Source organism: Paenibacillus chondroitinus NBRC 15376 (assembly GCF_004000765.1).
GTDB lineage: Bacteria > Bacillota > Bacilli > Paenibacillales > NBRC-103111 > Paenibacillus_E > Paenibacillus_E chondroitinus.
The window spans coordinates 57,672-115,342 of sequence record NZ_BILW01000015.1 but is presented as its reverse complement, the minus strand read 5'-3'; the positions used below and the strand labels follow the sequence as shown (position 1 = coordinate 115,342).

Genomic DNA, 57,671 nt, shown 5'->3' with positions numbered 1-57,671 from the left:
TGAGTTCACCAGGCAAACAGCACAGTGACTTCGCCATCGCGTCGCGAAAGCGGTTCAGTGCTGTTCTCGTCGCTCTGCCGAAGCTATGCGTGCTGGAAGGATTGCCAAAATAAGCTGTATAAAAAGGAAGCATAGCTTCCATAACGTCGGGATGCACCGGCGTGGTCGCCGCGTGATCAAGATAAATTGGATTCATAAATCACCTTAAATGTAAAACATGTAATTGTCGTGCTGGCCTGCGTCTTCAAAGGAAATCAGGTTCGCAAGCGTTGTAGAATCAAGAACTTCCGCGATGCTGTCGCGGATACGGATCCATAAATCGCGCTTCGCCGGGTCATCTTCCTCCGTAAAGTCGACTGGACTAATCGGTCCTTCCAACACGCGAATCACTTCACCCGCTGTCACTTGATCAGCAGGCTTGGAGAGAATATATCCACCGTACGCTCCACGAATGCTTTTGACCAATCCCGCGTTACGCAAAGGAGCAACTAGCTGCTCGAGATAATGCTCGGATAGCTGATGCTTTTCGGCAATACTTTTGAGTGAAGTCGGACCTTCACCAACTCGATTGGCCAACTCCATCATGATCGTTAGACCATAGCGGCCTTTTGTGGAAATTTTCAAAATTTACACCTCATTCAACATTTATGCCATCAAGGGGGCTAATTGATATTACGAGAAATTGTGAGTTGTTTACCTAATGCTTTGTCCACATTCAGACAGTATGCTCGTCCCTATCTAGGTAAACAGCGTTTCCATTTTTAACAAAAACATTCCTAAACATCCGTATATCGTATCTATGTTATCATAATTCCTTGTTCTGTGGGGGAAAAACAATGACATTCTCATGAAATATTTTAATTTTTAACTAGAGAGATGTATAATAGGAAGAGTTTCAAAGATAAACGACTAAGTCTCACAGGATAGAAAAGAGGAACACAAGCCATGAATAAAAAAACACGTGTCATTCTGGGTATGTCCGGGGGTGTCGATTCTTCTGTTGCCGCACTGCTCTTGAAAGAGCAAGGCTATGAAGTCATCGGCATTTTCATGAAAAACTGGGACGATACTGATGAGTTTGGCCATTGCACAGCCGAAGAAGATGCAGAGGATGTCCGCAGAGTATGCGACCAGCTCGGAATCCCTTTTTATACAGTTAATTTTGAAAAACAGTACTACGATAAGGTGTTCGCTTATTTCTTGGACGAGTACACCAAAGGTCGCACGCCGAATCCGGATGTGATGTGCAACAGAGAAATCAAATTCGGTGAGCTGCTCCAGAAAGTCATGGACTTAGGCGGCGACTATATCGCAACCGGCCACTATGCCCAAGTGAAAGAACAAGACGGCGAGTACGTGCTCCTGCGGGGCAATGACCCTGGCAAGGATCAAACTTACTTCCTCAACGTGCTTACGCAGCAGCAGCTGTCTAAAGCGATGTTCCCGATCGGCCACCTGCCGAAACCGGAAGTACGTAAAATTGCCGAAGCAGCCGGTCTTGCAACAGCAAAGAAAAAAGACAGCACGGGCATCTGCTTCATCGGAGAGCGCGATTTCAAAGAGTTCCTCAGCCAATACCTGCCTGCCAAACCCGGCAATATGGTTGATATCCGCAACGGCGAGGTTAAAGGCCGTCATGACGGGCTGATGTACTACACGCTAGGCCAAAGACAAGGTCTTGGCATTGGCGGTTCAGGCTCAGGGGAGCCATGGTTCGTCGTGGATAAAAATTTGGAAACCAACGAATTGCTGGTGGTTCAAGGCGAGCAGTACCCTGGACTTTACTCCAAAGGGCTAACAGCGACAGATGTAAACTGGATTTCTCCAAAGAAACCTCAAGGCTCATTCGCCTGCACAGCCAAATTCCGTTACCGTCAGCCTGACCAAGGCGTCGTTCTGACTTTTCAAGAGGACGGAACTGTTGAAGTAGTTTTCGATTCGCCGCAGAAAGCAGTAACGCCTGGACAATCCGTTGTTTTTTATGACGGTGAGGTTTGTTTAGGCGGCGGTGTGATTGATAAAGTTCATAAATAATACGAGACAAAATAGATGGTTCGAGAAAGAAGGATGATCAATTTGATTAAAATGAATGAGGCGGACTTGAAGGCTGCTACGTACGAGGATGTGACAAAAATCGTGAAAGAAGTCGGCATTCTACCTCTCTCTTCTTTCATACCGGATCATCCTTCACTCGAATCTATGACAACACATGAACAATGGCATACCGGCTTGGAGAATGATCCTTGGCTTTGGCGGGACCGCCTTCCAAGTGACGGGCTTGCCGCCTATGGTCGTTTTTTCGCTAAGAAGCCTTTATTAATTTCAGCGGACCTTTTCCCTTTGGTAAAAAATCTGTTGGAAGACCCCTATTCTGTGGAAGAACGCTATGAGGACGGGCTGCTTCCCAAATCAGCCGTCGAGCTGTTCCAAGCGGTTGAGGCGAACGAAGGCATTGATGTCAAAGCGCTTCGTACTGTTACCGGAATGAAAGCCAAAGAGTCCAAGAGTGAATTTGATCGTGCACTCATTGAACTGCAGAGCAAAACAGATATTGTGATTGCAGGCATCAGCGAGCGTTTGACCGCCAATGGGACAAAAAACGGTTGGAACAGCACCTGCTATATGACAGCGCTGCATTGGATGGAACTTCACGGCCTAGCGGTGAATTCAATACCGACACCTGAAGCGAAAAATCAATTTAGAGCTTATATTCAAGAGCGTTATAGCTCTAGGGCTGTTCAATACCTTGGCAAGATTTTTAAGTTATAAGGAAAAAAGATGAGGGCCTTCCTTTTAGGAGGTTCTTTTTTTATCCCCTCAATCTGCAAAAAGTGCCCTAATTTACCTAAACGCCTGCAAGTATGCCGCCTCGCACCTACGCGAACCCTATAGGCGAAAGGTGTGAGCGAATGAGTAAACTCTCAGCCGTGCTTCTCTTGCTTGGACTAAGCTGGTGCGGCGCAGCACAAGCAAGCATGGAGTCAGACATCCTGGAAGTTATAGCGCGACAGCCAGCTCAATCTCAAGACCCTGACCGCCTCTATGCCAAATGGAGCCGGGTTGCTTTTCATGAAGCCGGTAAGGTATACACTTTACTAGATTATAAGTATTTGGGCCATTCCCGCGTAGCGCCAGGGGTGGATCAGCAGCAATTTCGCTTCTGGGTTCGACATCAAGGCGTTGAATTCCCGCTTATTGTGTCTATACGGTATGATCCTGTGTCGGAAATGCTTTTTAGCATTCAAATGGAACAAGAAAAAAGAGGGAACTTACAGATCCTATAGATCTGCAGGCTTCCCTCTTCTTTTGTGCTGATTCTGCCGCATTTTGTCTTCCGTTCCCTGCTCGCTGGCAGCAAAGATGATTTCATGTTTAATTTCATCCGGTAAATACTGCTGCTGCACATAATGCCCCGGATAATCGTGCGGATACATATATCCTTTGTGCCCGAGCTTCTCCGCTCCCTTGTAATGCGTATCGCGTAAATGAAGCGGCACGTTCGCAGATTTGACCCGCTCCATCATCTGTTCCGCACGAGAGATCGCTATCGGGATGGAATTCGATTTGGGACTTTCCACCGCGAATAAAATTGCCTGGGAAATGACGTACTTCGATTCCGGCCAGCCAATCTTGTGATACGCGTCCATGGCCGTCACAGACTGCACCATGGCCTGCGGATTGGCCAGGCCGATGTCTTCACTGCTGGCGACGATAAGCCGCCGCAGGAACGTCATAGGGTCCATGCCGAGCTTCTCGACGGCATACAAGAACCAGAACAACGCGGCGTCACTGGAGCCGCGTACGCTCTTGTGAAAGGCGGACAAGACGTCATACTGCGTCGACTCGTCCGCTTTCACGATGGGGCGGCGGATCGACTCTTCCGCCACCTCCAGCGTGATCCGAACCGTACCATCCGGTTCGGGGGAGGTCGTGAGCGCTGCTAGCTCCAGCGCGTTCAAAGACCTGCGGATGTCGCCAACGGCCATCTGCGCGATGTGCTCCAGCGCCTCCTCGTCCACGTGGAGGCGCATGAAGCCGAGCCCCTTGTCGGGATCGGCGATGGCTCTTCGCATGGCGATGAGCGCATGCTCCGCCGTGAGGGGCTCGAGCTGAAACAGCGTCGAGCGCGACAGCAGAGCCCCGTTCACATGGTGAAACGGGTTCTCTGTGGTCGCCCCGATGAAGATGAGGATGCCCTGCTCTACGGCAGGCAGCAGCGCATCCTGGCGTGAGGTGTTGAAGCGGTGCACCTCGTCCAAGAACAAAATCGTCTTGCGGCCGTACATCGCTTTATTGGTCTTGGCGAGCTCGATGATCTCTCGCACATCTTTGACCGAAGCATCAACCGCGTTCAGCTTCATGAACTCGCCTTTTGTCCGGTTCGCGATGATATTGGCGAGAGTGGTCTTCCCCGTGCCCGGCGGACCATAGAGCAGAATGGAGCTCACCTGATCGGCTTCAATGGCTCTGCGCAGCAGCTTGCCTTTGCCGACAATTTGCTCCTGACCGATATATTCATCCAGCGTTGTAGGCCGCATACGGTCGGCGAGCAGCTTGCCGGTCGGTTCTTGCGATGAGGCATATGTAAACAAGTCCATGTTGGTTATTCCTTTGCATTAGGTTTAAATAGACTGTTTCCATTATACGCCTCATGGGGTAGACTGTCATGTCTTGTGTGAGGTGGCTGATTGGCTAGGGCGCGATGAGAAGCTGTATTTCGTACAAGTAAATTAGTTGCGAAACTGGTGTTTAAAATATGGTACTGTAATTCCTACAGTTAACAACTGGGAATTGGTTGGAAATTGGGCAATCTGTCGGAATTTGCTGCATGTTGAGAATTTCTCTTGGCTAACGGACTGAGGTAACTCTATTTGCTGCTTTTGGGACAAATTTTACTTCTAACGGACTCACGAGTCGTTAAACGCCTTGGAATTGCCAAAAACAGCAACAAAACCATTAAATAACGCCTCCTCAGTCCGTTAGCTCTTGAAATTTAGCTCAATTGTCGAAATAGCGGCTCCTGAGTCCGTAAAAAGAATGGCTACTGTCTAGATAACGTGAGGTAGGCGTGGAGCTGGGGTCGAGGGGTTTGCATTTAGCGCTTGCAAGCTCCACGCAGCTCCCGAATGCAGCACCTCTTTGTTTCACAGCACCACGTCCCCCCACCACTTTCCAAAACAGAAAGGGGCTATCTCAACAGATCAACCCTGACCTGTTAAGATAGCCCCTCATCTTTATTTCTTCGAACCGATCTCCAGCAGATCTTTCACGGCCACGCTGACCATGATCAACCCTGCCACCGGAGGAACGAAAGCGTTGCTCGCCGGAGGCTGCTTCGCTTTGCGAATTTCTGGCGCATTCTCCGGTACGATTTGTTGTGTAACATCTTCACGCGGCTTCATCGGCTCTTCGGTGGAGAAGACGACTTTCACGCCTTTTTTGATGCCTTCTTTGCGCAGTTTCTGGCGCACGACCCGAGCGATAGGATCCATGCTTGTTTTGGAAATATCTGCAACTTTGAACTGCGAAGGGTCCATTTTGTTAGCGGCCCCCATGCTGGAGACGATCGGAATCTTCCGCTCCAGACACTGTTTGATCAGATGAATTTTATAGGAAATGGTGTCACTGGCATCGAGCATGTAGTCGATGTGATGAGCGAATACTTCCTCGTAGGTTTCCTCTGTATAGAACATCCGCATGGAGATAACATCGCATTCCGGATTAATCAGTTTGATCCGATCGCGCATCAGATCAGCTTTGGGCTGCCCCACTGTCGTTGTAAGGGCATGAATCTGACGGTTAATATTCGTGATGTCGACAACGTCCTTGTCGATCAGAATAAGCCGTCCGATCCCTGTACGCGCCAATGCTTCTGCAGCGATGGAACCGACACCGCCGATGCCTAGGACGGCGACGGTGCTATTTTTCATAATATCTAAACCTTCAGGGCCAATGGCAAGTTCAGTCCGTGAAAATTGGTGAAGCATAGAAACACGTCCTCTTCTATGTTCTTAGGCTTTAGCAGGCTGCTTAAGCGCTAAGCGAATCGACAATTGATCAAGCTGTTTGTCATCTACAGTTCCCGGTGCATCCATCAACAGGTCCGTTGCGCTCGCTGTTTTCGGGAATGCAATCGTTTCTCTCAAGTTGGTACGGCCTGTGATCAGCATCACCAAACGGTCGAAACCGAAGGCGAAACCGCCATGCGGAGGCGTTCCATACTCGAACGCATCAAGCAAGAAGCCGAATTTCTCTTGCGCTTCTTCGCTTGAGAAACCAAGCGCTCCGAACATTTTCTCTTGCACCTCACGTTGGTAAATACGCATGGAGCCGCCGCCTACTTCATAACCGTTCAAAACAAGGTCATACGCTTGAGCGCGAATTTGACCTGGGTCTGTATCAAAGAAGTGAATATCGTCTTCATTAGGACGCGTGAACGGATGGTGCTCTGCGACATAACGTTTGGCTTCTTCGTCGTATCCAAGCAGCGGGAAATCTACGACCCATGCATATTTGAACTTGGAGTCGTCGATGAGTCCAAGATCACGACCGATTTTCAAACGAAGGTTGCCCAGAACATCGGCTACGACTTTCTTTTTATCCGCGGAGAAAAGAAGTAGATCTCCTTCTTCAGCGCCTAGACGCTCAGTCAGAGCAGCAATTTCAGCTTCGCTAAAGAATTTCACGATAGGCCCTTTGAATTCGCCGTCTTTGACTTGAATCCAAGCCAAGCCTTTGGCCCCGTAACGCGCCGCGAATGGCAGCAGGTCGTCGATCTCTTTACGGCTCCAAGTACCGCAGCCTTTGGCATTCAGCGCTTTAACTTGGCCTCCGCCTTTAACCACATTCGCAAATACTTGAACGCCGGAATTTTGAACGATATCCGATACATCTTCAAGCTCTAGCCCGAAACGCAGATCCGGTTTGTCTGAACCATATTTCGCCATCGCATCCGCATACGTAATCCGTTGGAAAGGACGCGGAATTTCGACTTGTGCCGTCTCTCTCATCAAGTTCACGACAAGCTCTTCCAAAATATCCAGCAATTGATCTTGCGCCAGGAAGGAAGTCTCAATGTCGACTTGTGTAAATTCCGGTTGACGGTCTGCACGAAGGTCTTCGTCGCGGAAACAACGTGCGATTTGGTAGTAACGTTCCAGACCACTAACCATCAACAACTGTTTGAAAATTTGTGGGGATTGCGGCAATGCGAAAAATTCACCTGGGTGAACACGACTTGGCACCAAGTAATCACGAGCGCCTTCTGGTGTGCTTTTCGTCAGAATCGGTGTTTCCACTTCTACAAATCCTTGATCATCCAAGAAATTGCGGAAAATTTTGGATGCTTTCGAGCGAAGCATTAAGGTTCTTTGCATTTCCGGACGACGAAGGTCCAAATAGCGGTATTTCAGACGAACGGCTTCATCTACTTCCACACCGTCTTCAATGAAGAACGGAGGTGTTTTGGCCGCGTTCATAATTTCGATTTCCGTTACTTGAATTTCAATTTCACCGGTTGGGATATTTTTGTTAACCGTCTCCGCGTCACGTTCTACGACTTTCCCTTTTACAGCAAGCACATATTCATTACGCGCACGATCAGCAGTAGCTAGGGCATCGCCTGAGAAATCCGGGTTAAATACGGTCTGTACAAGCCCGCTGCGGTCGCGAAGATCAATAAATAGTACCCCGCCTAAGTCACGTCTTCTTTGTACCCACCCGTTTAGAATAACAGTCTGTCCTACCTGATCTTTCGTAAGCTGCCCGCAATGATGTGTTTTGAGCATCATAATGTTGTTGCCTCCTCATGAGTAATTAATCATTAAATACTATCTATTCGAATAGTGTCTTTGCAGCATTTGAAGCAAGATCCACTAAACTTACAATGACTTGAGAACCAGTTTCCATCTGCTTCAGCGTAATTTCGCCGCGGGCTAACTCATCGTCTCCGAGAATCGCCACATACTTCGCTTGAAAACGGTCTGCTGATTTCATTTGCGCCTTCAATTTGCGCCCTTGGTAGTCCTTCTCGGCTTTGAGACCTTGAACCCTCAACTGGTGCAGCAGCTTCGTGACTTCCTTCTCGGCAGGCTCGCCTAACCCGATCAGGTATACATCAAGCGGCTCCGGTTTCGGGATCTCAACACCTTGTGCCTGCAGCACAAGCAGAATGCGTTCCAGACCTAACCCCAAGCCTACGCCTGGCTGGTCTGTGCCATGACCGCCGATTTGCTCAACGAGACCGTTATAGCGCCCGCCGCCGCCAATTGTATCGATAGCTCCAATGCCGGCTGCTTTGTACTCAAAAGCGGTGTGTGTGTAATAATCAAGCCCGCGCACCAGGCGAGGATTCACCCGATAGGGAATGTCCATAGCGGTTAAGTGCTCGCGAACCTGTGCGAAGTGTGTCGAACATTCTTCGTCCAAGTAATCCAGAATCTCAGGAGCGCCTACCCCGTACTTCTGATCGGTTTTGCAATCAAGAATACGCATCGGGTTGCGGTCATAGCGGGACTGGCAATCTTTGCAAAGCAAGTGTTTCACAGGTGCAAAAAATTCCTGCAGCTTCTCGCGGTAAACCGTTCGAACAGAAGGTGTGCCCACGGAGTTAATTTCAACGGTTACTTCTTTTAACCCAATTTCCTTGTAAAACGTGTACCCCAGCGCAATGACTTCGGCGTCAATGCTTGGATCAACAGATCCGAAAGCTTCAATCCCGAACTGGTGGAACTGACGGTATCTACCGGCTTGCGGCTGTTCATAGCGAAACATCGGTCCCACGTAGAACAGCTTCGTCAAATCTGGCACTCCATATAGCTTATTTTCTACATAAGCCCTAACAACGCCGGCTGTCCCTTCTGGACGCAAAGTCATGCTGCGATCGCCTTTATCCATAAAGGTGTACATTTCTTTCTCGACAATATCCGTCGTTTCTCCGACACCTCTGGAGAAAAGCTCCGTACTTTCGAAAATCGGCGAACGGATTTCTTTGTAGTTAAATCGTTGACATAAGTCTCTTGCTTTGCTTTCCAGGTACTGCCACTTCTCCACTTCGCCGGGAAGCAGGTCCTGCGTGCCTTTTGGCTTTTGAATGCTCATGTGTTCAACCTCCCTTTATCTGTCGCTCTTGGTTATATAACAAAAAAATCCCCCACCCCCGACATTCGTCAGGGACGAGAGATTTGATTCACAAATTCACCCGTGGTACCACCCACATTCAGATCGTCTGTACTCGCGCCATAAGCACAATAAACAGAAATCTGCTCTTTACGGTTAACGCCCGCGAATACGCACTGCCACTACTAGACGGTCATAAATCGACATGTCGTTCCCAGCAGGTCCTCGGGGAGGTCTTTTCGTTCGCTCATCATAGGAAGCTCGCAGCCTGGACTTCCTTCTCTGATAATGTGGGGGCGAAATACTTTATCCCTTCAACGGATCACAAAGGTATTGAATTATTGTTTATTGTAAACATTGGCAGAAGTAAAGTCAAGAGATATACGTCCACTTGACTTAGCGCCGCCTTCATTTAATTAATGAGAGTCCGCCCATTTTTGTAACTCGTCCATAACAGGCTTAAGTCCTTTTCCTTTAGCTGTCAATTCATACTCAATACGAACCGGAGTTTCCGGGTACACGTGTCGGACAATGATCTCTGCAGCCTCAAGTTCTTTAAATCTCTCCGAAAGCATGCGATCGCTCATACTTGGGATAAGCACGGATATATCTTTAAACCGCTTCGGCCCCGTCAACAAGACATGTACGATGAGCCCCGTCCAACGCTTTCCCAGAAGTTCAAATGCATTTTCGAATTTCGGGCACAGTTGGTAGTCTTCCATATAAATCATCTCCTTATAAACAATTTTAACATAGTCGCTTGACAAAAGTAAGTGCTGCGTAATAATATACTAACATAAAGTAAGTAATTAAATAAAATTTATTTAAAGAGGAGTTGTTAGTCGTGGCATTAGGTCTTCTTCTTATTCGTTTGGTGTTAGGTTTAACAATAGCCGCGCACGGCACACAGAAAGTATTTGGATGGTTTGGTGGGTATGGACCAAAAGGCACAGGAGGCTTTTTCGATTCCATCGGCATTAAGCCCGGTGTCCTGATGGCCGTCCTTGCCGGTTTGTCGGAAATTGCAGGCGGCTTGCTTTTTGCTGCAGGACTTTGGACACCATTTGCGGCTGCACTTATCATCATTACTATGCTTGTTGCTATTGTAAAGGTTCATAACAAAAGCTATTGGTCCACTTCTAATGGGTTCGAGTACAATTTGCTTTTGATTGTGGCGGCACTGGGCGTCGCGCTTATCGGTGCAGGCGACTATTCTTTGGATGCTTTACTGTAAAAAATGAAGAAATGGGCTATCTCCTTAAGTCAGAAATGACTTGATGGATGATAGCCCATTTCTATTTCGATGGCGAAACACGAGCCCATCTTACAAAGAAAATAGCCTGCAGCACGAGTGGCGGCAGGCCTCTAAACAATATATAAATTAAAGGGGGTCGAGGTTTATTATATCCATGGTTGATTAACGCAGTATGAAATTTAAATTACAATTTCATTACAGTGTTTTCCCTGTATTTTCAATCATTTTCATTATGCTCCCCTCGTATATTCAGCCTTTTTTACACATATACATTACAACAAGGCAAATGGCCTTGAATTTATCATCAGGAGGCTGTAACAATGACAACACAAAACGAGTTTCAAGAGGAACGGCAGGATCTAGTGGTGCTCTTCTCTGAGGAATCCGAAGCCGAAGCTGAAGTTGAAGACGATGTAGCCGAAGAAGCTGAAGCAGCCGAAGAAGAGGCCATTGAGGATTCGGACGAAGCCGACGAAGCTGAAGATGCAGCTGAGGAAGAAGAAGTCGAAGCGGAAGAAGAAGCGGAAGTTGATGCCGACGAGGAAGCCGAAGTAGATAGTGATGATTCTGCCGAAGAGGATGCGGAAGAATCTGCGGAAGCCGAAGAGGATGCATCAGAAGCTGACTGAATTTTGTAAGCGCAGTCAAAACTTCCATTGGCTTCGAAAAAAAAGATAAGAGCCTTATCGCCACATGCAACTCCGGCGTAATAAGGCTCTTATTTGTTATTTATTAAGGTTTGCCGGTTAAGCCAACCTTCAGATCTTTGATAAGCAAGTATACGTCACCGTTCGTTAACTTTTGATTGTCTGCTATTAGCTTCAATGAAGCATCGGTCAACAGCTTATTCTCTATTAGCTTTGCCTGCGCCTCTTTGGATGCAGCCGTCAGTCCCAAAGCTTGAGTTATCGTATAAGTGGCTTGTTCAAGCGATAACGGAATTTTATCAGCATTCTCCATCTTCGCGATCGCCTGCGATACATCCCCTTTGAAGGCGTCCGGCTTCATTTTCTTAGCGCCGCTCACGAGATTGACCATCCGTTTCGGATTCGCGGGGTCATCCAAGTGAAAATTGTTGTCGTACGCGCCGGAGGCCAAGCCAAGCATAAGAGCGGATTTCAGCCCCTCATAAGCTTTATGCTCCATAAAAGGCTGCGGCTTGAGTGTCATCGGATGAATCTCCATGCCTTGTTTGTTCAACTGCTCCTGCAGCTTCGCAATCACTTCTTTGGACGCCGATAGCTGGCGGAACGTCATCTTCTCCTGCTTCGCAAACATCGCAGCAGCTCCTGCGGCTTCCCCTTCGGCCATGCCTGTTGGCATAACGCGGGCGCTTCCATGCGGCAATGTATCGTAACTGGCGGCTCTACCTACTACAAGCAGTCCATCCACTTTTTGAGGCACTAGGCTGCGGAAAGGGATAGCGTACTGCTTCGGTTTACACACAACGTTACCGTTATCGGTCGGAGAGATCCTTTGAATATCCACTGGATAAGAACCGAATCCAATGCGGTCCCACTGATCATTGTTCGTACAAACGTCAACAATGTTGAGTCTGTATTCTCCCTGCATATGACGCGTCTCCCGAACATATAGCTCTGGTGCAGATCCATCAAGTTCAAGACTTGCAAACTCAGGGAACGTTTTTTGCATATAAGATAAAATATTAGGCAGTTCTTTTTTTCCGATGTCAAAAGCTTCTTGAACAGCTTTCGGATCAAAGGTATCGACCCCGAAAATTTGCAAGGCATTAATAAGGACGGTATTGTCATTTTCCCTCCCCATATTAAGCCCTCTCATCTTGGCTCTTTCTTTGTTAAGAGGCGGATATTTACTCATTTCCCCATAACCAAATACACTTACATCATTTACTCCTGTATCCGGATTATTATCCCCGTTCAGCCTTGTTGCCATCAGGTTCCAAACTTCCGGTGTTACGTTTTTCAAACGAAACGCCAGCGTCACGGCCATTTTGGAATTCGGATCCCCGATATCCTCGTGTCCGATCGTAAACGGCACTCCTGATGCCGCCGCGAAATCTCCATCCTGCGTCGCATCGATAACCGAAGCCGCCTTCACGACTTGCGCACTGCCATCCTCGAGTGTAATCGTGGCGCCTTGCACAGCCTTTTTATCTTGCGAAAGGAGCGGATCGATCTTCTTCGTTTTGAGCAGCACATCGATTTTAGATTCATTTTTAACCAAATCATAGAACGCATTCGCGGCTGTATTCACATCGAAGGAATCCCCTTCAATTTTGGCATACCACTCGGAGAAGAAGCCTTTGTTGAAAACATCATCTTTTCCTAAAAGGTTCTTGTTTGGAGCATAGTTCATATCAATGGAGTTAATCCAGCCCAGTGTCATTAGCCCTCCCAGAATCTCACGATTCCGTCCATCCACCAGAAGGGTAGTTAACCCATTACGCGCAGCCGAAACAGCCGCAGCAACCCCCTCAGGATCGGTACCAACGACAATGACATCATACGTTTCTTTTGTTTTCTTTACGGATTTCACTTCTTCAATTTCTTGCTTCTCCTTCGTCTGTCCACCGCTTATGTGGTGTTTATATTGATAATACAAAGACGCCGCAGCCCCCAGCACCGCGAGGAGAATCAAGATTCCCATCAACCAAAGCCATCCTTTGGAAGCGGAATTGTTACGATTCGGATTTGCCATTAAAACGAAAGCACCCACCTTGTCCCCTGCTTTTCATACAGCTTACCGGTTGAAGGTTTGATAAGCTTTCTTGAGCAGTCGATTATTTTGTCAACCAAAAACATCACTAGTTAGTTTACCACATTTTAAAGGCGTAGAGAAATCCTGCCACATTACTTCATCCTACAAATAAAGCCCCGCATTGCTGACGAAGCAGCGCGAGGCTTTACGATTAACGATATGATTTCTTGGGAATGCTTTTCATTTTCTCCTGATCGGATGTGAACTCTGCGCTAATTTCAACGTCGGCTAACGCCGGTGCCTGACTCATCCGCTCGGCAAGTGTTGTATGCAGCAGTTGCTGCTCTGGCGCCGTCATGGCTTTGTGCTTGATCGATTGACGCATCTGGATGCTCCTAACTGCAAGAATATACAGTTTTAGTATATCCAGGCTGTCCGCATCTTATCCTTTGCGCAAGAGGCAACCGACTATTTACTATCGATGATCAAAGTAACAGGTCCCCAATTCGTAAATGAAACATCCATCATTTCGCCAAATGCTCCCGTTTCCACTTGCAAGCCCTGAGCGCGAAGCAGCTCATTGAACTTATCGTATAACGGCTGTGCAATCTCAGGTCTAGCTGCTGACATGAAGTTGGGCCGTTTCCCTTTGCGGCAATCCCCATACAAAGTAAACTGGGAAACGGATAAAATCTGACCGCCTGTCTCCAGTACGGATAGATTCATTTTACCGGTCTCATCTTCAAAAATGCGAAGTCCGGCTACTTTGTCCGCTATATATTTCGCATCCTGCTCGGTATCGTCGTGGGTGATGCCAACTAACAGCATCAGACCCTGCTCGATCTGTCCGACAGATGCGCCATTCACAGTTACTTCGGCGCGCTTGCACCTCTGAACAACTACTCTCATGGTTTCTCTAAATCTCCTCACGTTCGTTCACAGCCGCAAGTTTAGCTTTGCATAATGCGCTGAACGGAATAAACGTCTCTCACACGTTTGATCCTCTCGACGACGGATTGCAGGTGATCGATATTTTTGATCAAAATGGTCATATGAACCGTTGCCATCTTGTTTTTATCCGATCGGCCCGAAACCGCTGAAATACTCGTTTTGCTTTCTGAGACAGCCTGAAGCACTTCGTTCAAGAAATCTCGACGGTCATGGCCTGTAATCTCAATTTCCACATTGAAATTGGATTCGATGGATTCGCACCAATCAACCTCAATGACCCGTTCCTCTTCCCCCATGCTTGTAGGGATATTCGTACAATCCGCCCGGTGCACGGACACGCCGCGTCCTCTTGTAATGTACCCGATGATCAAATCACCGGGAACCGGATTACAACAGCGGGCAAAGCGCACAAGCAAATTGTCCACGCCCTTCACCCGCACGCCGTTGGTTGGACGGCTTTTGCGTTCGGTTGCGCTTGGCGCCTTAACTTCTTTGACCTCCGTAGTAAGCTGAAGCACCTGCGCTTCTTCGGCTTCCTTACGCAGCTTCTCCGTAAGCTTCGTACAAATTTGCGCGGCTGTAATCCCGCCAAACCCGACGGCAGACAGCATGTCTTCAATGTCGTTAAAATTGAACTTCTTCGCCGCTTCGAGCATTTTCTCATCACTCATCAGTGTCGGCGGATCAATGGCCAACCGCTTGAGCTCGCGCTCAATCATGGTTTTCCCTTTTTCGACGTTCTCTTCGCGCTTTTCTTTCTTGAACCACTGCTTGATTTTACTGCGAGCGTGGGAGGATTGCGCGAGCTTAATCCAGTCCTGACTTGGTCCATAAGAATGTTTGGATGTCAGAATTTCAATGATATCCCCTGTTTTCAACTTGTGATCCAAGGGGACGATGCGCGAATTGACTTTGGCGCCAATTGTCCGATTACCAACCTCCGTATGAATACGGTAAGCAAAATCCAAAGGCACGGAACCGGCCGGAAGCTCGATGACCTCGCCTTTTGGCGTAAACACAAAGACAAGATCGGAGAAGAAGTCCATCTTCATGGATTCCATAAACTCCGAAGCATCATTCGTTTCATGCTGAAGCTCCAAAATTTCACGGAACCAGCTCATCTTGTCTTCAAACGTGCCTGATGGAACGACGGAGCCGCCTTCTTTGTAGGCCCAGTGTGCAGCAATACCGAACTCGGACGTTCTATGCATTTCCCAAGTACGAATCTGAACCTCCAGAGGCTCCCCTTTGGGACCGATCACCGTTGTATGGAGAGACTGATACATATTCGGCTTAGGCATAGCGATATAATCTTTGAAACGTCCAGGCATCGGTTTCCACAATGTATGAATAATACCCAAAGAAGCGTAGCAATCTTTGATGCCATCGACAATGACGCGCAGCGCCATGAGATCATAGATCTCATTGAACTGTTTGCCGCGGGAGCTCATTTTTTTATAAATACTGTAGAGATGTTTGGGCCTTCCGGAGATATCTCCTTGGATTCCCATCTCATCCAGTTTTTCTTTGATACTGTGGATTACGTCTTCGATATATTGCTCACGCTCGGTTCGCTTCTTCTGCATCAGATTCACGATCCGGTAATACTGCTGAGGATTCAAATAACGGAGAGCGATATCCTCCATTTCCCACTTGATGGTGGAAATCCCGAGCCTATGTGCAATCGGACAGAAAATCTCCAGCGTTTCCTCCGCTATGCGGCGCTGGCTTTCCTCCGATTGGTACTTCAATGTGCGCATGTTGTGCAATCGATCCGCCAGTTTAATCAAAATAACGCGGATATCCTGCGCCATAGCGACAAACATTTTGCGGTAGTTCTCGTTCTGCTGCTCTTCCTTGGACTTGAACTTAATCCGTTCAAGCTTCGTCAAGCCATCTACAAGCATTGCGCAGGTTTTCCCGAATTTATCTAGAACAGTTTCGAGTGAAACTGTTGTATCTTCAACGACATCATGCAGAAGCGCCGCGATCACGGATGTGACGTCCATCTGCATGTTCACCAGTATATCTGCAACAGCGAGTGGATGCAGAATATAGGGCTCCCCCGATTTGCGCACTTGGCCATGATGGGCTTCATCCGCGAATTCATAGGCCTCCCGTATCCTCTGCAAATCATTCTCTTTCAGATAGGTGGCTGCCTTCTCTAACAGCTGCTCTATACCCATGCATCTACCCATTCCCTTTAGTGGTTGTTTAAAAAGCGAACTTTTCAAACGCTCATCTTTAGTCGATTTTTATTCATTATGCCTGCAAGGCAGGCTCCGCGTCAACTATGCCATGCTAACCTTTCGACAAAAAACATCATTTTGCCTAAAATCCTTTGAATTATTCCTTCCTTACGGCCTATATCTATGTACAAAAAAGAATCGAATATGACATTCGATTCTTCGCTTATTTTAATATTGAACTAAGGAAACCACATCTATACCATTAAACTTATTTCTGCCTTCCAAATAGGAAAGTTCAATCAAGAACGCTGCCCCAACAATATCTCCGCCAAGCTGTTGAATCAAATCGATCGAGGATTGAATCGTTCCGCCGGTTGCCAGCAGGTCATCGGCAATCAGCACTTTTTGACCAGGCTTAATGGCATCTTTGTGCATGGCTAGTTTATCTTTGCCGTATTCCAAGGCATAATCCACTTCAATGGTCTCGCCTGGCAGCTTACCGCTTTTGCGAATCGGAATAAAACCTACGCCAAGCGCATATGCCAGCGGAGCGCCGATAACGAAGCCGCGAGCTTCAGGTCCCGCAATGACATCAATTTGTTTCTCTTTGACCATTTCTTTCAATTGATCAATGGCTTCTTTGTAGACAGCACCGTTTTGAAGCAGCGTGGTGATATCTTTGAAACGGATTCCCGGTTGCGGGAAGTCTGGGATAACGCGAATGTACTCTTTGAAATTCATATAATTTCCTCCAATATGTGGTTTTCTTGCTTGATATGCTGGGCAATCCACTGCTCTAATTCTTTGGCTGAAGAATACATCACAACAGATTCAACTTCTTGACGATTCATTCTATGCTGATAAATGCGGGATGCCGTAAGATCTTTTTTGGCAGGTGATGCATGCAGTTTAACGAAAGCCCCTTGTCTTTCAATAAACGCTAACTCCTCAAACACGGATAAAATGAATTGAATCATAGCTGGCGACAAGCCCGATCTTTTGCTGAATGAGGCCATTAGACGGGCATCCTGCACATTCAACGAGCCTTCTTTTTGCAATGTGCCGTACATCATCTTGAACATCTCACGAGAAGGCAACGTGCTTCCGCTGTCAGGTCCTAACTCTGCGAAAACCGGATAACAACGCATCATGCCAAGAGCTTGCTGTAACACACCTTGTAAGCTGACTAAACTCCTTGGGATCGTGTACAAAATGATGTCCTTCATATGAGCAAAATCCAGCTGACCGGCTGTTTGATTGCCTGGCCGTAATAAGCCGCTGTCTTGAACGACCCAGTAAGGGATATCGTCGCCGATTTGGAAAGCCGTGCCAGCAAAAGCTTTCACATCTGTTTCATCGAAGAGCACAATACCAGGTACTTGATTCTTCGGATTGCTTGTTGCCAGGTTATTTTGAAGCATATTCAGCTTGGCGCTTAATTGCCCCGCTCCACGCCAATCAAAGAGCTGCATATGCGTGATCTTCAAATCCTGCATGACGATTTGCGGCTTGCGGACGCCATTCCACTCATTGATGGACAGCTCGCCAAGCACATCGACCTTAGCCGCTTGCGTGATGAGTCCTGCCAGGCTGCCTTTGCCGAAACCAACAGCTTCCACTGAGCAGCTTACTTCATCTTTGGCCTGAGAAAGCGCGAGCTTCAGGTGCTGCTTCTCTTTGCCCATGGTCCGGATGTCATCCAGCGACAAATCGGTGAACATGAACCTGGGCGCGGGATTGCCCATGCCAAATGGCGCAAGTTTCTCCAACCCTTCGATGCTGGCAATCGGGACATCAGGCAAGCTGCATACAGCGTCTGCCTTCAACAGCGGGATATAATCCTGCTCCGTCAATGTCGCAGCTGCAAGCTCATTCAGCTTTTGTGTGAAAGCCTCCAAATGGCCTCTGCTTAAACTCATTCCAGCTGCCGCTTGGTGGCCACCGTAGTGGTCCAGCCACTCTTCACAGACGGTCAAAGCCTTGTGCAAATCAAAACCGGCAATGGAACGTGCTGAACCCTTGGCAATCCCCGTCTGCGGATCTATGCTAAGCGCCAGGGTCGGACGGTAAAATTTCTCCACGATTTTAGAGGCTACAATGCCGACAACGCCCACATTCCAGCCTTCCTTCGCAACGACGATCACTTTGTCCAGACCTTTGGCCTGCTGCTCCTCTGCGAGAACAAAGGCTTCTTTCACCATATCTTCAACGATAAGTTGACGCTCTTTATTCAGCATATCCAATTCAAAAGCAATTTGCTCCGCCTCGGTTTCATTGGAAGTCGTCAACAATTTAACCGCGATATCCGCTGCTTCCAGTCTTCCGCTGGCATTAATTCTTGGTGCGAGCGAGAAGCCGATGTGACCTGCTGTCACTTCCTTGCGTTCAATGCCTGAGACGCCAATAAGTGAACGGAATCCCGCGTAAGCCGAATCCTGCATGCGCTGCAGACCTTGTTTGACAATTAATCGGTTCTCGCCATTCAGCGGCATCAAATCCGCTACCGTGCCAAGAGCCGCAAATTCCAGCAGTTCCTCTGGCAGCCTATCCAGCAAAGCGTGCGCCAGCTTCAGAGCAACACCGACACCCGCAAGGTGCTTGAAAGGATAAGGACAGCCGGGCTTCTTCGGATTGATCACAGACAAAGCCTGTGGCAAGTGCTCCGGAGGCTCGTGGTGATCCGTCACGATGACATCTATGCCTAGCTCTTCACAGTAGGCGATTTCCTGAACGGCACTAATGCCTGTGTCCACGGTAATTAATAGATCTACGCCTTGTTCTTTGGCCAAATCAATCGCTGAGCGATTCAGACCATATCCTTCACGAATGCGATGCGGGATATACGTATCGAACCGGGCGCCCAAGCCTGTGAGCAAATGATACATGAGCGAAGTGCTGCTAACGCCGTCTGCATCATAGTCCCCATATATGCGAATAAATTCGTTGTTCTGCAGTGCTTTCCGGATCCGTTCAACAGCCGGGAGCATGCCGTCAAGCAAATAGGGATCATGATAATACTGAACTCCGCCGTGCATGAATTGTTCGGCTTCAGGTACTGTCCGAATGTCTCGGAGAACAAGCAGTCGGGCCACAAGCGGGTCGATCTGCAGCTCGCGCACAAAAGTTTCTATGAGCATTTCATCCGCATGGCCAATGCTCCATCTTGCCTTTGGTGCTAGCACTTGTGTGTCCTCCTTAGCGTTTTGCTATGCAAAACTTTCTTCGTGCTGATTACAAAATCAATGAATAACGGACGGGAGCTCGCTGAGCTCTGAATCCGTAGAATGTTTGTAGGGATAGCCGGCATCATAAGGAGCCACGTGCACAACCACATCCGAAACATGATGAAATCTTTTCATCAGCTGCTGTTTGATCCTTTTGGAAACTTCATGCCCTTCCCAAACCGTTACCCTTGGATTCACGCTGATTTTGACCGTAACCACCACATAATGTCCGTGCTCTCTGGCTCTTAAGTCATCTACAGTGATTACACCTTTAATCAACTGCACTACGGCAATCAAATCGTCAGCATCCTCTTGCTGTAGAACGTACTCTTGCTTCCTATGTAAAGCTTCCTTGACTAGCGAATACCCCATTTTCAAGATCAAAAGGGAAATGATAATTCCTGATATCGGATCCAAATAGGAAAGAAATGGGACCTGCAAAACGTTGGCGAGTGTTGCGCCGAATACCCCGATCAGAGCCACAATAGTAGAGTATATATCGGAACGGTGCCCTCTGCTATTAGCAATTAATTCCTGAGAGCCTATACGTTTGCCTAACCGGCTCACGTAATGATACATGATTTCTTTGACCGCTAGCGAAAGTCCAAGCGCAGCGAGCGTGTAATTCTTGTCAGTATGTTCCACGGCAGACCTTAAAGCATGAATCGCTGAGAGCCCCATCTCGATCCCTATAATAAGAACGACAATAGCCAGCAGAATACTTGCAATAGACATATTCTTTTCTGGACCTTGGGCATCCCACTCCTCTGGAGGCTGCTGATCTGATCTCACCCGAATGAGTGCCGCGAATGAAGCTATCGCTCTTGATGCCGAATGTGCGGCATCCGCTAACAAGGCTGAGCTCTGCGCCATAATCCCAACAATACCTTTCAGACACGCAAGAGCTGCATTACCGGCGATGCCGCCCCATACCGCAAGCTCCGTTTTTTGAAAACGCTCGTCTTTCACGCTGACACTCCCCCTGAACGGATACAAAGGCCGCGCAACATTCACGCGGCCAGTTATTATGGTTATTACGCTGCAGCTTTCTTTTTAGAACTCCGTAACGATTTTCTTTTCAAGAGATACCACAGAGAACAAGCAATAACGATGGAGGAGTAAGCACCGCTCGTTAATCCGACCAGCTTCGCAAGTGCGAACAGCTTGATGGACTCGCTTCCGAAGATGTACAAGCAGCCAGCGGCAATTAACACCACGAGAACGGTATTGATATTACGCGCCATCGTCTGCCAAATACTGTCGTTGACCAAGGCAACGAGGTCTTCGTCCGTTTTGAGCTTAGCGAATCTGAGATTTTCACGGATACGGTCAAAAATAACGATTTTATCATTGATGGAATAACCGATCGTCGTCAAAACCGCCGCCAGAAACGGAAGATTGACTTCCAGACGGAAAATCGCAAAAACTGCGATAACCATGAATGCGTCGTGAAGAATGGCAATAATCGCAGCAATCGCAAAACGCCATTCGAAACGGATACTGACATACACACAAATCAATACGCTGGCAATCGCTACCGCATATACGGCTTTCAACAGCAATTCTTTGGCCAACTGAGGATCTACGGTATTGATCTCTTTGGAAACATCAACGCCGTAAGCCGTTGCAAATGCTTTTTGAATTTTATTCACCGCGTCGTCATTCAGCACGTCATCGAAGCGGATTGAGACGCGATCGCTGTTATTCCCGCCGATTGTCGGGTCCGCATGGTGCGATTTCACATCGCCGCTCGTTGACAGACCGTTCAGAATCTCATCGACTTTGGCTTTATCCAACTGCTTGCCTACAACCAGATCGATATTCGTTCCTGCTTTGAAATCGACCCCGAAGTTCATCCCTGAGAATAGCATTACAGCTAATCCTATGATAAGAAGAACAATCGAAATACCAAAGAATTTATTACGAGATCTTACAAAATCAAACTTGTTCTTAGAGTCCACGGATGTCTGCCTCCTTCACGCCGAAATAACTTGGCTTTTTCAGCAAGTTGCCTCGAATGATCAGATGAAGCAGCCATCTGGAGAAAATAACGTTGGTTAAGATACTGATGATGATACTTAACATTGTAATAACCGCGAATCCGCGGATCGCGCCGTTCCCTACATAGTAAAGAACAATACCGGCAATCAAGTTCGTCACGTTAGCGTCCATGATTGTGCGGAAGGAATGCTTGGAGCCTGCTTTCAACGAGGAAAGAATGCTTTTGCCCGCGCGAATTTCTTCACGGATTCTCTCGTATGTAATAATGTTCGCGTCAACCGCCATACCTGCTCCGAGTACAAGAGCCGCAATACCCGGCAATGTCAAGGTGGCATTCATAAAGTCGAAGACCGCAAGAAGTACCCAAATGTATGTAATTAGCGTGAAAGCCGCAACAAGCCCCGGTGCACGATAGTACAGTACCATGAAGATGAAAATCAGGATCGATGCAATCAACCCAGCGCGCGCTGTTTGGTGCAAGGATGCTTGTCCTAGCGTCGCATCAACACGTTGAATATATTTTTCGGTTAACTTTAGCGGCATAGCCCCCAAGTTAATCATTTTCGCTACTTTAGTCGCTTCCGTTACACTTGTTTGTGTAATGATGGCAGAGTCACTGTCGATCGGGAAATTAACGGATGCCGTCGATTGCACTTGATCGTCCAGATAGATGGACAATGTGCTGCCCACCAGCTTAGTCGTAACTTCCTTGAATTTCTCTCTGCTTTTCATTTTGATTTCGACAATCGGCTGTTTCGTATTCGGATCGTAGCTTAATTTCGCTGCGTTTTCCACGAAGTCAGTTCCATTCATGTACACTGTTCCGTCCGGACCTCTGAAGGTAAGAACAGATGGCTTGGACATCAGGCTTCTAACTTCTTCCTCATTCTCCACGCCTGCCAGACGCACACGAATCCGGTCTGTTCCTTCCGGGTAGACCTCAGGCTCTGCTACACCAAGGGAGTCAGCCCGTTTGGCAAGACTTTCCGCTGCTTGCGTAAGCGTTTCCTTCGTTAAAGGCTGCCCAGCTGTTAGTGGCTCCGCGGTGTACAAAATTTCAAATCCGCCTTTTAAATCCAAACCAAGCTTGATTCGTTCTACAAGTCTAGGGCTTGTTGCTCCGATTGCGCCGAGAACAATTACAACCGTTAGAAAAAAGAACGATATTCTTTTCCAATCCAGCATCTCTTGCTTGTCTCCCTTCGATACTCAATATGCCTATTATATACAGGTCTGAAAATCGAGTCAATTTAAGTCGTTACATGAAAAAATAAGCCCTATTCTTAGAATTGGGCCCCTCTATACATGCTTATCGTCAGCCAGTTCATAAACTGTGTCGATTTCAATGATAAGATGTCATTCACGATTTGATGAAGAGAAGGGACACCCGTTTTACGGTATTTGTCACTCACACAATCCCAGATCTCTTTTCCAGTGACATGTTCATAGCCAAGCAGCACAAACTCCTCCACTTTGCTCAAACAGAGGTTCTCGATGAGTTCACTCAGTTCATAATCGGAAAGTGCAACTTCCGCTTCTTCCTTATCCGCATTATGGGGGGCTGACTCGCCTTCCTCTATCTGTGCGTTTGCCTCGTCCTCAGGATGATGAGGAACTTGATCATTATCTTCTCCATTCATAGAGAGATCCTCCTAAGGTCAGTTTATCAGAGTTAACTTGACATGTTATTCGATATTCACACCCCAATTTCCTGCTTGCTTTAACCTGTCCATAAAATGTTAGCATGAGCCTGACCAACTCTCGCATATCCATAAGGTAAGACAAGTATCGGAAGAGGGTATGGCATGACCAAGCAGTCATTTATCAGGGGCACGATGATTCTTTTGGCCGCGGGCATTTTGAACCGTATTCTCGGCTTCATCCCTAGAATAACTTTACCGCGTGTCATCGGCGCAGAAGGCATTGGCCTTTATCAAATGGGTTGGCCTTTCCTTTCCGTCATCTTGACGATCATAACGGGAGGTATACCTATTGCCATTGCCAAACTGATTGCCGAGGCTGAAGCCGAACATAATGAATCGAGAATTCGCAGCATTCTTCGAATTTCTTTAATGATCACAATTGGCTTGAGCATCCTATTCACCATTGCTTGCGTCGCAGGAGCCTCTTGGATCACCTCCCATTTGTTAACCGATTCACGTGTTTATTACACCTTCTTGTGCATGAGTCCAATGATCCCGATCATCGGGGTTTCCGCTGTTTACCGCGGATACTTTCAAGGCAGACAGAATATGATTCCCACGGCCACGTCACAGATCATGGAAACGCTGATTCGCATTGTAATGGTGCTTGTCTGCTCGTATGTCATGATTCCATATGGGATCGAATATGCCGCCGCCGGCGCCATGGTAGGCGTTCTTGCCGGTGAGATTGGCGGTCTAGCCGTTCTGGCCATCCATTTCAGGTACGATAAGAAATCATCACCGAAACTTCCTGTCGCTCAGATCGGTACGACGAAAACGAATGGCCGATTGGCTAACTTACGGCGGATATTACGCATTTCCATTCCGATTACGGGCAGCAAGTTAATTGGGGCAAGCTCTTATTTATTCGAATCTATTCTCATTGCGCAAAGTCTAGCCATTGCAGGCATTGCCACTTCTCTGGCAACAGCGCAGTATGGTGCGCTGCAAGGCATGATTATCCCTATCATTCTGCTTCCAAGCGCACTGACGATGTCTTTATCGGTCTCGTTGATTCCATCCTTAAGTGAAGCTGCTGCTCGCAAAGATATGAAAACGATCCATGCACGCCTTCACCAATCCTTAAGGCTGGCTTTAGTCACGGGTGCTCCTTTTGCTGTCATCATGTTCGTCCTGGCCGAACCCATCTGCAGGTATATGTACAATCAACCCGATGTCGGTATCATGCTCAAAATGATGGCTCCCATAGCCATATTCATCTATTTCCAGGCACCCCTGCAGTCGACTTTGCAAGCTTTGAACAAACCCGGATCCGCTTTGATCAATACCTTGATAGGCTCTACCGTCAAGCTGATCCTCATTTATTGGCTGGCCAGCAAACCTGAACTCGGCATTCAAGGAGCTGTTTTTGCGATCAATGTAAACATTGTGCTGGTTACGCTCCTGCATTGGAACAGCGTTGTGCGTTTGTTGAAGTTTCGTATGGAGGGCAGTGATTTCGGCAAAATTGGAGCGGCTATGGTCCTCTCAGGTCTATGTTGTTACTTCATCATGTACATGCCATGGACTTCCGTTGAATGGCTCCGTTTTGTATCTGCGACTTTCGTAGGGTTTATTGTTTATTTATTTTCGATTACGGTTTTCCGATTGATTCGTTTAAAGGACCTGACCCGGGTTCTGAACATGGGCAAAAAAATTATCCGCTAATCTATCTTTTGCGGTCAAGAAACATTCTGCCTCTGTGGTCAATGGAGCAGTAAAACACTTCTTTGAAATCGCGCGCTCCCTTGAATTGAAGCTGGTTTTTTAGCCAGAATCTCGTTTTGCCTATTTTCTCTAAATTATCGTCCTGTACTTTGCCGTCCATAATGAGAGGCAGCGGTAAACCCTCATATCGAATCGTGCCTTTCAGGCCTTGTTCGTCAATCGCTGTCTCTTTCGCTTTCAAGCTTTTCTCCACTACGCTTAACTTCCCCGAGGGCTCAAGAACGGCAAACTCCACGTCTGCGACATTCATGATCTTATTTTGCCTGAGCTGCTGCATTAAGTCATCCAGGTTGTAACGGTGTTTCCTCATTTCTTCACGGTCGATCAATCCTTGTTTGATGATCACGCTAGGTTTCCCGTCAAATAGAATCCGGAGATTTCTATTTTTTAATGTGACATAGGCGATGATGATTTGGATCAGCACCAGTGTCGCCATCGGGACAATCCCATCCATGATTGGCTTCTTTACATCTTCAAGCACGAACACGGCAATCTCGGCAATCATAATCGAAATAACCAGATCAAACAGCGATAACTTCCCGATTTCCCGCTTCCCCATCAGACGGAGCATTAGAAAAACGACAAAGTAGATCAGCACGGTACGTAAAAAAATGGTCAGAATATCCATCGATAGCCTCCCTGATCTAAGCTTCTTGCTTGTTCTCGGAGTTCACTGGTATTCTGACCGCTCATGCACTTCGTCATGCAGATTTTACGTATTCAATTGTTGGGAATTACAACAGAAATAACTTGAAATAGATCGTTGCCACGATGAATAAAACCAACGAGATCGGCCCTGCAATCATGAAATAATTACGGGGATTAAGCCCTCCTCCTTCTTGCTCCGCGAGTGCTGCCGCATACATGCTCGAAATCGAACCGAAGAGTGTAACCCCGCTTCCAATCGCGGTTCCGATAATGATGGACCACCACAGAGGTTGTATGGATGCTTGAGAAAAACTCTTCATTTCTGTTCCTATATGGTCTACCACAGGAATCATCGCCGCAGTATATGGCACATAATCCACAACAGATGAACCAAACCCCGTTAACCATAACAAAAGCATGGATAAAAATGACATGGAGCCTTGGCTCAATTCCAACCCTCTAACAGCGATGAATCCCGATATTCCGGCATACGTTAATCCGCCAACCATAATAAACAATCCTAGAACAAACAACCCTTGTGTTTCTAGTACCCCACTCCAGAATGAACGGTAGTCTCTCTTTTTGAAAAGCTGAATGAGGTCCTGATAGTTAAGCGCGATTAGCGCTATGGCTCCGCCTGCAGCAATATAGGAGGCTTGCCACCCCAAAATACCTTGCAGTAAAAAAGCAAGCAGCGTTGCCCCGGCAATGGCGCTGCCACCGATAAATTGGACGCGATCTTCCGTTAAGTATGTTTCGGGCTGCAAACTGAGCACCTCCCGCTTGTACGTTTCCGGAATAATCATCTTCCTTCCATAGAGAAACCACATTGTTAGATAGACGATGGCCAACATGAGAATAACTAGCGGTCCGATTTTGATCAGCATCTCCCCTGTTGTTATGTGCTCAGCTGCACCTATCAACCTATTGGACCAATTGCCCATAAGCGTTGCTGCTCCACCGAGATTCGCCGATAACAAGACAGAAATCAAAAAAGGTACAGGCGACAGTTTCATCATCTTCGTCGTTTTGAGCAGGATCGGAACGATAACAGCAATGGCGAGCAAAGCGTTTAATAAGGCAGAACTTACAGCGGCCAGTACCGACAAACCTATTAATATCGTAAAAGGCTGTAACCGAAACACGCGTATGATTTTGCTTGCGGCGAATGCGATAAGTCCTGTTTTCTGAAATAGACCGGCAATCACGAATAAACTAACAAGAAATAAAAGAACATGCCAATTAGCGTATGTTGTAAGCGCCTTTCCAATTGGAACAATGCCCAGCAGAAGCATCAGGATAGCTCCTCCAAGCGCTGTATACATACGGTCCCACTTCTCAATCAAGATACAAATATAAGCGGCAACAAAAATAATAAGAGCTGCAATAGCCTGCCACAGAGCGGGTCCTTGAGAAAATTCCGTCATAATTATTCACCTTCCCTTTGAACAGTCTGTACTAATTCTATGTGCTTGGCCATACAATGATGATAATGAAAAGAACGAATATAAGAAAGGATTGGTGCCTGTGAACCCCATGAAAACGGTCAGTCAGGTTCGAATAACATCACCTTTATTTTCCGGACTTGCCTATTCATTAAGCATGATGACAATTGGGACAATAGTAACATCATTATTTTTGCTGCTGACTAGCACACAAGAGAGTTCCTTGCATACGTTAACTACGATTATCCATGCTGCAGCACTGTTTATTGGAGGCTGGGTTTCAGGCAAAAGAGCCGGTAACCGCGGCTGGTACCACGGGGGACTCGTCGGATTCGTCTATTTTATCCTTATTTTCTTGGTTGGCTTTCTAGCTTTTGACGCGGGATTGAATCTTCAATCTCTGCAATTGCTCGGTACTTTATTTGCAGCAGGAGCACTAGGAGGAATCCTTGGCGTAAACACGACGAAATAAGACGTTTCCGTGAAAATTCACTATCCCCCTTTGATTGTGGTATACTATCATAGTTATATTCGCAATAATTTCCAATATTAGGGGGAAAACACCATGAGCCCGTTTCAGTCTATGACACATGCGACGGTCTATATAGTAATTACTGTCATCGTCTTTCTAATTGCCGCAACACGCAAAAATCCGTTCGTTATCGCTGGAAGCTTCGTTCAAGAAATATTTACATCCCGCAAGTATTTAATCCACTTCGCAGCACTCATCACAATCCTTTTTTTCAATAAACTTGAGATGTGGGTCGAGAAACGAATTGACTATAAAGCTGATTTTACCAAATCCATCTATAGCATAGAAGGAAACTTTGTCTCTGCGATCCAACATTTCTTCCACAATGATATATTGACCGTGATCAGCAGTTACTTCTATGTCGTGATCTTTCCGTCCGTCATGATTGCATCCATTGCCCTATATACATTTCAGAAAAATCACAAACTATTTTACGCGATTTGTTACGCGCTCATGTTCAACTATATGATAGCCATTCCGTTTTATCTGTTCTTTCCAGTTAACGAAGTCTGGTCGTTTCATCCCAATGTTAAGCTGCTTATTCTCGATGTGTTCCCAACCTTCGAGCAGGACTACCGCCCGCTGTCAGGTTTGGATAATTGCTTTCCTAGCCTGCATACGTCGATCTCCGTATCGATGGCCGTCATTGCTGTAAAGAGCCGCAATACGTTCTGGAAAATTTTTGTTCCGATTTCCTCAGCTTTTATCATTTTCACGATATTCTATCTGGGTATCCACTGGTTATCCGATATGTGTGCCGGTGTCGTGCTAGGTGTTGTAGCCGCAAGATTGGGACTGCGCATTTCCGAAGGACGCCTGGTTCTTGGCGAGCAAGCACTGCTTAAACGATCTTTCAAAAATAATGAGCTTTAAAAGCCAAACAAAAAGCGAGAGCCTGATGAAGGTTCTCGCTTTTTTATTTTATTCCTTTGCTGTTGTTTGTGAAACAGCATTGATGGCAGAACGATCAAAAGTCATTTTCGTTGCATCGTTGACACGAAGCACACAAGTATCGTCAGTGATCTCCATTATCGTGCCGTGAAGACCGCCAATCGTAACGACCTTATCTCCTTTTTTCAAAGAGCCGAGCATTTGATTGCGTGTTTTCTGTCTTTTTTGCTGTGGACGAATAAGTAAGAAATAGAGAACCACGAACATGAGCACTAACGGCCCGTATGTATACAAATATCCTACCGCGCCAGTATTCGCAGTTGTAGTTTCAGCCAATAGAAACATAGGTATCCTCCTTTCTTAAAATCCTCTTTCATTATCATTCAGCCCATAGGAGGCAAAGAATTCATCACGGAAATCGAGCAAGCGATCTTCCATAATGGCCCCTCTGACATCGCGCATAAGCTGTAGCAGAAAGTGAAGGTTATGAATCGTTGTCAATCTGATTCCAAAGGTTTCATCCGCTTTAATTAAATGACGAATATATGCTCTGCTGTAATTTGTGCAAGTATAACATGAACATTTGGGATCCAGTGGGCCAAAATCCGTTGCATGCTTCGCATTCCGAATCACAAGACGGCCTTCGCTTGTCATGCAAGTCCCATTTCGGGCGATCCTTGTAGGCAGTACGCAGTCGAACATGTCGATCCCGCGGATAGCGCCTTCAATCAAGGCATCGGGTGAACCCACACCCATCAGATAACGCGGTTTGTTCGCCGGCATCAACGGTGCTGTATAATCAAGCACTTCATACATCAAATGCTTAGGCTCTCCAACGCTCAATCCACCAATAGCATACCCCGGGAAATCCATGGAAGTCAACTGCTCCGCGCTCATTCTGCGCAGGTCCTCATGCATCCCGCCTTGGATAATGGCGAATAAACCTTGGTCTTCCGGCCGGCTGTGACTTTTCAGGCAGCGCTCGGCCCAGCGTGTCGTTCGTTCCAATGATTTCTTCACATAATCGTACTCTGCCGGGAACGGAGGGCATTCATCGAAGGCCATCATAATATCGGAACCAAGCGCGTTTTGGATTTCCATGGCTACTTCCGGCGAGAGAAACAGCTTGTCACCATTCAAATGGGATTTAAACGTAACGCCCTCTTCGGTAATTTTGCGCATGTTGCTCAGGCTAAACACTTGGAACCCACCGCTATCCGTTAAAATAGGGCGATCCCAGTTCATGAATTTGTGCAATCCGCCTGCGGATTTCACGATCTCATGTCCAGGACGAATGAATAGATGATACGTATTGCTCAAAATAATTTGAGCATCCATCGTTTTCAACTCTTCCGGGCTCATCGTTTTTACCGTAGCCTGCGTGCCAACCGGCATGAAAGCCGGCGTTTCAATGACGCCATGCGGGGTGTGAACCCGACCCAAGCGGGCGCCGGATTGTTTACAAGTTTTGATCGGTTCGTACGTTACTGCTGCTGCCATTACATCCACTTCCTATTCTAAGCTTCCTCTAGTCTTTGTTTCTATTAGTAAATAAGCATTGCGTCTCCAAAGCTAAAAAAGCGATACTCTTCTCGGACAGCCTCTTCGTACGCTTGCATGATATACGTCCTTCCAGCCAGAGCGCTAATCAGCATGAGCAGGGTTGATTTCGGCAAATGGAAATTCGTTAACAGAGCATCCACGACCCCAAAGGTATATCCCGGATAAATAAAAATACTCGTCCATCCCTGCGAAGGTTGGATAACTAATGGCTTCCCATCTTCCTCTCCTCCTTGCTCACGACTGATACCTGCGGCGGTTTCCAGCGTTCGGGCAGATGTTGTTCCTACAGCAACAACACGTTTCCCGTTCGCTTTGGTTTCATTGATCGCCGCTGCGGTTTCAGCGGAAAGCACGTAATACTCCGCGTGCATTTGATGCTCTTCAATGGTGTCTACGGACACAGGACGGAATGTGCCTAATCCCACATGCAGCGTGACGAACGCAAGACGAACCCCCTTCGCTTGCAGCTTCTCCAAGTAAGCCTCCGTGAAATGAAGTCCTGCTGTTGGAGCCGCGGCCGAGCCCTCGTGTTTCGCATACACGGTTTGATAGCGTTCCCTCTCCGGCAGCTGTTCCTTAATATAAGGAGGCAGGGGCATCTCCCCTAATCGATCCAAAATTTCATTAAAAATGCCCTTATAGCTGAATTGAAGCACGCGTGCTCCCATCTCTCCAACTTCAACGACTTCCGCCGTCAGCAGAGGCTCTTCCTCCTGGTTCACCCCAAAAACGGCCACAGCCCCCAGCTGCATGCGCTTCCCGGGCTTTACCAGGGCCTCCCAACGGTCCTCACCGAGTTGTTTCAAGAGCAATAATTCAACTTTAGCTCCCGTGTCTTTCTTCATGCCAAAGAGCCGTGCTGGAATGACTCGTGTATCATTCATCACGAGCAAGTCCCCGGCTTCCAGATAATCAATCAGTTGTTCAAAAGTCTGATGACCAATTGCTCCGGTCTGTTTATTCAGCGTAAGCAATCTAGACGCCGTGCGATTAAGCAGCGGCGTCTGGGCAATCAATGATTCAGGTAATTCAAAGTCAAATGCTTGTACATCCATGAGTGTGTATTCATTCCTTAGTTATGTTGACTCCAGTATAATATGTCTGAAGTATTTTTTTATAATCATAGCCTTGTTCAGCAAAACCTCTTGCTCCCCATTGGGACATTCCTAATCCATGGCCATATCCTGTGCCGCGGAATACGAATTGTTTGCCCTGCGTTGGTGTTACCGAAGGTGTGTTTGGGGTTCCAACTGAATCCGTTGGTTTAGCCAACCCTGTGGTGCCTAATGCGGTCAAATCCGTTTTCTTGAGCGAGGTAGGCTGGGATTGATTACCGGAAAGCACGTAAACGGAGTCAGCGCTTGTCGTGCCCGTCCCGGCACTTCCGCCCCCCACGATCACCAGATTCGCTCCTTGCGGGGTACTACCAGTATAACTTCCTGCTCCTTCAATTTCAAACAGGGTGCTGGGCAAGCCGCCAAGCACACTTCGCAGCGCGTCAGGATAAGGCACTTTCACTACAACGCCATTTGCTTTAAGCTCTGTAACCCTTCCAGATGGGCCGCGTGCAGATACCTCCAGGGATGTTAGTTCACCGTTGATCTGTACCCCTGCCGCTGTTAATTTGCTTTTCATCTCACTCGGCGTATAAGGGCCTCTCATCCAGGAGTAGGCATTAGACTCTTTTTCCTGCCCGATGACGAGTACTTTTTCTTTAGCTGCAAGCTGATCAATGGAGGGATTCGCTGTATTGTCCACGTACGGCGCCAAACGGACATTGACGTTTTGCTCGGTAGACTCGTAGTAAGGAGTTCCGTTCTTGTCTTTCTGGCCACTATCCTTCAAGTATTCCGCGGAGACATAGCCCAGACGGCCATCCGTCAATTGAATGCGGTACCATGTTGCTTTGCCATTTTCCGCTCCTTGATCAGGGCTGGCCACGCTGCGCAAATATCCCACAGGATTTCCCCAAACCTCGGATGGATCTGCGGTTTTCCCACCGGAATTCGATGAGAACACAGGAGAAATCAATCCGCTTTTATCCGAAATGACTTCATCTTTCGTGGCATCAACCGCTTGATTGCCTGCCGGGAACTCTTTTTGCATGCCGTAATAAGCTTGATCTAACGTCGTATCCGTCACTTGAGCGATTTCGTATTTATTTCCCTGTTTAATGGCAAATGTGCGGGCCGCGACCGCTTGAGCCTTCAATGCCTCTGCTGGCCATCCGGAGCCAAGTTCCGCGCCTAATACGCCATATAAGTAGGACTCCATCGGCACTTCGTTCACCAATGCCAATTTATTCTGGTATGTACTGATTTCCATGTCGCCACGATATTTGCGGTCTGCTTTTTCTTTTACAGTTATTGCTTCACCTTTGGAGTGAACCAACGTTTTTTGCTGACCAACTCCTGCAGCGAAATGCGGAACAGGTGTAGTTCCATTCGTCGACGCGGTTACGTCTGATTTGCGAATAAGATAGGACGCCTTCGTATTGGCGGTTTGCAAAGGAATCGCAGGAACCGCACGCATAGCGGCCTGTTTTACCGTTTCTAACTTAGCAGGACTCGCTTCGTTGCCAATCCAAACACTATATGCCGGCTTACCTGTGGCATCATCTTGCAAGGCCACATCCGCTTGAATTCCAGCTCCAGCATAAACAGCCGCTTGCTGCAAAGCAGCAGCCTCTGACGCAAACGTACCCGCGCTTAAATGGAGCGGCCCTGTCACTGCAGGAGGGGCTTGCTTCGTGAACGAAGCCACTGTCACATCTTTTAGCGCTTGGGCTGAAGCGCTTTCTGCCGCTTCCATCGAAGGGAAGCTGCCGTAAAATACCTGAAACACCGTTTTCCCTTGTTTCACCCGGCTTAACACGTAACCATCCGCTGACATGGTGGCGAGCTTCGTACTTAATCCTTTAGCTGCAGCGAAGTCCGTCGTTTCCAGCATCATGACACTGTACTGATCCAAAGACATGCGGATGGTGCTGTCTTGTAGAGTAAGCCAGAGCTGTTCGGCGGCACTGGCTGAACTGCGCACACTGATATCCATCCCGCCAGTCGAGCTGAGTGTCGTGACCGGTTCTATTAATTTATATTTGGCAGAATCTATGAATAAGGCAACACGTACTTCATCCAAATGCGATATTCCCGCTGCATGTGCAGGGAACGTCAACACTGGAACTGTTCCAAACGTTAAAGCAGCCGTCGTTATCAAAGCTAGTGTTCTGGGGGCTAACAGCTTTTTTGTTCGTTTCATTCGACAATATTTCCTTTCTTTTGCAGCATTCTACTATGTTAGACTCTGGCAAAGCGCAGAAGTTTTGTTTTTTAGTAGAATAAAATGGTAAACCCTTCGGTTGCTGCTCAGGTGTCGCTCGTGCAGCTTCTTTTCGTAGCGGACTCAGGAGCAGTTATTTGGGCGAATTCGGCGGGATTTGAGGGGCTAACGGACCGAGGAGACGTTATTCACGGACTTTGTTGCTGTTTTGAGCATTTTCATGCTCAATAACGGCTCCTGAGTCCGTTAGATGTTAATTTTGCGCCAAAAGTCGCAAATAGGGGCATCTCAGTCCGTTAGCCGGGCGGTTTGTGCTCACAAGTGGGAATAGAGGCTGAAATTGGACGAGCGAGCGGTGCAAGCATAGAAACTGGAAGTAGAATGAGTGACTAGCTCAGGTGTGCAGGTTGGAGGAAGTAAGGAGTTAAGGCTCAGGAGTGCAAGCTGGTAGTAAACGAGTGCCTGGCCCAGATGTAAACTCGAAGACGAGGACACGTCACGGCAGCAACAAGGAACTTGAGAGGGAGCCTCCCGGCTCCCTCTCAAGTTCCTCATGACCGCTGTTCCGGCACCGGCAAGCCCAAATGATGGTACGCCTGCGGCGTAACGATTCGCCCTCTCGGCGTACGCTGCAAAAATCCAATTTGCAGCAAATACGGCTCGTAGACGTCTTCGATCGTCTGACTCTCTTCACCGATGGTGGCAGCGATCGTCTCCAGCCCCACAGGGCCTCCCTGGAAGCTCTGGATGATCGCCCTCAGCATCTTATGGTCGATCTCATCCAGACCCAGGTCATCGATCTGGATGCGCTTCAGCGCCTCCTTGGCGATGTCCAGCGTGATGATGCCATCGCCCTTCACCTGCGCGAAGTCGCGAACCCGCTTCAGCAAGCGGTTCGCGATACGCGGTGTGCCACGCGAGCGCATGCCGATTTCGCGCGCGGCTTCACCGACGATGCCGACCTGCAGGATGTCGGCCGTCCGGGAGACGATGTAGGTGAGCTCCTCCACCGTATAAAACTCCAGCCGGCTGACGACTCCGAAACGGTCGCGCAGCGGCGCAGACAACAAACCGACGCGCGTCGTCGCGCCGACCAGCGTAAACGCCGGCAAGTCCAACCGCACCGAGCGAGCGCTCGGCCCCTTGCCGATGATAATATCAAGGGCAAAATCCTCCATCGCCGGATATAACACCTCTTCCACCGTACGGTGGAGACGGTGAATTTCGTCGATGAACAGCACGTCGCCCTCCTGCAGGTTCGTCAGGATGGCAGCCAAATCGCCCGGCCGCTCAATGGCGGGGCCGGAGGTTGTTCGAATGTTCACGCCAAGCTCGTTGGCGATGATATTGGACAGGGTCGTCTTCCCGAGCCCCGGCGGTCCATAAAGCAGCACATGATCCAGCGCTTCCTTGCGCATTTTGGCGGCTTCGATATAAATCTTGAGGTTCTCCTTAGCCTGCTTCTGGCCGATATATTCAGCCAAATAACGGGGACGCAGACTGTACTCTATGACGTTGTCCTCCATCATCAAATTAGCCGATATAATCCGGTCATTATCCATGGTGATCCTCCTACGAGCTTTCCCTAGGAAAGCTTTCTTCATTGGCTAATACTTGCTACATCGTATACAAGGCTTGCAGGGCAAGCTTCATCAAAACATCTGTAGAATCCGAAGGATTTGCTTTGGGCTTCACTTGCAGCCATGCGCGGTCCACTTCCGCTTCCGTGTAACCAAGCGTCATCAGAGCCTCTTTCGCTTCCGTCCAAACTTGGCCGCCCTCCGTTATCTGGGCTGAACCCACAACGCTTAAAGCAACAGCAGCTTCAGGACTCGAGAACGTCACTGAACCTAATTTGTCCTTAAGGTCCAAAATAATCCGCTGCGCCGTCTTTTTGCCGATGCCTGGCAGCTTCGTCAGGAAAGCCAAATTTTCTTGGCTAATTGCCAAAATAACAGCTTCTGGTCTTCCACCTGCCGCAAGGATACCCAAAGCCACTTTAGGTCCAATCCCCGTCACATCCAGCAGCAAACGAAATAAAGCCTGCTCATCTCGCGAGACAAAACCGAATAGCAAATGAGCGTCTTCCCTCACGTGATAGTGAATGAACATCGTCACTTCTTCATTATCCTTATGCGAAAGCGCATAGGGATTAGGACAAAATACTCGATAACCTACGCCGTTCACATCCAGCACAGCATACTCGCTCTCGCGCAGCGCCACTTTTCCTCGTAAGAAATCTATCATCTTTTTCTGACCTCATTTATTCTAGATTGCAAAGCAGAAGAATGTGCATGGCAAATAGCAATCGCCAGAGCATCAGCTACATCATCAGGCTTAGGCACCTGCGATAGTTTGAGTAATATTTTGACCATTTCCTGGACTTGCTTCTTCTCCGCATTCCCGTAGCCGACAACGGATTGTTTGACTTGAAGAGGCGTATATTCCGCTATGGGCAGACCTGCCTGAACACCCGCTAGAATCATGACACCACGTGCTTGGCCTACGGTAAATGCCGTCGTTACATTTCGGTTAAAAAAAAGCTTCTCTATGGACATTGCGTCCGGTTTATACTTTTCTATCAATTGCGTTGTAGCGTCGTAGACATCCTTCAGTCTCAGACCCGGATCGGTATGTGCTTCCGTCTGAATTGAACCATATTGCACAGGAACAAGCTTGCTGCCAATTTTATCAATAAAGCCAAAACCTACAATCGCGATCCCCGGATCAATCCCCAGAATACGCACGGCATTTCTCTCCCATCTAAAAAAAGCGAACATATGTAGTCATTTCTCATTATAGCAGATAACAAAAAAAAGAGATAGACTCGGGATTTCCCCTTATCTACCTCACTTTTTTGCTCCATTATGGTCTTGTCATCGCTTTTTCTGTTTCTTCCACGGCATAATCGCTGAATGTTGATAATACGCTATTATACTCCTCCATATCAGAGATGCGAATGCCCTCGCGCAGCTTTTCCACCGTATCCGGGGGGAGGCTGCTTTCCAAATGCTTGATGTTTAATTGGAAAAATGTCCGTATGACGTTATCTTTGGCAGGAGTGCCGTTAAACAACGAGAGATTGCTGCTGCCGTCGATGCCGAATACCGCTTTCTCTTTGCAAGCCGGAGACAAATCTTCAATGTTCTCGGTAAATGTGATCTCTCCGCTAGGACTGACACTCAGCAGCCAGTTCGGATGTTTCATTTGCATATCAAGCAGCTGCTCTGAGGTTTGCTGACCGAGTGTGCTCTTCTCTTCACCGCAAACGTAAGACTTAAGCAAGTAACTTTCTCTTGTATCGGTAATCCGCTTCAGCGTTGCTTCCGCTTCTTTCAGACGCTCATCGTCTTCCGGCGTTAATTGTGCCATCGCAGCTTGAGTCGAAGAATGGTCTGCACCTGAAAAACCATCTGTTGCGTAGCCAATCCAACAAACCGAACCTACAAGGAAGATCATCCCTAATGTCAACCAACTGCGTTTCCAGCGCAGCCTTCTTTTCCAATGCTTCAAAAAACGTTGTACATTCACTGGTATCCCCTTCTATTCTCTTTTTTCGTATTGTTTCCATTTGCATGAGACGCTATACATCATTTACCATAGGGAGAGTAGCATCAAACCAATCAAGACGGACGGTGAAGCTCTATCATGAAAGGTAAAAGACGAATCAAGCGTACAACACTCCTGATTATTGGAGTTGTCCTATTATGGGGAGCCGTTGCTATTTGGAATGAAGTACTTAAAATTGAAAAAGGCGTGCCTACACCTCGCTCAACTTCAGCCTCATTTCCGACCACTGACATGAAAAGTAACCAAACATCCATAAATTCGGCAAATAATGGGAATGTTCTGAGTATAAAATAACTATAAAATTTGACTGTTGCCACAGAAATGATATAGTCAGAAGTAGATGAAATATTCTCATACTTATTCATGAAAAACGATATATATCTGAAAAGGCTGCCAGCCGATTTTCTTCAAGAAAATGTGCTAAGCTTGATCTTTCGAAGACAGTTTTCTTACGAAAACGCTAAGGAGGGGAAACACCATGAATGTTGCAGAACTTCAATTAATTCAATTATCCAGACGAGGCGATCGCAATGCTTTCGTTGAATTAGTCGAGTTATACCGGAATAAAATACAAAAGCTTGCATTCCGCATGCTTCATAACAGGCCTGATTCGGAGGATATCGTTCAGGAGACATTTATTCGCGTTTACTTGAATTTGAATCACTACGATGAGAGCCAGAACTTCTCTACCTGGATTTATCGAATCGGCAAAAATGTCGCGATTGATTTGTTGCGCAAAAAGCGGCCTGTTCAATCCTTGGATGCTGAGCTGAGCGATCATGACGATGATTACAGCTATTACAGTAAACTCGCAAGCCAGGATCAATCGCCGGAGCACGCTGTGCTACAAACAGAAATCCAAGATCACATGCACACTTCCATTAATAAGTTGGCCGACAAATATAAAAGCGTCATTACGCTTTATTACCTGGAAGAGCTATCGCTTCAAGAAATTAGCACCAAGCTTAACTTGCCGATTACTACGGTAAAAACACGTCTGCACCGCGGTCGGGAGCTGCTCCGCAAGAAATGGGGCATGAACTTCGTCGTTGGCCTTATGGTCTTCTTCACCATCGGAATGATTGCATAATGGTGCCGTCAGCTAAAATAATAAAAAGCCTCCCAATCCACGGACTGTGGACTTAGGAGGCTTTTTTGTTATTCAGAAATTAATCCAAGGAACATTGGGTCTGGATTCCTGCGACTCTAAAACTGCTCTTTGCTGACGTCTTACGAAGGCATTAAGCGCGTCTGTTCCGGTCAATTTCGCTTTTTTGGAAGCACCGCCGCTTTGTTTGGCTTTCCCTGACTTGTTCGTACGAATATCGATTTCTACGACTTCATCTTTGTCGGTTTCTTTCGTAAGTTCATGCGTATGAACTTGCGGCATCATAGGCGACTCGAAAGGCGCTTGATAGTGAGCTCCGGCATAAGGGATTCCATATGGACCCGGTTGAAAAGCAAACGGATTATGCCCGGACTGCCCCATGTCAAAAGGAGATCCTTGCGGATATAAGTCAGGCATGTAAGGCATATTCGGCATCGACGGCATTGTGTTCATGTCAGCCATGTTCGGCATCCATGGCATCGTGTTCATGTCTGCCATGTTCGGCATCCATGGCATTGTGTTCATGTCTGCCACATTCGGCATTGATGGCATTGTGTTCATGTCTGCCATGTTCGGCATCCATGGCATTGCTGGCATGCCGTGGTGGTAGCCATGATGCTGCCCTTCCCATGGATTTCCTAATGGGTTAGTAGCGGATCCTTCTGGTCCTGTCATCCATGGCTGCTCCATGATGGCAGGGCCCCCACAGCCGCACCCCTCGTTGCTCACAGGGAATGTAGGCATTTGAGTATGATGAGGCGCTTGTTCCCACGGCTGCTGTTGATACGGCATAAATGCCGGATGCGCCGCTGCTTCTTGCTGATTACCCTCTGGATAAGCGAATACTTCCGTCGCAGTAATATGAAACTGCTTGAAAGGATGAGTGGCTGGCTGCTCGTATGGTTCTTGCAGCGCAATCTCCTCTGGCTCTCCACTCGGCACTTCAGGCATCAAGGTCTGCTCTGGGGCTGGTGCAGGAACAGTAGGCATTGGTTGCATTGGTTGCATTGGTTGCATTGGTTGCATTGGTTGCATTGGCATCGGCATTGGTTGCATTGCCTCTGGCATCGTTTCTTCCGGAGCCGGGATATATGGCGGCGGACTTGCATCGCTTGGAGTCGTCGGCTGTGCCTCCGGCATATGATCGAAAGGCATCGTCGACGCTTTTGGAGGGGAATGATGCGTCGTGTCCGCAGCTCCATGATGCATTTTGGGAACAAAGACAACTTCCCCTGTCATAAGTACGTTGGGATTCTTCAGCTGCGGATTAGCCCCAATCATCGCCTGTAGAGGTACATCCCAGGCTTTTCCAAGCTTCCATAAGCTGTCTCCCTGCTGAACAATGTGCTTGTAAACGAACTCTGACGCAGGCGGATCGACCGGCTTCGGTTTGGAAGGGATCTTCACCTTCATGCCGATGTCCAGCACATTGGGATCTGCAATTTGCGGGTTGAATGCAATGATCTGATCCAATGTACTATGATATTTTTTTGCGAGTTCGTACAGGGTATCTCCCTTTTTGACAATATGGATTTTCAACACCTTACCTCCTTTTTTCGTTTGAAAAAACTGGCTTTGGAAGCTTATTCACAAGCAATTTTTCATAAACCCTGCTAGCTAAGCCACCTACATATTCACAATGATATTACATCTTATGCACGTTTCTAGGCTTTTGCCCCTCTCGGACAAAAAAAATCCCCCGCGCTGGAGAGCCGGAGGAACTTAGAGTTAATTCGTATAGGGATAGCTAGGATAACAGCCTAATATGCGAACCTGACACCCAATCGCTTCAATTTCTTGAATCGCCGACGGGAGCAGAACGGAGTCCAAAGAGCCCGCTATATCAATGTAGAAATAATAAGTACCCAATTTTTTCTTCGTTGGCTTGGACTCAATTTTGGAAAGATTGATTCTCCGCCAAGCGAAGGCTGAGAGCACCTGATGAAGAGCGCCCGGATAATCTTCCGGCAGCGTGACGAGAATCGTCGTCTTCATGTCTTCCGAGGGTTTCAACTCGGAAGCTTCCTTGCCGACCAGCAGGAAACGCGTCATGTTGTCTTTGTGGTCCTGGATTTCTTTTTGCAGCATTGGCACGCCATAGTTCGTGGAAGCAATGGCCGTTCCGATGGCCGCAACCGAAGGATCCTGAAGCGAAGAAACAATCCGTACTCCTTCTGCCGTAGAACTGACTTGTTCAAATTCCGCTCCGCTTAAATATTGCTTCATAAAACGGCTGCACTGTGCAGGCACGACGTGATGAGACAGCACCTTGCGGATATATCCGAACGGATTCGACTCATCCGTTCTCCCCTCAGGAGCAGGGTACCCAATAAGATTCATATCGATGGGAAACACCCATTCCGCCCGAATCGGAAGATCCACTTCATGAACGAGCCAATCCACATGCAGATGGACGGAGCCTTCGAGTGTATTTTCGATTGGGATAACGCCCAGATCCGTTTCACCGGACGATGTTGCGTTGAAGACTTCGGAAATTAACTTATAAGAAACGTAGGTAAAGTCCTCGCCCAAAAAATGGCGGGTAGCCTCTTCCGAAAAAGTGCTCGGTCCAAGAATCGCGACTCGCTTCATGCATGAACCTCCTTGTCTACGAAGGACTGGAGATCCCCGTCGTTTTCCTGCAGCGCAGTCGTTGTTACACCTTCACGGCTTGGCTTTAACCACAACGTCTGTGCCTCGATACCTTCCTTAGCCAGCGTCTCTTTCAAAAAACCTTCCAGCTCCGCCTTGCGGCCGCTTCGCTGGTCCACCAGCGCAAGCATGGTTGGCCCTGCTCCGCTTAGTGCAACTCCAAGCGCGCCGTGATTCTCGGCTTGCTCGAGCAACGTCTTCATGCCGGGAATAAGAGGCGCGCGGTACGGCTGATGCAGCGCGTCCTTCATGGCATGGCGGATCATCCCCAGGTTGCCTGTGATTAGCGCGGCAACAAGAAGCGATGAGTGGCTGAGGTTGAACACCGCATCCTTCATGGCTACCTGCTTCGGCATAACGCCTCTCGCCTTCTCAGTAGCCAATTGGAAGGCTGGAATCGCCACCAGCACCTCCAGGTTCGGATCCGGCTCGATCCGGATGGATTCCGCCTTCTCTCCGTCCCAGAACGCAACCACGATGCCGCCATAAAGGCTCGCTCCTACATTGTCAGGATGCTTCTCCAGGCGGCTTGCTATTTGAAACAGCTCATATTCTGTGAGCTTATTGCCAATCAGTGCATTGGCTCCGGCCAGAGCGCCAACAATCGCCGACGCGCTGCTGCCCAGTCCGCGGGTTAGCGGAATATCGCTGTACATTGAGATAGACAGCTCCGGGTGGGAGACGCCCGCTTCTTGAAATACCATTTGCGCAACTTTATAAATGAGATTCGTCTTGTCCGTTGGAATCCCGTGCATTTGATCACCGATCAAATCAATCGTGGTTTGCTCCGAGATGGCCAGATCAATCCAGGCATATAAGTTCAAGGCCATCCCCAGTGAGTCAAAGCCAGGACCTAAGTTTGCCGTACTTGCCGGCACTTTCACTCTTACCTTTTGCACTGCCTTATAACTCATTTCGAAATTGCGCCTCTTTTCAATAGATTAGCCTTCAACGCGGTAGACGCTTTTGATGGCGTGGATAACGTCCATGGATTCAAACTGCTTCAGCACATTTTTCATGCTGGCTTGGTTGGCGTCATGCGTAATGATGATAATTTCAGCTTTCGGGTTGTGCTTGTTCGGATGCTGGAAGACGGACTCCAAGCTGACTTCATGCTCAGCAAAAATTTGCGTAATTTGGGCAAGCACGCCAGCTTTATCTTCAACGTGCAAAAGAATGAAGTTTTTGCAAGCGATTTGCTCATCTGTTTTCAGCTTCTTTTCCTTATAAGGGGCAAGCACCCTGCGTCCACTCACACCAAGCTTCAAGTTCTGGACAACGGCAACCAAATCCGCTACAACAGATGTTGCTGTTGGCAGCTCGCCTGCTCCGGCTCCGTAGAACATTGTCTCGCCAACCGCTTCGCCCGTCACGTACACGGCATTGAACACACCATTTACGGAAGCAAGCGGGTGAGAGCTCTTCACCATCGTAGGCTGAACACTTACGGAGATATGCCCGTCATGATTTTCAGCAATACCAAGCAGCTTCACTTCGTATCCTAATTTCTTGCCGTATTGAATGTCCTCTTTGGTTACTTTAGAAATTCCTTTTGCTTCAACATCGCTAAGGCTAACATTGGCATGGAAGCCAAGTGTGGAAAGAATCGTCATCTTGCGGGCAGCGTCAAGTCCTTCAACATCGGAAGTCGGGTCAGCCTCTGCATAACCAAGCGCTTGGGCTTCTTTCAGCACATCCGCGTAAGCAGCGCCTTCTTGGCTCATTTTGGTTAAAATATAGTTCGTTGTTCCGTTAACAATCCCCATGATCTTCGTAATACGGTCAGAAGAGAAGCCCTCTACGAGTGCACGAATGATCGGAATACCGCCGGCAACACTTGCTTCATAGAAAACGTCACAGCCGTGTTCAGCTGCTTTCGCCAAAATTTCAGCGCCATGCATCGCCATGAGATCCTTATTCGCCGTCACAATGTGCTTTCCGTTGCCCAGAGCCGTTAGAATATGATCTTTCGTAGCGGAAACACCGCCCATTACTTCAACAACGACATCAATTTCGCTATCGCTGATGACATCCCAAACATTTTCCGTCAGCTTGTCCGCGTCTACGGAAATATTGCGAAGCTTTGATTTATCTTGCACCAAAATTTTGGCAATTTCGATCGCAGAGCCAGTCTGACGGTGTAAATCTTCTTGATGTCCTTCAATAATACGTACGACACCTGTTCCTACTGTGCCTAGTCCCAGTAATCCTACCTTGATCGGTTTCATTTCGTTTGTCCTCCCGAATAGTAATATGTTTATCTTAACTGCCCTGACCGATAATCATGGCACGCTTAACTCCTTCTTGCGACTGAAGCCGATCCAAGATCTGACGAATCTCTTCCCCCATCGTTGAGGTTTCAACAGAAATGACGACATTGGCCATCCCTTGCAGCGGAATCGTCTGATGAATCGTCAGCACATTCCCTTCCAAATTAGCGATAAGCGCGAGAACGCGGGACAAAATCCCCGACCGATGCTCCAAATCCATCGAAATCGTTACGATACGCTCTCTTTCCAGCTTATTTAGCGAATGAATGCCATCCTTGTACTTATAAAAAGCGCTGCGGCTGAGCCCAACCTGTTCCACGGCATCATGAATCGTCTTCACTTCACCCCGAGCGAGCAGCTCTTTGGCCTGCACCGTCTTCAGTACACCTTCTGGCAAAATATCTTCCCGGACTAAGTAGTACCTCTCAGGACCGGTGTGCTTGATCGTTTGTAGAAACTCTTTGCTTTCCGGCACGACCTTACCGTCCTCTCTAGAAAGACTATTGTTTACCTATAGAGGACATTATATCGAATCACGAGGTCTGAAGCAATAGGCAAATTGCTCTGAAACTAGCTTCTTTGCAGGAGCTAGTTTACTTGTGCTAAGCTGAGTGTACTAGAAAAAGAAAGGGATCGCCACCATGATTACATTGCGTATGATGTCTACTGCTCTTCTATGGAACAGCCGGAATGAATTGCTTATGATGAAACGCTCTTTAACGCGCACACTGTCCCCTGGGCTGTGGGCTGCCATCGGGGGCCATTTAGAGCCAGATGAACTAAACAACCCGCGTGCCGCGTGCTTACGTGAAATATGGGAGGAGACTGGCATAGAACACGATGAAATCCAAGGACTTCGCTTGCAGTATATTTTACTGCGTCTAAATGGACAAGAAGTTCGGCAGCAGTTTTTCTACGTCGGCTCCACCGATGTGAATCCCCGTATCACGACCCCTGAAGGCGAGCTGCACTGGGTTCCGAAAGATCTTGTTCTAGAACGTCCTCTTCCATTTATTTTCCGCAATTTGCTGGAGCATTATTTAGTTGCTGGACCTACAACAACCCCTTGGATCGGCTCTGCTGGCATAAGTGAACAAAGCAATTTACCTACCATTCATTGGCATCCATTTGTTGATCCTATGGAAGTATAAAAAAAGCAGACTTCGATTTCGAAGTCTGCTTTTTGAATTTTAAAGTGCGCTGCCGCCATATAAGAAGCGGTATTCCCAGTGACGATTTTCAAAGGAATCAATGCGAACTCCGCCGCTTTCCTTGGAATACGTCGATAAAATCTGTCCATTGCCTAAGTATATGGCCACGTGTGAGATCGTTTGTTTCGATTTATCGATACCGCTGTAATTCGACTTGCTTGTCCCTTTGTAATCCATGAAGAACATCAGATCGCCAGGTTTCAAATCATGCCAATCGGTTTTGGCGTTACCGAGTGATTTCACATAACTCCCTTGCCCTCTGGAGTCGCTTGGCAATTTTAACCCAATACCGTCCAAGAATGCTTGACGAACAAAGTCAGAGCAGTCAAACGTGTTGGTATTATCACGGCTAGAACCATATTCATAAGGTGTTCCTAAATATTTTTTGCCGGCCGCAATCACTTTTTGCGCTTTTTCACTGGCGGATCCGCCGCTTGTACCACCGTTATTGTTTGAATCTCCCGGCGATGTTACGCCTGAAGTTTTTATGTACTTGGAATCCGTGCTTACATAACCTTCCTGACCATCGGACGCTCTTACTTTGTACCAATAACTGTTCACTTTGGACAAAATGGTTACTTTCTCGCCTGCCTTCAAGTAGCGAATACGTGCAGCATCCGTGCTTGCACCTTGGCGGAAACTGACGGAGCTTACAATTTGTCCGGTTGACCCGCTGTTATTATCGGAACCATCCGGCGTTGTCACGCTAGACGTTTTTATGTATTTGGAGTCGGTGCTTACATATCCTTCCTTGCCATCAGATGCTTTTACTTTGTACCAATAGCTATTCACTTTGGACAAGATGGTTACTTTCTCGCCTGCCTTCAAGTAGCGAATACGTGCAGCATCCGTGCTTGCACCTTGACGGAAACTGACGGAGCTTACGATTTGACCGGTTGTGGTCGTCGTAGCGGCCGAAGCTTCTTTGGCCATAGGGACGGTAACTGCGCCGAAAATAAGTGCTGGAACCAGCGCTAGGGTGAGTATTTGTTTTTTCATGTTGTATGCCTCCTTAGCGTTCTGCTTTTCACGTTGTGCATCGACTTTCGTGATCTTGCTTGTGCCAGGTTGTCCGGCACCGAAAGCGTTGCCTCTTATATCATTTCGCAGGGGGGAGATTGTTTCAGAGGGTAGAAATAAAAAAAAGACCATTTTTGCCGAATTAACCGCAAAATGGTCTTTTTATCCAATTTTTGAAGAGGAGTCATTGTGAGGATAGTCTTGCAGTGTGAAACGATGACTCTGATCCACCCATTTCTGCATCACCTTCTGAGCTTCTCTCCTTTGCAATAAAGATTCCGCTAATTGAAAGCCTTCCTCATAACTTCCCACCTTATCGAACCACGTCAATCTCAATCCAGCATTAAAAATAACGTGATCACGCTCCCGCTTCAGCTCTTCGGTATTCTCACCGCCGATAATACGGCGCAGCGACGAGAGCTGCTCAGCCTTGTCCATAGGCTGCAGGGGACCGCTAAGAAAGCCGAATTTCTGCGGTTCCACCACGCGCGACTCGTCTCCCCAAGGGGTAACGATACGAATTGTGCTGTTTTGGTAAATCGGCAAATCTTCAGAGCCCTCGATACCGTTCACCAGATAAATACTTTGTACGCCGGATCTCATAGAAATAGGAATGAGCGACTCCATCGTTTTCCGTTGATTGACGCCAATAATCATATTCATGGACTGTACAGGATTCATCACTTTCTCAATCGTATCGATGACCGTTCGAAGCCCGATCTGTTCACGAACCTGTTTCAACTTCCCAAGCGGTGGACAGAGTTGATCGGTATGCAGGAAGCCAATGTGCAAGTGAAACAGCATAGTTTCCCAAGCTTTGGCCGATAAATCCATGGCAACGCCGAAGCTTTCCAAAATTTCTTGCATAGCTGTTCCCTGTCTTGACGGGAGAGAATCGCCTCCATGCAGCACTTGGGAGAAACCTACTGAGGCGAGCAGGAGACTAACAGGTAATGTGACGGGAAAAAATTGACGCCCTTCCGTAGGACCTGCACAATTAAGCGAATCCGCAAATGGATGATAAGGTTGGGCATAGCTGTGGAAAACGTCAATAAACGCCCTCATCTCTTCATCAGCTTCACCTTTCATACAAAGCGCCATCAAGAAAGCTGCACACTGCGCGTCGGTAGAATTTCCTCTGGCCATTTCATGCGCTGCTTCTAAAGCTTCTTCGTACGTGAGATCGCGCGTGGTTCCCTGCTGGCCCGAACCGATCGCTTGAATCCATCTTTTCATCGTCATCCTCCTTCCTATTAGAGCTCCAGTCCTTAATTTAATGTAATGTTTAATGACATAAATATTGCTTATATAAGGAAATCGTAATACTTTCCATTTTATATGTCAAGTATTGTTACATCATCAAGAATCACACAAGGATAACCGACTTCGCCGTCCTTTTAGGACGAGCGCGTTTGTCAAGGTAGATGCGAAGCAAAAGTATTTCAATGAAATAGTGCCCAGTAATTCCTCGTTGAGGAGAAAGGAAGCGTTGGAGAAGTCAATTCCCCTCGACAAATAGAGGACGTCAGTTCCCCTCCATGTGAAGAGGAGCCTATTTCGATGAAATAGCTCCCTTTAGTTCCCCACAGAGAGGAACCGCTGGAGTGATAACAGCGACTGTGACAACTATGTTGTATTTTGCGCAACCATTTGGCCGTTAAGGAGCCTCACTTCGCCTCTATAGTGCACTTTTTACAACGATTGTTGCAATTGAAGCGCTTTCAATTCATCTTTTGCAACAATTAGTTGTATGATGTGCAACGAAAGACCGAAATCGAGGTCTGACCACACCATTACGTTGTATGTAATGCAACGTAGCCCTTCAACTTTGCTGCACAGCCGTCTTTACAACGAAAAATATTTGTTTGAGTAGATCGATTCCATACATAGATTTCAACAAAAAAAACACCCATCCCAAAGGATGAGTGTTCCCATTAGCCTTTTTCATCAAACTCAAAGTCAAAATCACCAATCTGAATCGTCTGTCCATGCACAGCGCCCCGGCTGCGCAAATCTTGATCGATCCCCATGTTCCGCAAAATGCGGGCGAATCGCGCGACGCCATCCTGCGTGCTGAAGTTCGTACGTTTGATCAACTTGTCAATCGAAGGACTTTCAATCACGAAGACATCGTTTACGCGACGAATCGTGTAATCATTCTCTTCTTGTTTCTCGAAGCGATACACTTTACGCTCTTCTTTCTCTGCCACGCCTTCTACTTCAGGCGCTTGCGGAATGCTCTCTACGATGTCAGAAATCTTATAGAGAAGCTCCTGCACGCCACCACGTGTTAAAGCCGAGATTGGATACACCTCGAACTCTTTGCCATCAGCAGCAAGCTGTTCCTTGAACAAAGCAAGATTATCCTCGGACTCCGGCATGTCCATTTTATTAGCAACAACGATTTGCGGGCGCTGCTCCAATTTAGCGTTATAGAGCTTTATTTCCTCATTGATCATCAGGAAATCTTGATAAGGATCGCGTCCATCCGCTGCGGACATGTCCACGACATGCACAATAACTCGCGTCCGTTCCACGTGTCGCAGGAACTCATGCCCGAGGCCCACGCCTTCGTGCGCGCCTTCGATCAAACCGGGAAGGTCCGCCATAACGAAGCTGCGTCCGTCGCCGACATCGACAACCCCAAGATTCGGGGTAAGGGTTGTAAAGTGGTACGCTGCGATTTTGGGCTTCGCGGCAGAAACAACCGACAACAGCGTAGATTTCCCTACGCTAGGGAAACCGACTAGGCCGACGTCCGCCATTACTTTCATCTCCAGCACAACCCAGCGCTCAACACCTTCCTCGCCGTTCTCGGCAATCTCCGGCGCTGTGATGCGCTGTGTGACGAAACGCGTGTTGCCCCGGCCGCCTCGGCCGCCTTTGGCCACAACGACTTCCTGGCCATGGCGCGTCAAGTCTGCGATGATTTCTTGCGTATCATCGTCAATCACGGTTGTGCCCGGCGGGATGCGAACGATCATGTCCTCCGCGTTAGCGCCGTGCATGGATTTATTGCGGCCCTTCTCGCCGCGATCCGCCTTAAAATGCTTCTGATAGCGGAAATCCATCAGGGTACGCAGACCCTCGTCGACGCGAAAAATCACATCGCCGCCATTGCCTCCGTCACCGCCGGCTGGACCGCCTTCCGGTACATATTTCTCGCGCCGAAACGCAACTAATCCATCGCCGCCGTCGCCGCCTTTTACAAAAACCTTCGCTTTATCTACAAACATTTCTACACCTCAACTAAGATGGGACTTTGGTCAACGAAAGCCCAAGATCCCTCTATTATGTAAGAAACGGCAGTCGTACCGTGATAACCGCTTCTTCCTCTTGCCAATCGCTATTCTCAAGTGAAGATGAATGGGCATGAGAGCGCAACATTTCCTTCACTGCGTTTTCCAGCTGATCCCTGCGATAAGGACCTTGATATACGAAATCAAGCAGTAAGCCATCTTCTTGAAGCTCGAATTCCAAGCTCAGTTTGCCGCTCTCATCGTCACTTGTTGCCGCATGCGCCTGCACGCATTCAGCCGTTTGCCTGACTAATCTCTCAATCAGCCCGCTTCGCAAAGGAAGCTTTCCCAAATTTATCTCTTCGTCTAAGGCAACTTCGAGTTCTAAGGACTTTGACTGCACTCGGAACAACAGCAAGTAAGCAATTAAAGAGGGGATACCCAGCTTGGATAGATTGCTTTCCTGCTGCATATTCATTTTTATTTTTTCCATATAAGGCTGTAAATTATCAAACTTCTTCAACTGAATATAACCAAATAAAATCTGGGTATCGTTCATCCAATCATGGCGCAATCGGTTGATGACCTGTATCAAATTTCTCTGAGCAAGCTCATCTCGCTCTCTAAGCTCTTGGTTCCGTTTCTCTTGAACGCTGCTTTCCTGCAATTTAAAAGCCGTGTAACCACTGATGACGACGATGAGGAGTAATGCCACCCTGACAATCCAGGGTTCTAGAAATAACATTCCCGTTAACCCAATGAGCACAAGTGCCAATAAATAAACCTGTGCGCTGCTCACTCGTTTCATTCCTCGTCCGCTCCGTTCTCCCTGCTTTGTAACCGTTTATCCAGTATAGCATGGCCATCTTGCAAACGTCACCAAACAAATGAGAAAACCTCTGCCCTTGGCCATCCGTAATGACTGACCGCGATTAGAGGTTATCTTCATATGAGGAAAAAATCCCTGACGGGCTTATCGCTCGCCAGGGATTCTCATTACGCTTCTAGAGCTGCAGCCACAGGAGCTACATCAACTGGGTATACACTCACTTTTTTGCGATCGCGGCCAAGACGCTCGAATTTCACTACGCCTGGTACTAAAGCGAAAAGTGTGTCATCCGAACCAATGCCCACGTTCGTTCCTGGGTGAATTTTCGTACCGCGTTGGCGATAGAGAATGCTTCCTGCAGTTACGGTTTGACCGTCTGCACGTTTAGCGCCAAGGCGCTTAGAGTGGGAGTCACGTCCGTTCTTTGTGGAACCTACACCCTTCTTGGAAGCGAAAAACTGGAGATCCAATTTCAACATGATGTTATCCTCCTTTGTTATAGATTGTTTTAATCGTTATATAGTCACCGTAATTGTCTGCAATGGTTTCTAGCATGACGACCATCGATTCCAGAATCACTTGAATCTGGCTCCATTTCTCCGGTACAGTCCGTGCGCTGTCTGGTATCGTAATATCCATAAAGCCCCGTTCCATCTCGTGAATAGGAATGACTCCCGTTAAGGATTCAATCGAATTATATGTACCGAACGTTACCGCCGATACTGCAGCACAGACTAAGTCTTTGCCTGGTACGTCAAATTCAGCATGGCCTTCCACTACAAAAGATACAATTTGAGGTGAATCCGGTACTAGACGCTTTATGGTCACGTAGATCATAAGCTCGCCTCTTACGCTTGGATTTTCTCAACTACAACTCTTGTGTATGGTTGACGATGACCTTGCTTTTTGTGGTAGTTCTTTTTCGGTTTGTACTTATACACGATAACTTTCGCGCCTTTGCCGTGTTTCTCCACTTTCGCGGAAACTGCAGCACCGGATACCAATGGAGCACCTACAACTACGCCGCTCTCTTTGGATACCATAAGCACACGATCAAAAGAAACCACTTCACCTTCAGCTGCGTTCAATTTCTCGATGTAAAGAACATCGCCCTCTTGAACTTTGTACTGTTTACCACCTGTTTCAATAATTGCGTACATTTTCATGACCTCCTCATGTCTCAGACTCGCCTTGTCCAGGTGACGGTCCGGATAAATATCCAACCGTACTTCAACCCGTTTCGTGCGGTTACAGCATGCCTAAACAACACACTCCGAGTATTATATCACAGAAACATTTTGATATGCAATGTTTTATTTGCGTTTTCGCGTCATTTCCAGCAAGCCTAGCTTGGTCCAGCCAACGATGATCGTTTTGGAACGATCCTTGCGCACAGCCTGCGTAATGTTCTCCATAACCGCCGCGCGGTTGACTTCCGAAATCATATCAATAAAATCAACGATAATAATGCCTCTAATATTCCGCAGGCGCAGAAGCCTTGGAATCTCACTTGCTGCTTCACGATTAATATCCGTAACTGTTTGCTCCAAATTAATCGATCCGGTATATCTGCCTGTGTTCACATCAATAACCGTCAGTGCTTCGGTCTGATCAATAATCAAGTAGCCGCCGCTTGGCAGCCATATTTTCCTTCTAAAACTCACATTCAACTCTTCCGTTACGCCAAAATGATCGAACAGCGGAGTCTTACGGTCGTAGAAAGCGATTCGCCCCCGCCAACTCGGGTGCTGTTTGCGAAGCAGCTGTCTCATCTCTTCGAACACTTTGGAATCATTAAGCCAAACTTCGTTCACTTCGGAAGTAATCACGTCACGGGCTAAGCGCGGTAAGAGATCCAGATCTTGATACAGCTGCGCAGGAGCCTCTGCGCCTTGTGCTTTGGATTGAATCATCTGCCACAATTCACGCAAATTTTGCAAATCGTCGCGGATCGCTTCTTCGCTTTGGCCAAGAGAACCCGTCCGAAGGATAACCCCTTCGCCAGGGAGCAAATTGCCTTCGGCCAGCTGCTTGAGGCGCTGTCTTTCAACTTCCAGGTCAATTTTACGGGAAATTGCGATGTAGTCGGCACCTGGCATGTACACAATCCAGCGGCCAGGAATTGAAACATGTGTCGTTACTCTTGCGCCTTTGGTGCCTTGCGGGTCTTTGGATACTTGTACCATAAGCAATTGCCCAACTTCAGCAAGCTCCGTTATTGAGGGTTTAATCTTAGGTTGCTTGTCCAAATGGACAGGGAGGAGATCGTCTATATAAAGAAAGGCATTTTTCGCAAGTCCAATATCGACAAATGCCGCCTGCATGCCGGGAAGTACGTTGACGATGCGACCCATGTAGATGCTGCCTGCTCTTTGGGAATCAAGCGGATACTGCGAATCATACTCAACAAGGCGACCTTCTTCCAGCAATGCCGCTTGTGTAAGCTCCGGTGCGCAGTGAATTATAAGTTGCTTCATACACGTTCACCTCACCAGTTATTTTACATGAAAAGATCGGAAACTGCACTCCCCGGTTTTTTTCCATCCAAATAACCGCTCACCAACTGCTGTTCAGGCAATATAGCTTGAATGCGTCCCGCCTCGTTGACAATGTAAATTAAATGGTATTTTTCGCGCATAAAAAGCTTCAACGTATCGGCCATTGTCCGATGTTTGGTTATGACGATCGGCTGCGCCAGAGTGCCGCGGCTCAGCAGCAGGCTCACCCGGCTCCCGCGGCCAATCAGAAAGCGAAAAAAGTGATACGGCAGCTGCCGGTACGCATACCAATTTGACACTAGCAGAAAAATGCCGATCACTAATATATTCAGCGGCAGCTGCCCGCTAATCAGCTGTAGAATAGCCATCACAATGATGCCAAGACTTAAGAACATGGATATCCAAACCGAATATAAAATCGTGTTATGATACGACAATAAATACCCAAGTAAGGACTGCATCACTTTTCCGCCATCCAGCGGCATGACCGGAAGAAGGTTGAACAAACAGATCATGATGTTAGCTTCAATAAAGTAATCCCACCAACTCGCGGTCCCAACCTCCAGCCACTTCATAAGAAGCGCCAGAATAATCAGCCATACATGCTGCAGCGGCCCCGCTAAAGCCACCACCAGCTCCTCCCAGGTTGGTACACTTCCTAGCTCATCGACAACCAGCACACCGCCGAAAGGGAGCAATTGGACCTCCCGCACCCGCCAGCCGAAGCCGTTAGCAGCAGTTAGGTGACCGAGTTCATGAACGAGAACGATGCCGAATAAGGTAATCGCCTCAAGAAAATAGCCCGTCAAAGCAGAGCCTATTAAAACAAGTGTAAATAAAGGGTGAAACCGATAGGTCGTTCCGGCCACTTTAATCAAAGGAGATCACATCCGTTGGGTTGACAGGGCGGCCATCTCTCGTAAACGCGACATAAAGTGTGCCTTTGGCCGGATCTTTCTTAGAAGCTTTGCCGACGAGCTCTCCTACCTTCATCCAATCTCCTGTTTCAACGCTAACCTCGCTTAACCCCCCGTACAGGGACTGCATTCCTCCTGGATGGCGGATGATAACCGTTTTACCCGTTTCAGCCGAAACCCCGGAGAAAACGACTTGTCCCGTGTCCAGCGCGTAGACAGGCGCATACTCCGCCGTATTTAGCGTGACGCCAAGTTGATTGGTCCCATCGAACGGCTTGATGATACTTCCTTTTACAGGGGCATACAGGGTCCGTTTAGAGGTACTTACCTTTACGGCTTCGTCCCCAACGCGATTAAAGCTAGGAATAAAGGACGGCGAACCACCGAATTGATTCGTATACCAAGTCGATAAGGCGTTGAAATCATAAGACTGTGTTAACGAAGCCGCAACGAACTGCTTGCCTTTATTAGCCCATGGCTCATTCAACTGAAACATGCCGTACAGAGAGGCAAAAAGCACACAGCTAACCAACAGCTTGACCGCTATTTTGCGTGGCGAAGGAGGTGCGAACAGCCCTCTCTCTCCATCTTCCGGTGGTCCGCCGCCGCTTAGCGTCTTGTCCATCAATATTTTTTGCTGCCAAGCATATTCGGGATCTTCCATACGCCTTTTCCAGTCCGCATCCACATAAAGCGGAAGTTCCACCTGCTGCTGCCGTGGCGGCAAAGGCACATGTTCCATCACTCTGGTTGCTTTCGCCGGACTCCCATTGACGTTCACATGCTCCGATGATTCGCGCAAATGCCGAAGCCGTTCCAATCGCCGTTGTTTCACTTTATCTTTGACTTCCATGGAAGCCCCTCCCAAACGTTTTCCTTCCGGAAAACAATCTTCATATCGCTGTATTCGCAAATCTCGCATAGTACAGCCTATGAGAAGAAGGACAAGATTATGTGATAATCCGCAGGGAAACGCCTCCGAACGGACAGAAAAAAAGCCCCTGACTGCTCGCCAGGGACTTATCCTTTTTAAAACAATTCCGGTTCACGATCCTGATGGAGCTTAACGCTCATCACCAGGCCAAGCGACAGCATGTTGATCAAAAGCGAGGTTCCCCCATAACTAACGAATGGCAGGGTGATTCCCGTTAATGGCATAATGCCGATCATCATACCCACATTTTCAAAAATTTGAAAGACGAACATAGAGACAACGCCAACCACGATATAAGCTCCGCTAAGCTGAGTGCTTTGAATGGAAATCAGAATCATGCGATAGATAAGCAAGAAATAGATGAGCAGCAGAACGGCAGAACCTCTGAAGCCGAATTCTTCCCCCACCACAACAAAGATGGAATCCGAATAAGCAAAAGGAATGAAGTTACTGTGGACAGAAGTTCCCTTTAGGTAACCCTCGCCTTCCAGCCCCCCTGACCCGATTGCTCTGATCGCATTTTTCACTTGATAACTATCATCTTCCGTTACATCTTGCGGGTATAGGTAGGTGTCGATACGGTCCATCCAGTGGCTGAAGCCGAAGCCTTTGAGTGCGTCGTACAAACTAGTATGAAACGTCTTATACAGGGTGAGCAGCAGAAAACCTAACCCTGCAAAGATAACGACACTCAATAAAACGTGCGTGTATTTGATGTTCCCGATCCAAAGCATACCGAGCAGGATAATAACGAAGATGATCGCATTCCCCAAGTCCGGCTGAATCAAGACGAGAATAAACGGAAGCAGAACAGCCGCGCATACAGGGATCAAATCGTTTTTGATTTGCAGCAGCTCGCCGCCGCGTTTGGCCAGTAGCGCTGTCACACAAATGATCAAAATCAGCTTCACAAGCTCCGCCGGTTGGAAGGTCAGGCCTCCCGGAAGTTCAAACCAGCCGCGCGCTCCGTGAATTTTTTTACCAAAAAAATAAACGGCCACCAAAGATACGATACCGATACCGTACAAGACTGGAGCAATCCGTATGAGTACACGATAATCAAAAAGGCTGCAGGCTAGAAAGGCAAGTAATCCAACGGCATAGAGAATAAGAATTTTGGATATCGAGATGACAATGGACGGATGATCCACGGACGCACTGTAGACCGTCATTGTGCTGATAACCATGAAGGCGAACAAAATAACAACAATAGGAATGTCGATGTTTTTCAGTTTAGCGAGCACAGCAAGATCATCCTATTCCGATAAACTTTTTCATACGTTTGACCCAGCCAGTCTTGTCTTCGAGCTGCATGAGAGGCACCGTGTCGCCCAAGATCCGGCGAGCCACGTTTCGATAAGCAATCGCAGCGCGGGACGATGGGTTCATCACGGTCGGCTCGCCCGCATTGGCCGCTTTAATGACATGTTCGTCATCTGGCACAATGCCGAGCAGATCGATGGCTAGCACTGAGCAGATTTCGTCAATATCCAGCATCTCGCCTTTTTTCATCATCATCGGGCGAATCCGGTTAATGATGAGCTTCGGCGAAGAAATTTTCTCATTCTCCAGCAGTCCGATAATGCGATCGGCATCCCGTACAGCAGCGTTCTCCGGAGTCGTTACAACGATCGCTTTGTCAGCGCCCGCTACCGCATTTTTGAAGCCTTGCTCAATGCCTGCGGGGCAGTCTATGATGACGAATTCAAAGTCTTTTTTAAGATCAAGAATAATATCTTTCACTTGCTCCGGCGATACCGCATGCTTGTCCTTCGTCTGAGCCGCAGGCAGCAGATACAGCTCTTCGAAGCGCTTATCTTTGATTAAGGCTTGCGGTAAACGGCAGCGTCCTTCCGCAACATCCACAAGGTCATAAATGATTCGGTTCTCGAGTCCCATGACAACATCCAAATTGCGCAGGCCAATATCGGTGTCCACCATGCATACTTTTTTCCCTAAAAGCGCCAATGCTGTTCCAAGATTTGCTGAAGTCGTTGTTTTGCCAACGCCGCCTTTTCCCGAAGTAACAACGATTGCCTCTCCCATATGTTCTCACCCCACGCGCTATTTTCTATAACATATATAAGTCTATAATTTCAAATTCGAATCAGGAGAAATCCGATGAAGCTGATGAAGCTTGTCGATTTCCATTTTACCATCTTTCACATAAGCAAACTCCATAAAAGCCTCTTCAATGCCCCATTCATCCGGAGAACGACTAATAATTCCAGCGATCCGCAATTGGGTCGGGCGCATATGAGAAGCGGCAATAATCGCTTTATCATCGCCGTCAATCCCGGCATGCGCCATTCCGCGAAGCGAGCCCATAATATAAATGTTCCCGGTAGAGGTAATTGTTCCGCCTGGATTAACATCGCCTAAATACAGTAAATCCCCCTCATGATGGAGGGTTTGTCCCGAACGAATCATACCTCTTAGCGTTGACATTCTTGCAGCAGGCTCTATGACTACTTCCTTACGAGGATCACTTTCGATCGATTGAATCAGCAGATTGCCCTTTTGCTTAATGACAGATCTGATTTCTTCTTTCTGCTCCTCGGTTGCTTCCCTGCTGCCTAATTTAACGTGCACATGAATAATCGGTCCGGTCAGTATTTGCTGATGGGTTTTCTCCAGCTTATGCTGCAGCTCTTTCAGCAAATCTTGCCAATCGCATGCATCGTTTAGTAAAAAAACAAGGCCATCCTTGACCCCTTTTATCATCACATGGTGCTTAGCTACAGACATAATTGAATGACGACCTCCCAACCTATACATTTCGGCTCTTGTCGTGGATTCTCCTGCTAACCGCCTGGAAAATTAATCTTCGGTATTCGCAGGTACGATCCGCTTTCCTTCGAGCAGCTTGCGAATCGGTACGTAGCAAATCAAGGCGAAAAGCAAATTAAACAGCACGCTTGGGAGCATGTAATGGGTGAGAGCAAATTTCAACTCAATATCAATGAGCTTAAACAAGTGGTTAATGCCAAAATCGATGAACTCAAACAACAGCAGACCGACGCCTATAATGAGCAGATTATAAAAGATGAGGTTAGGCTGCCTGCGCTGCGCCAGTCCCGCCAAATACCCGGTGAGTCCCATCCCGAAGGAATACACACCGAGCATCGCCCCATAATAGTTAAAATCATGCAGCAGACCGAACAAAAGCCCATAAATCAGTGCAGAATGTCGATGATGGAAAAGTCCGATGAACAAGATAAAGACCAGTGTAAAATGGGGGGTAACATGAACACTGCTTTGCCACGCAGATGGGATCAGCCAGACCACAATGGAGCCTTGCAGGATAAACAAGCCTAATAGAATGAGCCACAGCAAATGTCGAGTCACGTAACGGCTCACCTCATTTCACTTCCGGAACTTCGACGACGAACACTTCGCGAATACGGTTAAACGAAGCTTTGGGCTTCACCATAACTTTGTAGGTGATCCCAAATTCCCCTGGGCCGATGGAAGAGATTGTCCCTACTTCAATTCCCTTAGGGAATACTTGCCCCAAGCCTGATGTAATAATCGTATCCCCGACTTTCATGTCGTCCGCATGTTCCACCTTGTTCATCACGAGTTCCCCTGTATTGCTGTCATAAGACTCAATCATGCCGAATGGTTGGCTAGCATTGCCTTTCACAGTGACCGCAATCGCTTTGGAGTTGTTGTCGGAATCCGTGATCTCTTTCAACAGCTGCACATTGGAGTGAAAGCCGAACACTTTACTTACTCTGCCGACTAATCCGTCGACTGTCATAACCGCCATATTCTCTTTGATGCCGTCCTTGTCGCCTAAATTAATCGTCACTGTACTGTTGTACGGATCATTATCCACCGTAACAACCTCGGCAATCCGATACGTGTAAGCGTTGGCTTGACGCTGTCGTTCTGTAAAGCCCAGGGCTTCCATCAGTCGCTTATTTTGCGATTCCAGATCGTTCAGACGTTGTGTATCTCGCGCATACTGCGTCAAGGTCAGCTTCAACGTCTTATTTTCTTCATAGATGACTCTAAGCTGTCGAATGTCTTCAAAGAAGCCCGCTACCTGCGCAGCGGGCTTGTAGAAGAGTCCTTGCGTCCACGATACCGAGTCTTTGACGAATTTCTCCGGCCATGTCATTGGTCCCCGGTTTCCCAGCGTTAATCCCATCAATATAAAGAAGCAGACTAAACCGAACATCAGGAAAATCAGCCTCTTGTTTCCCATGAATT

The 57,671-nt window shown here is 47.7% G+C and carries 57 protein-coding genes and 1 other annotated feature (2 of these 58 cut by a window edge); of the genes, 10 read left to right on the top strand and 47 right to left on the bottom strand.

Annotated features, from left to right (window positions below; genetic code table 11):
• A protein-coding gene (locus PCH02S_RS18170) for a cysteine desulfurase family protein (RefSeq protein WP_127455353.1) crosses the window boundary here: on the bottom strand, positions 1-196 show its 5' end (the start). The gene continues 953 nt to the left of window position 1, outside the view; only the first 196 of its 1,149 coding nucleotides appear in the window; the start codon lies at positions 194-196; the stop codon falls past the left edge of the window.
• An 8-nt stretch (positions 197-204) separates the two neighbouring features.
• Entirely contained in the window at positions 205-624 is a 420-nt protein-coding gene (gene cymR, locus PCH02S_RS18165) for a cysteine metabolism transcriptional regulator CymR (RefSeq protein ID WP_127455352.1), read from the bottom strand.
• A 321-nt stretch (positions 625-945) separates the two neighbouring features.
• Here cymR and mnmA point away from each other — a divergent pair, with 321 nt between their 5' ends.
• From mnmA to PCH02S_RS18150, 3 genes are all read left to right on the top strand, one after another.
• Positions 946-2,034 (top strand): tRNA 2-thiouridine(34) synthase MnmA, encoded by a 1,089-nt coding sequence (gene mnmA, locus PCH02S_RS18160; RefSeq protein ID WP_127455351.1) that lies wholly within the window; start codon positions 946-948, stop codon positions 2,032-2,034.
• A 51-nt stretch (positions 2,035-2,085) separates the two neighbouring features.
• On the top strand, positions 2,086-2,769 hold the full coding sequence (locus tag PCH02S_RS18155) for an AlkZ-related protein (protein ID WP_127455392.1): 684 nt from the start codon (positions 2,086-2,088) through the stop codon (positions 2,767-2,769).
• A 140-nt stretch (positions 2,770-2,909) separates the two neighbouring features.
• Entirely contained in the window at positions 2,910-3,284 is a 375-nt protein-coding gene (locus PCH02S_RS18150; protein ID WP_164819614.1) for a DUF3889 domain-containing protein, read from the top strand.
• Here the strand turns inward: PCH02S_RS18150 and PCH02S_RS18145 are convergent.
• The 5 genes from PCH02S_RS18145 to PCH02S_RS18125 all read right to left on the bottom strand — a co-directional run bounded on the left by PCH02S_RS18145 (position 3,279) and on the right by PCH02S_RS18125 (position 9,839).
• Positions 3,279-4,598, bottom strand: a complete 1,320-nt coding sequence (locus PCH02S_RS18145; protein WP_127455349.1) for a replication-associated recombination protein A — start codon at positions 4,596-4,598, stop codon at positions 3,279-3,281. The genes PCH02S_RS18150 and PCH02S_RS18145 overlap by 6 nt on opposite strands.
• 636 nt (positions 4,599-5,234) lie before the next feature.
• Positions 5,235-5,987, bottom strand: coding sequence for a tRNA threonylcarbamoyladenosine dehydratase (locus PCH02S_RS18140; RefSeq protein WP_127455348.1), 753 nt, complete (start codon positions 5,985-5,987; stop codon positions 5,235-5,237).
• 24 nt (positions 5,988-6,011) lie between these two features.
• A complete protein-coding gene (gene aspS / locus PCH02S_RS18135; RefSeq protein ID WP_127455347.1) occupies positions 6,012-7,790 on the bottom strand; it encodes an aspartate--tRNA ligase in 1,779 nt (592 codons plus the stop codon).
• Between the two features lie 43 nt (positions 7,791-7,833).
• Positions 7,834-9,099 (bottom strand): histidine--tRNA ligase, encoded by a 1,266-nt coding sequence (gene hisS / locus PCH02S_RS18130; protein ID WP_127455346.1) that lies wholly within the window; start codon positions 9,097-9,099, stop codon positions 7,834-7,836.
• A gap of 434 nt (positions 9,100-9,533) precedes the next feature.
• A complete protein-coding gene (locus PCH02S_RS18125) occupies positions 9,534-9,839 on the bottom strand; it encodes a winged helix-turn-helix transcriptional regulator (protein ID WP_127455345.1) in 306 nt (101 codons plus the stop codon).
• A 113-nt stretch (positions 9,840-9,952) separates the two neighbouring features.
• Here PCH02S_RS18125 and PCH02S_RS18120 point away from each other — a divergent pair, with 113 nt between their 5' ends.
• Together PCH02S_RS18120 and PCH02S_RS18115 are read left to right on the top strand one after the other, a co-directional pair.
• Positions 9,953-10,351 carry a DoxX family protein gene (locus PCH02S_RS18120; protein ID WP_276562956.1) on the top strand — a complete coding sequence of 133 codons (399 nt, stop codon included), beginning with the start codon at positions 9,953-9,955 and terminating at the stop codon, positions 10,349-10,351.
• Positions 10,352-10,692: 341 nt separating this feature from the next.
• Positions 10,693-11,001, top strand: coding sequence for a hypothetical protein (locus tag PCH02S_RS18115; protein WP_127455343.1), 309 nt, complete (start codon positions 10,693-10,695; stop codon positions 10,999-11,001).
• 103 nt (positions 11,002-11,104) lie between these two features.
• On the opposite strand, the gene PCH02S_RS18110 is transcribed toward PCH02S_RS18115, so the two are convergent.
• The 10 genes from PCH02S_RS18110 to PCH02S_RS36865 form a co-directional block, all read right to left on the bottom strand.
• Positions 11,105-13,051, bottom strand: a complete 1,947-nt coding sequence (locus PCH02S_RS18110; RefSeq protein WP_127455391.1) for an FAD-dependent oxidoreductase — start codon at positions 13,049-13,051, stop codon at positions 11,105-11,107.
• 211 nt (positions 13,052-13,262) lie between these two features.
• Positions 13,263-13,436, bottom strand: coding sequence for a hypothetical protein (locus tag PCH02S_RS35760; protein ID WP_157319189.1), 174 nt, complete (start codon positions 13,434-13,436; stop codon positions 13,263-13,265).
• Positions 13,437-13,519: 83 nt separating this feature from the next.
• Positions 13,520-13,960, bottom strand: coding sequence for a D-aminoacyl-tRNA deacylase (gene dtd, locus PCH02S_RS18105; protein ID WP_127455342.1), 441 nt, complete (start codon positions 13,958-13,960; stop codon positions 13,520-13,522).
• A 41-nt stretch (positions 13,961-14,001) separates the two neighbouring features.
• Entirely contained in the window at positions 14,002-16,188 is a 2,187-nt protein-coding gene (locus PCH02S_RS18100) for a RelA/SpoT family protein (RefSeq protein WP_127455341.1), read from the bottom strand.
• A 231-nt stretch (positions 16,189-16,419) separates the two neighbouring features.
• On the bottom strand, positions 16,420-16,932 hold the full coding sequence (locus PCH02S_RS18095) for an adenine phosphoribosyltransferase (RefSeq protein ID WP_127455340.1): 513 nt from the start codon (positions 16,930-16,932) through the stop codon (positions 16,420-16,422).
• Positions 16,929-19,373, bottom strand: a complete 2,445-nt coding sequence (gene recJ / locus PCH02S_RS18090; protein ID WP_127455339.1) for a single-stranded-DNA-specific exonuclease RecJ — start codon at positions 19,371-19,373, stop codon at positions 16,929-16,931. Before recJ ends, PCH02S_RS18095 begins: the two co-directional genes overlap by 4 nt.
• Before the next feature lie 57 nt (positions 19,374-19,430).
• On the bottom strand, positions 19,431-20,384 hold the full coding sequence (locus PCH02S_RS18085; protein WP_127455338.1) for a cation diffusion facilitator family transporter: 954 nt from the start codon (positions 20,382-20,384) through the stop codon (positions 19,431-19,433).
• Between the two features lie 65 nt (positions 20,385-20,449).
• A complete protein-coding gene (secF, locus tag PCH02S_RS18080; RefSeq protein WP_127455337.1) occupies positions 20,450-21,376 on the bottom strand; it encodes a protein translocase subunit SecF in 927 nt (308 codons plus the stop codon).
• Positions 21,366-22,598 carry a protein translocase subunit SecD gene (secD, locus tag PCH02S_RS18075; RefSeq protein ID WP_127455390.1) on the bottom strand — a complete coding sequence of 411 codons (1,233 nt, stop codon included), beginning with the start codon at positions 22,596-22,598 and terminating at the stop codon, positions 21,366-21,368. Before secD ends, secF begins: the two co-directional genes overlap by 11 nt.
• 101 nt (positions 22,599-22,699) lie before the next feature.
• Positions 22,700-23,056, bottom strand: a complete 357-nt coding sequence (locus PCH02S_RS36865; RefSeq protein WP_127455336.1) for a post-transcriptional regulator — start codon at positions 23,054-23,056, stop codon at positions 22,700-22,702.
• 165 nt (positions 23,057-23,221) lie between these two features.
• Between PCH02S_RS36865 and spoVB the strand changes: the two genes are divergently transcribed.
• The gene (gene spoVB / locus PCH02S_RS18065) at positions 23,222-24,787 is read left to right on the top strand and encodes a stage V sporulation protein B (RefSeq protein ID WP_127455335.1); all 1,566 of its coding nucleotides are present in this window, start codon (positions 23,222-23,224) and stop codon (positions 24,785-24,787) included.
• Between the two features lies 1 nt (position 24,788).
• On the opposite strand, the gene PCH02S_RS18060 is transcribed toward spoVB, so the two are convergent.
• Both PCH02S_RS18060 and PCH02S_RS18055 read right to left on the bottom strand, forming a co-directional pair.
• Positions 24,789-25,475 (bottom strand): DUF421 domain-containing protein, encoded by a 687-nt coding sequence (locus PCH02S_RS18060; protein ID WP_127455334.1) that lies wholly within the window; start codon positions 25,473-25,475, stop codon positions 24,789-24,791.
• Between the two features lie 106 nt (positions 25,476-25,581).
• Entirely contained in the window at positions 25,582-26,922 is a 1,341-nt protein-coding gene (locus tag PCH02S_RS18055) for an ArsB/NhaD family transporter (RefSeq protein ID WP_127455333.1), read from the bottom strand.
• Positions 26,923-27,031: 109 nt separating this feature from the next.
• On the opposite strand from PCH02S_RS18055, the gene PCH02S_RS18050 reads away from it, so the two are divergent.
• Together PCH02S_RS18050 and PCH02S_RS18045 are read left to right on the top strand one after the other, a co-directional pair.
• On the top strand, positions 27,032-27,412 hold the full coding sequence (locus PCH02S_RS18050) for a TIGR04086 family membrane protein (RefSeq protein ID WP_246069148.1): 381 nt from the start codon (positions 27,032-27,034) through the stop codon (positions 27,410-27,412).
• A gap of 93 nt (positions 27,413-27,505) precedes the next feature.
• On the top strand, positions 27,506-28,345 hold the full coding sequence (locus tag PCH02S_RS18045) for a phosphatase PAP2 family protein (RefSeq protein WP_127455331.1): 840 nt from the start codon (positions 27,506-27,508) through the stop codon (positions 28,343-28,345).
• 48 nt (positions 28,346-28,393) lie between these two features.
• Here the strand turns inward: PCH02S_RS18045 and yajC are convergent, their stop codons facing one another.
• The 8 genes from yajC to PCH02S_RS18005 all read right to left on the bottom strand — a co-directional run bounded on the left by yajC (position 28,394) and on the right by PCH02S_RS18005 (position 36,736).
• Positions 28,394-28,708 carry a preprotein translocase subunit YajC gene (yajC, locus tag PCH02S_RS18040; protein ID WP_127455330.1) on the bottom strand — a complete coding sequence of 105 codons (315 nt, stop codon included), beginning with the start codon at positions 28,706-28,708 and terminating at the stop codon, positions 28,394-28,396.
• Positions 28,709-28,723: 15 nt separating this feature from the next.
• Positions 28,724-29,863, bottom strand: a complete 1,140-nt coding sequence (gene tgt, locus PCH02S_RS18035; RefSeq protein WP_127455329.1) for a tRNA guanosine(34) transglycosylase Tgt — start codon at positions 29,861-29,863, stop codon at positions 28,724-28,726.
• 44 nt (positions 29,864-29,907) lie between these two features.
• Positions 29,908-30,981: a tRNA preQ1(34) S-adenosylmethionine ribosyltransferase-isomerase QueA gene (gene queA / locus PCH02S_RS18030; protein WP_127455328.1), complete on the bottom strand. Its 1,074-nt coding sequence runs from the start codon at positions 30,979-30,981 to the stop codon at positions 29,908-29,910.
• Positions 30,982-30,991: 10 nt separating this feature from the next.
• Entirely contained in the window at positions 30,992-33,184 is a 2,193-nt protein-coding gene (locus tag PCH02S_RS18025; RefSeq protein ID WP_246069138.1) for a SpoIID/LytB domain-containing protein, read from the bottom strand.
• Positions 33,185-33,756: 572 nt separating this feature from the next.
• On the bottom strand, positions 33,757-34,767 hold the full coding sequence (gene ruvB / locus PCH02S_RS18020; protein WP_127455327.1) for a Holliday junction branch migration DNA helicase RuvB: 1,011 nt from the start codon (positions 34,765-34,767) through the stop codon (positions 33,757-33,759).
• 55 nt (positions 34,768-34,822) lie between these two features.
• Positions 34,823-35,452, bottom strand: a complete 630-nt coding sequence (gene ruvA / locus PCH02S_RS18015) for a Holliday junction branch migration protein RuvA (RefSeq protein WP_127455326.1) — start codon at positions 35,450-35,452, stop codon at positions 34,823-34,825.
• A complete protein-coding gene (gene ruvC / locus PCH02S_RS18010; protein ID WP_127455325.1) occupies positions 35,449-35,952 on the bottom strand; it encodes a crossover junction endodeoxyribonuclease RuvC in 504 nt (167 codons plus the stop codon). Before ruvC ends, ruvA begins: the two co-directional genes overlap by 4 nt.
• A gap of 118 nt (positions 35,953-36,070) precedes the next feature.
• Positions 36,071-36,736: a BofC C-terminal domain-containing protein gene (locus tag PCH02S_RS18005; RefSeq protein ID WP_127455324.1), complete on the bottom strand. Its 666-nt coding sequence runs from the start codon at positions 36,734-36,736 to the stop codon at positions 36,071-36,073.
• Positions 36,737-37,253: 517 nt separating this feature from the next.
• Between PCH02S_RS18005 and sigW the strand changes: the two genes are divergently transcribed.
• Complete coding sequence (gene sigW / locus PCH02S_RS18000) at positions 37,254-37,865, top strand: RNA polymerase sigma factor SigW (protein WP_127455323.1); 612 nt, start codon at positions 37,254-37,256, stop codon at positions 37,863-37,865.
• 72 nt (positions 37,866-37,937) lie between these two features.
• Here sigW and PCH02S_RS36170 read toward each other — a convergent pair whose 3' ends face one another.
• The 5 genes from PCH02S_RS36170 to PCH02S_RS17975 form a co-directional block, all read right to left on the bottom strand.
• Complete coding sequence (locus tag PCH02S_RS36170; RefSeq protein ID WP_176589896.1) at positions 37,938-39,422, bottom strand: LysM peptidoglycan-binding domain-containing protein; 1,485 nt, start codon at positions 39,420-39,422, stop codon at positions 37,938-37,940.
• Between the two features lie 189 nt (positions 39,423-39,611).
• Complete coding sequence (pheA, locus tag PCH02S_RS17990) at positions 39,612-40,475, bottom strand: prephenate dehydratase (protein ID WP_127455322.1); 864 nt, start codon at positions 40,473-40,475, stop codon at positions 39,612-39,614.
• On the bottom strand, positions 40,472-41,449 hold the full coding sequence (gene thrB, locus PCH02S_RS17985; protein WP_127455321.1) for a homoserine kinase: 978 nt from the start codon (positions 41,447-41,449) through the stop codon (positions 40,472-40,474). Before thrB ends, pheA begins: the two co-directional genes overlap by 4 nt.
• Before the next feature lie 27 nt (positions 41,450-41,476).
• Positions 41,477-42,763 (bottom strand): homoserine dehydrogenase, encoded by a 1,287-nt coding sequence (locus PCH02S_RS17980; protein WP_127455320.1) that lies wholly within the window; start codon positions 42,761-42,763, stop codon positions 41,477-41,479.
• Positions 42,764-42,797: 34 nt separating this feature from the next.
• Entirely contained in the window at positions 42,798-43,280 is a 483-nt protein-coding gene (locus tag PCH02S_RS17975; protein ID WP_246069137.1) for an ACT domain-containing protein, read from the bottom strand.
• Positions 43,281-43,446: 166 nt separating this feature from the next.
• On the opposite strand from PCH02S_RS17975, the gene PCH02S_RS17970 reads away from it, so the two are divergent.
• Positions 43,447-43,956: an NUDIX hydrolase gene (locus PCH02S_RS17970; RefSeq protein ID WP_127455319.1), complete on the top strand. Its 510-nt coding sequence runs from the start codon at positions 43,447-43,449 to the stop codon at positions 43,954-43,956.
• A gap of 39 nt (positions 43,957-43,995) precedes the next feature.
• Here the strand turns inward: PCH02S_RS17970 and PCH02S_RS17965 are convergent, their stop codons facing one another.
• The 15 genes from PCH02S_RS17965 to mreC all read right to left on the bottom strand — a co-directional run.
• Positions 43,996-45,015, bottom strand: coding sequence for a C40 family peptidase (locus PCH02S_RS17965; protein WP_127455318.1), 1,020 nt, complete (start codon positions 45,013-45,015; stop codon positions 43,996-43,998).
• 183 nt (positions 45,016-45,198) lie between these two features.
• Positions 45,199-46,272 carry an anthranilate phosphoribosyltransferase gene (locus PCH02S_RS17960; RefSeq protein ID WP_127455317.1) on the bottom strand — a complete coding sequence of 358 codons (1,074 nt, stop codon included), beginning with the start codon at positions 46,270-46,272 and terminating at the stop codon, positions 45,199-45,201.
• Between the two features lie 698 nt (positions 46,273-46,970).
• Positions 46,971-48,272, bottom strand: a complete 1,302-nt coding sequence (obgE, locus tag PCH02S_RS17955; RefSeq protein ID WP_127455316.1) for a GTPase ObgE — start codon at positions 48,270-48,272, stop codon at positions 46,971-46,973.
• Between the two features lie 55 nt (positions 48,273-48,327).
• Positions 48,328-49,083, bottom strand: coding sequence for a Spo0B domain-containing protein (locus PCH02S_RS17950; protein ID WP_127455315.1), 756 nt, complete (start codon positions 49,081-49,083; stop codon positions 48,328-48,330).
• Between the two features lie 188 nt (positions 49,084-49,271).
• A complete protein-coding gene (gene rpmA / locus PCH02S_RS17945; protein WP_127455314.1) occupies positions 49,272-49,583 on the bottom strand; it encodes a 50S ribosomal protein L27 in 312 nt (103 codons plus the stop codon).
• A gap of 4 nt (positions 49,584-49,587) precedes the next feature.
• On the bottom strand, positions 49,588-49,941 hold the full coding sequence (locus PCH02S_RS17940) for a ribosomal-processing cysteine protease Prp (protein WP_127455313.1): 354 nt from the start codon (positions 49,939-49,941) through the stop codon (positions 49,588-49,590).
• Between the two features lie 11 nt (positions 49,942-49,952).
• Positions 49,953-50,264 carry a 50S ribosomal protein L21 gene (gene rplU, locus PCH02S_RS17935; RefSeq protein WP_127455312.1) on the bottom strand — a complete coding sequence of 104 codons (312 nt, stop codon included), beginning with the start codon at positions 50,262-50,264 and terminating at the stop codon, positions 49,953-49,955.
• A gap of 12 nt (positions 50,265-50,276) precedes the next feature.
• Positions 50,277-50,364: a sequence feature (ribosomal protein L21 leader region), on the bottom strand.
• Positions 50,365-50,417: 53 nt separating this feature from the next.
• Complete coding sequence (locus PCH02S_RS17930; protein ID WP_127455311.1) at positions 50,418-51,581, bottom strand: Rne/Rng family ribonuclease; 1,164 nt, start codon at positions 51,579-51,581, stop codon at positions 50,418-50,420.
• A gap of 23 nt (positions 51,582-51,604) precedes the next feature.
• Entirely contained in the window at positions 51,605-52,471 is an 867-nt protein-coding gene (locus tag PCH02S_RS17925) for a M50 family metallopeptidase (RefSeq protein WP_246069147.1), read from the bottom strand.
• A gap of 1 nt (position 52,472) precedes the next feature.
• Positions 52,473-53,372, bottom strand: coding sequence for a M23 family metallopeptidase (locus tag PCH02S_RS17920; RefSeq protein WP_164819612.1), 900 nt, complete (start codon positions 53,370-53,372; stop codon positions 52,473-52,475).
• Positions 53,373-53,548: 176 nt separating this feature from the next.
• Positions 53,549-54,697 (bottom strand): FtsW/RodA/SpoVE family cell cycle protein, encoded by a 1,149-nt coding sequence (locus PCH02S_RS17915; RefSeq protein ID WP_127455308.1) that lies wholly within the window; start codon positions 54,695-54,697, stop codon positions 53,549-53,551.
• Positions 54,698-54,704: 7 nt separating this feature from the next.
• Entirely contained in the window at positions 54,705-55,499 is a 795-nt protein-coding gene (gene minD / locus PCH02S_RS17910; protein ID WP_127455307.1) for a septum site-determining protein MinD, read from the bottom strand.
• Between the two features lie 42 nt (positions 55,500-55,541).
• Positions 55,542-56,201 carry a septum site-determining protein MinC gene (minC, locus tag PCH02S_RS17905; protein ID WP_127455306.1) on the bottom strand — a complete coding sequence of 220 codons (660 nt, stop codon included), beginning with the start codon at positions 56,199-56,201 and terminating at the stop codon, positions 55,542-55,544.
• A 72-nt stretch (positions 56,202-56,273) separates the two neighbouring features.
• Complete coding sequence (gene mreD, locus PCH02S_RS17900) at positions 56,274-56,801, bottom strand: rod shape-determining protein MreD (protein ID WP_127455305.1); 528 nt, start codon at positions 56,799-56,801, stop codon at positions 56,274-56,276.
• Positions 56,802-56,814: 13 nt separating this feature from the next.
• On the bottom strand, positions 56,815-57,671 hold the 3' portion of the coding sequence (gene mreC, locus PCH02S_RS17895; RefSeq protein WP_246069136.1) for a rod shape-determining protein MreC. The gene runs 7 nt beyond the window's last position; 857 of the gene's 864 nt are visible here — the last part of the coding sequence; its start codon lies off the right edge, out of view; its stop codon occupies positions 56,815-56,817.

Excerpts from the sequence above, each read along its gene's own strand:
- PCH02S_RS17930 (WP_127455311.1), bottom strand. The coding sequence starts at position 51,581 with ATGAAGCAACTTATAATTCACTGCGCACCGGAGCTTACACAAGCGGCA.
- PCH02S_RS18150 (WP_164819614.1), top strand. The coding sequence starts at position 2,910 with ATGAGTAAACTCTCAGCCGTGCTTCTCTTGCTTGGACTAAGCTGGTGC.
- queA (WP_127455328.1), bottom strand. The coding sequence starts at position 30,981 with ATGGATGTACAAGCATTTGACTTTGAATTACCTGAATCATTGATTGCC.
- minC (WP_127455306.1), bottom strand. The coding sequence starts at position 56,201 with ATGTCTGTAGCTAAGCACCATGTGATGATAAAAGGGGTCAAGGATGGC.
- ruvB (WP_127455327.1), bottom strand. The coding sequence starts at position 34,767 with ATGGATAATGACCGGATTATATCGGCTAATTTGATGATGGAGGACAAC.
- yajC (WP_127455330.1), bottom strand. The coding sequence starts at position 28,708 with ATGTTTCTATTGGCTGAAACTACAACTGCGAATACTGGCGCGGTAGGA.
- rpmA (WP_127455314.1), bottom strand. The coding sequence starts at position 49,583 with ATGTTGAAATTGGATCTCCAGTTTTTCGCTTCCAAGAAGGGTGTAGGT.
- PCH02S_RS17920 (WP_164819612.1), bottom strand. The coding sequence starts at position 53,372 with ATGGAAGTCAAAGATAAAGTGAAACAACGGCGATTGGAACGGCTTCGG.
- PCH02S_RS18025 (WP_246069138.1), bottom strand. The coding sequence starts at position 33,184 with ATGAAACGAACAAAAAAGCTGTTAGCCCCCAGAACACTAGCTTTGATA.
- PCH02S_RS36865 (WP_127455336.1), bottom strand. The coding sequence starts at position 23,056 with ATGAATGGAGAAGATAATGATCAAGTTCCTCATCATCCTGAGGACGAG.
- minD (WP_127455307.1), bottom strand. The coding sequence starts at position 55,499 with ATGGGAGAGGCAATCGTTGTTACTTCGGGAAAAGGCGGCGTTGGCAAA.
- dtd (WP_127455342.1), bottom strand. The coding sequence starts at position 13,960 with ATGAGAGTAGTTGTTCAGAGGTGCAAGCGCGCCGAAGTAACTGTGAAT.
- PCH02S_RS18115 (WP_127455343.1), top strand. The coding sequence starts at position 10,693 with ATGACAACACAAAACGAGTTTCAAGAGGAACGGCAGGATCTAGTGGTG.
- PCH02S_RS18100 (WP_127455341.1), bottom strand. The coding sequence starts at position 16,188 with ATGGGTATAGAGCAGCTGTTAGAGAAGGCAGCCACCTATCTGAAAGAG.
- aspS (WP_127455347.1), bottom strand. The coding sequence starts at position 7,790 with ATGATGCTCAAAACACATCATTGCGGGCAGCTTACGAAAGATCAGGTA.
- sigW (WP_127455323.1), top strand. The coding sequence starts at position 37,254 with ATGAATGTTGCAGAACTTCAATTAATTCAATTATCCAGACGAGGCGAT.
- PCH02S_RS17950 (WP_127455315.1), bottom strand. The coding sequence starts at position 49,083 with ATGAAACGAGTGAGCAGCGCACAGGTTTATTTATTGGCACTTGTGCTC.
- rplU (WP_127455312.1), bottom strand. The coding sequence starts at position 50,264 with ATGTACGCAATTATTGAAACAGGTGGTAAACAGTACAAAGTTCAAGAG.
- PCH02S_RS17940 (WP_127455313.1), bottom strand. The coding sequence starts at position 49,941 with ATGATCTACGTGACCATAAAGCGTCTAGTACCGGATTCACCTCAAATT.
- PCH02S_RS18140 (WP_127455348.1), bottom strand. The coding sequence starts at position 5,987 with ATGCTTCACCAATTTTCACGGACTGAACTTGCCATTGGCCCTGAAGGT.
- PCH02S_RS17970 (WP_127455319.1), top strand. The coding sequence starts at position 43,447 with ATGATTACATTGCGTATGATGTCTACTGCTCTTCTATGGAACAGCCGG.
- PCH02S_RS18060 (WP_127455334.1), bottom strand. The coding sequence starts at position 25,475 with ATGGATATTCTGACCATTTTTTTACGTACCGTGCTGATCTACTTTGTC.
- PCH02S_RS18110 (WP_127455391.1), bottom strand. The coding sequence starts at position 13,051 with ATGGCAAATCCGAATCGTAACAATTCCGCTTCCAAAGGATGGCTTTGG.
- PCH02S_RS18055 (WP_127455333.1), bottom strand. The coding sequence starts at position 26,922 with ATGACGGAATTTTCTCAAGGACCCGCTCTGTGGCAGGCTATTGCAGCT.
- PCH02S_RS18155 (WP_127455392.1), top strand. The coding sequence starts at position 2,086 with ATGAATGAGGCGGACTTGAAGGCTGCTACGTACGAGGATGTGACAAAA.
- spoVB (WP_127455335.1), top strand. The coding sequence starts at position 23,222 with ATGACCAAGCAGTCATTTATCAGGGGCACGATGATTCTTTTGGCCGCG.
- pheA (WP_127455322.1), bottom strand. The coding sequence starts at position 40,475 with ATGAAGCGAGTCGCGATTCTTGGACCGAGCACTTTTTCGGAAGAGGCT.
- ruvA (WP_127455326.1), bottom strand. The coding sequence starts at position 35,452 with ATGATAGATTTCTTACGAGGAAAAGTGGCGCTGCGCGAGAGCGAGTAT.
- thrB (WP_127455321.1), bottom strand. The coding sequence starts at position 41,449 with ATGAGTTATAAGGCAGTGCAAAAGGTAAGAGTGAAAGTGCCGGCAAGT.
- obgE (WP_127455316.1), bottom strand. The coding sequence starts at position 48,272 with ATGTTTGTAGATAAAGCGAAGGTTTTTGTAAAAGGCGGCGACGGCGGC.
- PCH02S_RS17960 (WP_127455317.1), bottom strand. The coding sequence starts at position 46,272 with ATGAAAAGATGGATTCAAGCGATCGGTTCGGGCCAGCAGGGAACCACG.
- tgt (WP_127455329.1), bottom strand. The coding sequence starts at position 29,863 with ATGGCAGCAGCAGTAACGTACGAACCGATCAAAACTTGTAAACAATCC.
- PCH02S_RS18045 (WP_127455331.1), top strand. The coding sequence starts at position 27,506 with ATGAGCCCGTTTCAGTCTATGACACATGCGACGGTCTATATAGTAATT.
- PCH02S_RS17980 (WP_127455320.1), bottom strand. The coding sequence starts at position 42,763 with ATGAAACCGATCAAGGTAGGATTACTGGGACTAGGCACAGTAGGAACA.
- mnmA (WP_127455351.1), top strand. The coding sequence starts at position 946 with ATGAATAAAAAAACACGTGTCATTCTGGGTATGTCCGGGGGTGTCGAT.
- PCH02S_RS17965 (WP_127455318.1), bottom strand. The coding sequence starts at position 45,015 with ATGAAAAAACAAATACTCACCCTAGCGCTGGTTCCAGCACTTATTTTC.
- PCH02S_RS18145 (WP_127455349.1), bottom strand. The coding sequence starts at position 4,598 with ATGGACTTGTTTACATATGCCTCATCGCAAGAACCGACCGGCAAGCTG.
- PCH02S_RS18125 (WP_127455345.1), bottom strand. The coding sequence starts at position 9,839 with ATGGAAGACTACCAACTGTGCCCGAAATTCGAAAATGCATTTGAACTT.
- PCH02S_RS18050 (WP_246069148.1), top strand. The coding sequence starts at position 27,032 with ATGAAAACGGTCAGTCAGGTTCGAATAACATCACCTTTATTTTCCGGA.
- PCH02S_RS18095 (WP_127455340.1), bottom strand. The coding sequence starts at position 16,932 with ATGAATTTCAAAGAGTACATTCGCGTTATCCCAGACTTCCCGCAACCG.
- PCH02S_RS35760 (WP_157319189.1), bottom strand. The coding sequence starts at position 13,436 with ATGCGTCAATCGATCAAGCACAAAGCCATGACGGCGCCAGAGCAGCAA.
- hisS (WP_127455346.1), bottom strand. The coding sequence starts at position 9,099 with ATGAGCATTCAAAAGCCAAAAGGCACGCAGGACCTGCTTCCCGGCGAA.